27 protein-coding genes and 2 pseudogenes are annotated in these 44,546 nt (G+C 43.2%); 12 read left to right on the forward strand and 17 right to left on the reverse strand.

The window, feature by feature from the left end:
- The first annotated feature begins 220 nt into the window (after positions 1–220).
- From VE944_RS23910 to VE944_RS23920, 3 genes are all read left to right on the forward strand, one after another.
- Entirely contained in the window at positions 221–1,465 is a 1,245-nt protein-coding gene (locus tag VE944_RS23910) for a glycosyltransferase (protein WP_324982908.1), read from the forward strand.
- Between the two features lie 102 nt (positions 1,466–1,567).
- The gene (locus tag VE944_RS23915) at positions 1,568–3,406 is read left to right on the forward strand and encodes a glycosyltransferase family 39 protein (RefSeq protein ID WP_324982911.1); all 1,839 of its coding nucleotides are present in this window, start codon (positions 1,568–1,570) and stop codon (positions 3,404–3,406) included.
- 254 nt (positions 3,407–3,660) lie between these two features.
- Positions 3,661–6,189: a mannose-1-phosphate guanyltransferase gene (locus VE944_RS23920; protein WP_324982913.1), complete on the forward strand. Its 2,529-nt coding sequence runs from the start codon at positions 3,661–3,663 to the stop codon at positions 6,187–6,189.
- Positions 6,190–6,682: 493 nt separating this feature from the next.
- On the opposite strand, the gene VE944_RS23925 is transcribed toward VE944_RS23920, so the two are convergent.
- Positions 6,683–6,991, reverse strand: coding sequence for a hypothetical protein (locus VE944_RS23925; protein WP_324982916.1), 309 nt, complete (start codon positions 6,989–6,991; stop codon positions 6,683–6,685).
- Between the two features lie 460 nt (positions 6,992–7,451).
- On the opposite strand from VE944_RS23925, the gene VE944_RS23930 reads away from it, so the two are divergent.
- The 5 genes from VE944_RS23930 to VE944_RS23950 all read left to right on the forward strand — a co-directional run bounded on the left by VE944_RS23930 (position 7,452) and on the right by VE944_RS23950 (position 12,248).
- On the forward strand, positions 7,452–8,204 hold the full coding sequence (locus VE944_RS23930; protein WP_324982918.1) for an alpha/beta fold hydrolase: 753 nt from the start codon (positions 7,452–7,454) through the stop codon (positions 8,202–8,204).
- 579 nt (positions 8,205–8,783) lie between these two features.
- Positions 8,784–10,823 carry a GAF domain-containing sensor histidine kinase gene (locus VE944_RS23935; protein ID WP_324982921.1) on the forward strand — a complete coding sequence of 680 codons (2,040 nt, stop codon included), beginning with the start codon at positions 8,784–8,786 and terminating at the stop codon, positions 10,821–10,823.
- A gap of 97 nt (positions 10,824–10,920) precedes the next feature.
- A complete protein-coding gene (locus VE944_RS23940; protein WP_324982924.1) occupies positions 10,921–11,304 on the forward strand; it encodes a response regulator in 384 nt (127 codons plus the stop codon).
- A 149-nt stretch (positions 11,305–11,453) separates the two neighbouring features.
- The gene (locus VE944_RS23945) at positions 11,454–11,675 is read left to right on the forward strand and encodes a Uma2 family endonuclease (protein ID WP_324982927.1); all 222 of its coding nucleotides are present in this window, start codon (positions 11,454–11,456) and stop codon (positions 11,673–11,675) included.
- A gap of 180 nt (positions 11,676–11,855) precedes the next feature.
- Positions 11,856–12,248, forward strand: coding sequence for a Uma2 family endonuclease (locus tag VE944_RS23950; protein ID WP_324982928.1), 393 nt, complete (start codon positions 11,856–11,858; stop codon positions 12,246–12,248).
- 22 nt (positions 12,249–12,270) lie between these two features.
- Here VE944_RS23950 and cheB read toward each other — a convergent pair whose 3' ends face one another.
- The 9 genes from cheB to VE944_RS23995 form a co-directional block, all read right to left on the reverse strand.
- Positions 12,271–13,398, reverse strand: coding sequence for a chemotaxis-specific protein-glutamate methyltransferase CheB (gene cheB / locus VE944_RS23955; RefSeq protein ID WP_324982931.1), 1,128 nt, complete (start codon positions 13,396–13,398; stop codon positions 12,271–12,273).
- Between the two features lie 149 nt (positions 13,399–13,547).
- Positions 13,548–15,887, reverse strand: coding sequence for a hybrid sensor histidine kinase/response regulator (locus VE944_RS23960; RefSeq protein ID WP_324982935.1), 2,340 nt, complete (start codon positions 15,885–15,887; stop codon positions 13,548–13,550).
- A gap of 27 nt (positions 15,888–15,914) precedes the next feature.
- Positions 15,915–17,495 carry a methyl-accepting chemotaxis protein gene (locus VE944_RS23965; RefSeq protein ID WP_324982937.1) on the reverse strand — a complete coding sequence of 527 codons (1,581 nt, stop codon included), beginning with the start codon at positions 17,493–17,495 and terminating at the stop codon, positions 15,915–15,917.
- Positions 17,496–17,516: 21 nt separating this feature from the next.
- Positions 17,517–18,923 (reverse strand): methyl-accepting chemotaxis protein, encoded by a 1,407-nt coding sequence (locus VE944_RS23970; RefSeq protein ID WP_324982940.1) that lies wholly within the window; start codon positions 18,921–18,923, stop codon positions 17,517–17,519.
- A 339-nt stretch (positions 18,924–19,262) separates the two neighbouring features.
- A complete protein-coding gene (locus tag VE944_RS23975; RefSeq protein ID WP_324982943.1) occupies positions 19,263–20,717 on the reverse strand; it encodes a CHASE3 domain-containing protein in 1,455 nt (484 codons plus the stop codon).
- 1 nt (position 20,718) lies between these two features.
- Positions 20,719–21,792, reverse strand: coding sequence for a chemotaxis protein CheW (locus tag VE944_RS23980; RefSeq protein WP_324982946.1), 1,074 nt, complete (start codon positions 21,790–21,792; stop codon positions 20,719–20,721).
- Positions 21,782–23,338 (reverse strand): CheR family methyltransferase, encoded by a 1,557-nt coding sequence (locus VE944_RS23985; RefSeq protein ID WP_324982977.1) that lies wholly within the window; start codon positions 23,336–23,338, stop codon positions 21,782–21,784. The genes VE944_RS23980 and VE944_RS23985 overlap by 11 nt, the downstream gene beginning before the upstream one ends.
- 252 nt (positions 23,339–23,590) lie before the next feature.
- Positions 23,591–23,794 (reverse strand): hypothetical protein, encoded by a 204-nt coding sequence (locus VE944_RS23990; protein WP_324982949.1) that lies wholly within the window; start codon positions 23,792–23,794, stop codon positions 23,591–23,593.
- 167 nt (positions 23,795–23,961) lie between these two features.
- On the reverse strand, positions 23,962–24,903 hold the full coding sequence (locus VE944_RS23995) for an N-acetylmuramoyl-L-alanine amidase (RefSeq protein WP_324982952.1): 942 nt from the start codon (positions 24,901–24,903) through the stop codon (positions 23,962–23,964).
- Between the two features lie 652 nt (positions 24,904–25,555).
- Here VE944_RS23995 and bchH point away from each other — a divergent pair.
- Entirely contained in the window at positions 25,556–29,290 is a 3,735-nt protein-coding gene (gene bchH / locus VE944_RS24000; RefSeq protein WP_324982954.1) for a magnesium chelatase subunit H, read from the forward strand.
- A gap of 30 nt (positions 29,291–29,320) precedes the next feature.
- Here bchH and VE944_RS24005 read toward each other — a convergent pair whose 3' ends face one another.
- Together VE944_RS24005 and VE944_RS24010 are read right to left on the reverse strand one after the other, a co-directional pair.
- Positions 29,321–30,913 carry a hypothetical protein gene (locus VE944_RS24005; RefSeq protein WP_324982958.1) on the reverse strand — a complete coding sequence of 531 codons (1,593 nt, stop codon included), beginning with the start codon at positions 30,911–30,913 and terminating at the stop codon, positions 29,321–29,323.
- Between the two features lie 549 nt (positions 30,914–31,462).
- Positions 31,463–31,765 (reverse strand): annotated as a pseudogene (locus VE944_RS24010) (hypothetical protein); the annotation flags it as partial.
- A 425-nt stretch (positions 31,766–32,190) separates the two neighbouring features.
- On the opposite strand from VE944_RS24010, the gene VE944_RS24015 reads away from it, so the two are divergent.
- On the forward strand, positions 32,191–38,829 hold the full coding sequence (locus VE944_RS24015) for a HAMP domain-containing protein (RefSeq protein ID WP_324982961.1): 6,639 nt from the start codon (positions 32,191–32,193) through the stop codon (positions 38,827–38,829).
- Positions 38,830–39,149: 320 nt separating this feature from the next.
- Here the strand turns inward: VE944_RS24015 and VE944_RS24020 are convergent, their stop codons facing one another.
- Both VE944_RS24020 and VE944_RS34200 read right to left on the reverse strand, forming a co-directional pair.
- Positions 39,150–39,767: a hypothetical protein gene (locus VE944_RS24020; protein ID WP_324982964.1), complete on the reverse strand. Its 618-nt coding sequence runs from the start codon at positions 39,765–39,767 to the stop codon at positions 39,150–39,152.
- 387 nt (positions 39,768–40,154) lie between these two features.
- Positions 40,155–40,258, reverse strand: a pseudogene (locus tag VE944_RS34200) (IS5/IS1182 family transposase); the annotation flags it as partial.
- A gap of 332 nt (positions 40,259–40,590) precedes the next feature.
- Here VE944_RS34200 and VE944_RS24025 point away from each other — a divergent pair.
- Positions 40,591–41,127: a universal stress protein gene (locus tag VE944_RS24025; protein ID WP_324982979.1), complete on the forward strand. Its 537-nt coding sequence runs from the start codon at positions 40,591–40,593 to the stop codon at positions 41,125–41,127.
- Positions 41,128–41,321: 194 nt separating this feature from the next.
- Positions 41,322–41,687, forward strand: coding sequence for a DOPA 4,5-dioxygenase family protein (locus VE944_RS24030; protein ID WP_324982967.1), 366 nt, complete (start codon positions 41,322–41,324; stop codon positions 41,685–41,687).
- Between the two features lie 135 nt (positions 41,688–41,822).
- Here the strand turns inward: VE944_RS24030 and VE944_RS24035 are convergent, their stop codons facing one another.
- From VE944_RS24035 to VE944_RS24045, 3 genes are all read right to left on the reverse strand, one after another.
- A complete protein-coding gene (locus VE944_RS24035) occupies positions 41,823–42,128 on the reverse strand; it encodes a hypothetical protein (RefSeq protein WP_324982969.1) in 306 nt (101 codons plus the stop codon).
- A gap of 668 nt (positions 42,129–42,796) precedes the next feature.
- Positions 42,797–43,390, reverse strand: a complete 594-nt coding sequence (coaE, locus tag VE944_RS24040; RefSeq protein ID WP_324982972.1) for a dephospho-CoA kinase — start codon at positions 43,388–43,390, stop codon at positions 42,797–42,799.
- Positions 43,391–43,472: 82 nt separating this feature from the next.
- The coding region (locus tag VE944_RS24045) for a uroporphyrinogen-III synthase (RefSeq protein WP_324982974.1) at positions 43,473–44,546 on the reverse strand (1,074 nt) is incomplete at its 5' end.

Genomic DNA, 44,546 nt, shown 5'->3' on the forward strand with positions numbered 1-44,546 from the left:
TCATAAGCATACTATAAAACCGAGTGGTTAAATGTAAAGTTTAGATGAAGTTTAGGAAAATATTTTGAATTGAGGCGCGGAAATTACTAAACTTTTCAAAACAGCTAACTGCAATAAAAGTATTCATCAATTAACTAACCAAATTCAATCAATCAAGCCAGCAGATGTTCGGCTTTGTTTCTCTCGGTTTTTACACATCCTTCTTCTGTAAGGTGAAATTATGAAGGAAAACTCATCCAACTCGCTGTTAACAGTACCAACTGGGCCATTAAAGATTTCAGAGTTGCCCCCTAACGGTGTAGGTATAAATGGTGAATCTATCCATCTTTCCCTAGTAATTCCTACTTATAAAGAACGTGACAACATCAAGAATGTGGTCAATATATTGAGTCAGTTACTGGATGAATCTATTCCAAGACAGTATGAATTGATTGTGGTAGACGATGATAGCCCAGACCGAACTTGGGAAATAGCACAATCCTTGACGACAGAATACCCTCAGTTGCGCGTGATGCGACGCCAACAAGAACGGGGGCTATCTTCTGCGGTGATTCGTGGGTGGCAAGCAGCCACAGGGAATATTTTGGGGGTGATTGATGGAGATTTGCAGCATCCACCAGAGGTGCTGATGCAACTGTTGCGTAGTGTTGAGCAGGGAGCAGATTTGGCAGTAGCCAGCCGTCATGTGGACGGAGGCGGCGTCAGTAGCTGGAGTGTTGCTCGGCGTTTCTTGTCTCGTGGCGCTCAGTTGTTGGGCTTGGTGATCTTACCGGGGGTACTGGGAAGAGTTTCCGACCCCATGAGTGGTTATTTTATGGTGCGTCGGAGTGCGATCGCAAATGCAACACTCAATCCAGTTGGATACAAAATTCTCCTAGAAGTAATCGGACGGGGAAAGGTAGACCAAGTTGCCGAAGTTGGGTATGTGTTCTGTGAACGCAAAGAGGGTGAGAGTAAGGTGACATGGAAGCAATATATCGATTACATCCACCACTTGGTACGGTTGCGGCTTTCCACAGGACGGGTAGGACGATTGAATAGAAAAGTCAATTTCCCAATTGGTCGATTCGTCCGCTTTGGGTTGGTTGGCTTTAGTGGGGTATTTGTAGATATGGCAATTCTTTACTTGCTTAGTGATCCAACTACCTTGGCTTGGCCGCTGACGCGCAGCAAAATTCTTGCTGGTGAAATTGCAATTTTAAATAATTTCTTTTGGAATGACGCTTGGACATTTGCTGATGTCAGCGCCAGACAGCAAGAATGGCAGCAACGCCTGAAGCGATTTTTGAAATTTAACGCCATTTGCCTTGCTGGACTGGTATTAAATGTACTGATATTAAATTTGGTATTTAATTTTCTTATTCCTAACCGTTATATTGCGAACTTTATTGCGATCGCAGTTGCTACCATCTGGAATTTCTGGATTAATTTGAAACTTAGCTGGCGCGTCACTGATGTGAAATAATCACAACGAGGGATTTGAGATTTTGATTTTTGTTCTTAGACTTTAGAACGAACTAAAATCTAAAACGTCAAATCTACAAGTCCATTTGTGTGAGGCCCAGCAATGAGAGCTTTTTTCCAAGGTGCATTTGATTTTTACAGAAAAATTATCTCGTTGCTACCTGTCTATGCTGCCCGTTTTCTGCCCATAGTAGATGCAAATTCTACCTCACAACGCAAGCATTGGCATAATTGGCAGACTCGCCTCCCTGCTTCCTGGCTTCACCCGTTGTTGAACTTAGTGTGGTTGATCATCGGCATCAGTTTACGTCTAACCAACTTGACGGCAAAGCCTCCTTGGACTGATGAGTTTGCCACCTTGGTGTTTAGCTTGGGGAATACTTTTTTATCAGTACCCCTAGATCAAGCGATCGCGCCTGATATCTTATTGCAACCACTGCAACCAAACCCAGCAGCTAGCATTGGTGATGTGGTTCATAACTTAGCTACACAAGATAGTCATCCACCACTGTATTTTGTGCTGGCTTTCCTGTGGATGAAATTATTTTCCAGCGACGGAGGCTTAGTATCGTTGTTTGGGGCGCGATCGCTACCAGCTATACTCGGTGCTGCTTCTATACCGTGTTTTTATGTGTTAGGCAAAGTAGCATTTCGCTCGAAATTAGTGGGGCACTTGACTGCTGCCATGATCGCGGTATCACCTTATGGCGTATTTTTAGCACAAGAAGCGCGTCATTACACTTTAGCAATCTTATGGGTAATTGGTTCTCTCACCTGCTTAGTTATTGCTACACGTCATATTCAAAACCGTACACCTTTACCTATATGGGTAGCACTTTTATGGGTAGGAATTAATGCTTTAGGATTTGCTACTCATTATTTCTTCAGCCTTACCCTCTGCACAGAAGCCATAGTTTTGATTTTTCTTGCTTGGCTTCAATTGCAAACTAGCAGCAAATTTTCTCTTTTCTTTTCTTCTCCTTGGCGGCGCATCTATGCCGTTGTTGTAGGTACTTGTGTGGCGGGTTTAATTTGGATACCAATCTTATCAGAGAATAAAAATCGTGATAATTTGACCGAGTGGATTCGAGGTTCGCGTGTTGGACTAGAGTGGTTAAGCCCAATTTTTCAAGCTTTAGGAACATTGATTGCAATGATTTCCCTATTACCAGTTGAATCTTCTCAAGCTTTGGTTGTGATTCCTTCTGGAGTGGTGATGCTGACTTTTTTTATTTGGGCAGTACCAATTTTGCTGCGTGCAATCAAGATTCAACTACAGCCCTCAGAAAACCGGATTATGATTCAGGTGTTTGCTGGAGTAGTGAGCAGTGCGATCGCTTTATTCTTTATCTTTACGTACTTTTTGGGTATTGACCTGACTAGGGGTGCTAGATATAACTTTGTTTACTTTCCCGCGATCGTTGTTTTACTAGGGGCAAGTCTCGCAGTTTGTTGGCATCCCCCCAAGGAAATAAAAGGCATAGGTAAATGGGGAATAAACGGTAAAAAAGCCGTGATGTTAATTTGGCTAATGGGATTTTTCAGTGCAGTTACAGTAATCTGCAATCTTGGCTATCAAAAATATTATCGCCCTGATCTATTTGTGCAACTGATTCAACAGACATCTGCCACACCAGTACTAATTGCCGCCACCCACAGAACTTATGTACACACTGGAGAAATGATGGGAGTCGCTAGGGAGATTAAACTTGCTAACTCACTCCAAAAACCTTTGTTTCTCCTCGCTCATCAAGACAAAGACCCGAATACTTCCACTATTGCTTTGGAAAATACTTTAAATAAATTACCACGCCCTTTTGACTTGTGGCTGGTAAACTTTTACGCACCAGTAGCAGAAGCCGTCAAAACCTGCGTTATACCTGATACTCAATCAATGCCTAGCATAGATGGCTACGAGTATAAACTTTATCATTGCCAATAAGGTGGGGAGTGGAGAGTAAGGATCAGGGGAAGCAGGGGGAGATGAGGAAGACAAGAAGAATAACCAATGCCCAATTCCCTGCAAAAGCCTTGTACAAAACTTTTGACTTTTAACTTTTGACTTCCGCCTTGCGGTAATGCATCTTGTGGAAGTTCCTCAAATATCGATATCCATAGCAGACTAGATAAAGAAGAACAAAATATATCTGACACGTTTTCAAGCAGCGAAGGCTGTAACCAAGTTAAGGAGGATTTATGCGTGCAGTACTGATGGCGGGGGGTTCGGGAACGCGGCTTCGCCCGTTAACTTGCGATCTGCCTAAACCGATGGTGCCGATCCTTAATCGACCAATAGCCGAACATATTATCAATCTCCTCAAACGACATCAAATTACAGAAGTTATTGCGACGTTGCATTATTTACCTGATGTCTTGCGAGACTATTTTCAAGATGGCAGTGATTTTGGTGTCCAAATGACTTATGCCGTCGAAGAAGATCAACCTCTGGGTACAGCAGGCTGTGTGAAAAACATTGCTGAACTTCTTGATGAAACCTTTTTAGTCATTAGCGGCGATAGCATAACAGATTTTGACCTCACGGCTGCGATCGCATTTCACAAACAAAATAAGTCGAAAGCTACTTTGATTTTGACCAGGGTTCCCAACCCGATTGAATTTGGGGTGGTGATTACCGATGAGGAAAGGCGAATTAGCCGATTTTTAGAAAAACCCTCTAGTAGTGAAATTTTTTCTGATACCGTCAACACTGGCACTTACATTCTCGAACCAGAAGTTTTGGAATATCTGCCAGCAAACATTGAATGTGACTTTTCTAAAGACTTATTCCCCTTACTATTAGCAAAAGATGAGCCAATGTATGGCTACATTGCTCAAGGTTATTGGTGCGATGTTGGTCACTTAGATGCTTATCGGGAAGCTCAATATGACGCTTTAGAGGGGAAAGTGCAATTAGATTATGCCTACAAACAAGTTTCTCATGAGTTATGGGTGGGTCAAAATACTTACATCGACCAGACGGCTGTTATTGAAACCCCAGCAGTAATTGGTGACAACTGCCGCATCGGTGCAAGAGTCCAAATTGAGGCAGGAACTGTTATTGGCGATAATGTCACTGTTGGCGCTGATGCGAATCTCAAACGTCCCATAGTGTGGAATGGGGCATTTATTGGCGATGAAGCACATCTTTCTGCTTGTGTAATTTCCCGTGGTGCTCGTGTAGACCGCCGCGCCCATGTATTAGAAGCTGCTGTTGTTGGTTCGCTTTCCACGGTAGGAGAAGAAGCTCAAATTAGCCCTGGCGTGCGCGTTTGGCCTAGTAAAAAGATTGAGTCAGGGGCAGTTTTAAACATTAACTTAATTTGGGGGAACACCGCCCAACGGAATTTATTTGGACAGCGTGGTGTCCAAGGATTAGCTAATATTGACATCACCCCAGAATTTGCTGTGAAATTGGGATCTGCTTACGGTTCTACCTTAAAACCAGGTTCTAAAGTAACGGTTTCCCGTGACCAGCGTAATGTCTCTCGGATGGTGACGCGATCGCTTATTGCTGGTTTGATGTCAGTAGGTATTGATATTCAAAACCTCGATGCTACAGCTATCCCCATCGCCCGCACGGTTATACCCACAATGTCGGTAGTTGGTGGTATCCATGTGCGAGTCCACCCCGATCGCCCTGACTACATTTTGATTGAATTCATGGATGTAAAGGGCATTAATATCACCAAAGCCCTGGAAAAGAAAATTGAAGGGGCTTACTTTAAGGAAGATATGCGGCGGGCGCTAATTCATGAAATTGGCGATGTCTCTTATCCTAGCCAAGTCATGGATCGCTACTGCACTGCTTTTGAGAAACTATTGCATGTTCATACACTCCGCAATAGCCGCGCAAAAGTGGTTATTGACTATGTTTATGCAGTATCAGGGGCAGTTTTACCCCAAATGCTGGATAAATTTGGTGCTGATGCAGTAGTACTGAATGCCAGTGTCAATAAAAGTGCGATGTCAATCACCGATCGCGAAGGACTGCTGGCTCAGTTAGGTCATGTAGTGGAGGCGTTGAAAGCTAACTTTGGTGTGCAAGTCACGGCTAATGGAGAACAACTAATTTTAGTTGATGAATCAGGCTACCCAATTCGTGGCGAAACTCTAACTGCACTGATGGTAGACATGATTCTGACAGCTAACCCCAGAGGAACAGTAGTTGTACCAGTTCATGCTTCCAGTGCTATTGAACAAGTCGCCCGCCGCCATGATGGCAGAGTGATTCGCACTAAAGCCAACCCTACAGCTTTAATGGAAGCTTGTCAGAAAAACCCGAATGTGGTATTAGGAGGAAGTGGAGAGACTGGTTTTATTTTCCCGCAACTGCATCCGGGGTTTGATGCCATGTTCTGCATTGCAAAGATAATTGAGATGTTGACTATACAGGAGCGATCGCTTGCTGCTGCACGGTCAGAATTGCCGCGTGTAATTCACAAAAGTTATACAGTACGCTGCCCGTGGACTGCCAAAGGTGCTTTGATGCGTTACTTGGTGGAAACTCATCCAGCCCAAAACCTAGAACTCATCGATGGAGTGAAAATTTGTCAGCCCTACGATGATAGTTGGCTGTTAGTTTTACCTGATGCCAGCGAACCACTGGTGCATTTGTATGCAAATAGCAACGATCGCGAATGGGTAGATGAGACTGTGAGAAACTACCGCACTCGTGTACAGACTTTTGTAGAAAGACAAGAAGAATATCAACCAGCCGAAGCGTAATTCGTAATTCGTAATTCGTAATTCGTAATTTAATTTTTTAATTACGAACTACGAATTATCTTGACATCAGCCCAATTAGCGGAAAGAAAGTAGGTTTTCACTTTTGTCTCTGTAGTTTACTCAAAATATTAAAAATTAACCAAAAATATAGGTAATTTATATTTATAAATTATTCAATTTAAAATATTACCAAAGAAAAAATATAATAATCCTAAACTATATCATGTCCGCATAAATAGTTATGCTAACCACAGTCATTACACCCCACCCCCAACCTCTCCCCGCTTGCGGGGAGGGGAGACAAAGCGTAGCTTTGGCGGGGTGGGGTTCTTCGAGTTTAATAAGTAATTAAGCGGACATGATATTATTCGTGAAAAGTTAAATCCCCGACTTCTTAAAGAAGTCGGGGATCTCGACACCGCAAATTTTCACAAATTAAATATAATTCCTACGGCTAACCCTCCCAGGATTCTTTGAGAAGGGTTCAAAATTATTATTGAACATTCTGACATTCAGGTAAATTCTTACCAGCGTAGTTGCAATCAAAATAAATTAAAGCTTCCCCAGTAGAGGTGAATGCTCTACTTGTGTAGTATGGTTCACTGTTTGGACTTGCTTCAGACGACCAAATTTTCAAATAGTAACGGCTATTATCATCAGTAGACCATAATTCGTAACGGGAATTACCTCCTGAACCCTGACTAGTTAAATAGTCAGCTAGTACTTTATTTGATGCAGACAACAAGCTCAACACAGTCAAAACAGGAATTACAGCTACTTTTAGTGTTTGGATGAATTTCATAAATGCACAAAAAATTTACTTTCTCTAGCTTCTTCTGCACATGTATCTTTTGAAACCAGTAATGATTCTGAATATTGTGTGAGCATATCGTAAGCCACTTACAAGAAGTTGGGGTGCAATGAAGCGCCACCCGCCTTTTCGGTTTGTTTCCTGAAATACTTTACAAAATTTAACTTAAGCTAAATGATAAAAAGTTTTAATAACTCTGGTAGGATATCTTCAGACTTATTGAGATAGATATTCATTAAGCCAAAATATATTTCAACAAGGCAAATAGGTATTTTGGCGATACCTTCGGTGAGCTTCGCTAACGCAAAACTATATACAGGTGAAAGTATGTCGAAAAAAATCAGTTTATTTTACAGGGATCAGACTAGTAACACTGAATTTGATGCTGAAAAAATTCGGCATGAGTAAGGTAGCACATCTGAAATTGATAATTTAGAAGTTATAGGTATTTATGTCTGATTCATTTGATGTTCTGTGGTTAAATGCCAGTCCTATTTTGAAGCGTTTTGATAAACCATTACTTCAATACTTATCTGGGTATATGAGAATCGCCCAGTGGGAATACCAGCAAACCAAAGATGAAGCCAGTTCCATAGATCAAGCTGTGGAGTTGCTATATGAGTTTTTAGAATGGCGCGATCGCCCCGTGCATTTGGCAGGTCATGGTATGAGTGGTGCGATCGCCTTAAGCTTTGCGCGGCGATTTCCACAAAAAGTGCGATCGCTCACTTTGCTGGCTGTAGCTGCTCAACCTGCAAACAATTGGCAAGCTCATTATTACTTTCAAAGACAACTTTTTAGCATCAGCCGTGAACTAGTTTTAGCAAGCAGCGTTCGCAGTCTATTTGGAAGTCAACCGCCTCATACCGCTAAAAAGTTAGTAGCTGCCTTAGATAAAGATTTAGAACAATCTCCCTCGTCACACTCTTTATTTAAGTTGGTTTATTTACCCAAGGGTGGAGTTTCTATGCCAATGATGGTATGTGGTAGCAAGAGTGATCCGGTAGTCAACTCAACTGTATTGCATGACTGGTTGAATTGGTTGAAGCCAGAAGATAAACTCTGGGAATGCCCACAAGGATATCATTTCTTTCACTACTTCTATCCACAACAGGTTGGCGAACAGATTTTGAGTTTTTGGCAACGCTACCATCCGCATCTATTGAAAGCATCTGCACTATCTTTTAGCAGTTCTACAAATTAGTAATATCACGCGATGTGCAACTTAATTTTTGACCTCACTTCCATTCCTCTCTCCTGCTCTTGAGAGGCTTTGAATTCTCCCCCTTCCCTACCAGGCTATGCGTTACCCACATCTCTATTTACAATCTTGAAACCCATGTTCTATAACCGTCTTAGACACTGAGAAGTTAGGCATACTTGACAAAATCGCTTTTAATGTTCTCGCTAACTGCGTTTTTATTGAGAATGATCAACGAACGAATCAGGGTTATAAAAACCTGAGTCAACACTCTTGCAAATGTTAAGAAAGATCCGGGTAATGGAAGGATAAGCGATCGCAAGCGCCTCTCGTAGAGAAGGTGCTTGTTTTGCCGCGCCTGTAGCTCAAAATGAATTTTGTTTAAGTTCAGCGATCGCAGATTATTAACAGTATCGAAGTGAACAGCGTTATACTTAAAGTCGCATTCATAATTTGATTTAAAATATTGCTACTAAATAAGAACTTATGAAATCTAAAGCTTTAGAAAAACTTAGAGTAGTGATTGCAAATCTACCTGTTTGACTGTCAAATTAGCGATCGCACCTTAATTAAAATAAAACTATGAAAATCCCTGAATTATTACTTGATTCCATGCTCTCTTGTACAACCAGACCCTGCAACAACGAACTGACACGACTCAAAGCAGTGTATCAGTTTCAGGGTTTAGATACTGTACCTGATCAGGCATTAGATGACTTAACAGCACTGGCAGCTGATCTGTGCCAAACTCCAATGGCACTAGTGAGTTTTATCGGAGCCGATCGCCAGTTAGTTAAGTCTAACGTGGGAATCACATTAAGAGAAATTCGTCGAGATATCACGTTTTGTAACCACACCATTCGTCAGTCAGATGTATTTGTGATTCCAGATACCTTAGCTGACCCCCACTTTGCCACCAATCCCTTCGTTATAAATGCTCCTAATATCCGGTTTTATGCCGGAGTCCCCCTGGTAACAGCTGGCGGTTGCGTCCTAGGTACACTCTGCGTCATGGACTATGAACCGCGTGATCTGAGCCAGAAACAACAGAAGGGATTGCAGACACTCAGCCACCAAGTAGTAGCGCAATTGGAGCTAAAGCGCAACACCACAAAGTTGCGTCAAATGATCCCGGAAATCAAACAACTAAAACAGCAATTGATTACTCAGGAATTGGTTGGTCAACAAGATTCAATTCTGTTTAATCTGGCAAATCAAATCCGTAATTCTCTGGATCTGGACACGATTTTACAAACGGCAGTAAATGAGATTCATACTCTGTTGCGAGTTGATCGCTGTGACTTTGTGTGGTGTCTGCCCAACAAAGATCAGTTCAACTTTATGGTGACTCATGAAGCGACTAACCCAGAGATTCAAATGGCGCTAGGAGAACTTTCCCTAGGCTTAGGCTCCGTTCTGGCAGAAACTATCTTAAATCTAGATATGCTGCGGATTGAAGATGTTTCTACCACCTCAGAGGCACTCACCTCGGAAGATCGCGCCTTGCTGCATCAACTGGGAGTAACCTCGGTGCTGTTGCTGCCACTCAGAACGCATTCTGGTCAATTAGGTGCTATTATTTGCCATCACTGTCGCGGTTCGCGCCAATGGACTAATAGCGAAATCCGGTTACTCAAAGCTGTTACCGATCAAGTAGCGATCGCTCTTGATCAAGCAGAACTGCTTGCCCAAACACGAGCAACTGCCTTTGCCGCTCAAACTCAAGCTAACTATCTAGGGAACGCACTGAGCCAGTTACAGCAAACCCAAATGCAACTGATACAGCAAGAGAAGATGTCGAGCCTGGGACAATTGGTGGCCGGAGTTGCCCATGAAATCAACAACCCGATCAACTTTATTAACGGCAATATTGCTTATGCAACCGACTATGTTCGGGATTTACTAGAACTATTGCATCTTTATCAGGAAACCTATCCCAATGCGACTGCTGCTATTCAGGAAAAGATGGAGACCATAGACTTTGATTTCTTAACACAAGATTTGCCCAGTCTATTGTCCTCGATGCGAATGGGTGGAGAACGAATTCGACAAATTGTTTTGTCTTTGCGGAACTTCTCGCGCCTGGATGAAGCCGAGATGAAAGCTGTGGATATCCATGAAGGGATTGACAACACGTTGTTAATTTTGAAGAGTCGCTTGAAATTAACCAGCGCCAAGTTTGAGATTCAAGTGATTAAAGCATACGAAAATTTACCGCCTGTTGATTGTTATGCGGGGCAATTAAATCAAGTATTCATGAATCTTTTGGGTAACGCGATCGATGCCTTAGATGAAACGCCTAATCCGATCATTACCATTCAAACAGAACTCATTAGTAGAGAATCGGGTAGTTCCGATCTATCCCAAGTTTCCCACGCAGATAGTGTAGTGATTCGGATTCGAGATAACGGTTCTGGAATGACAGAAACAACTCAGCAAAAACTGTTCAATCCATTCTTCACCACCAAACCCATCGGCAAGGGAACCGGGCTGGGACTGTCCATCAGCTATCAAATTGTGGTTGAAAAACATGGCGGCATTTTAAAATGCTCCTCAGAACTTGGGAAAGGCAGCGAGTTTTTGATTCAAATTCCGGTTGAGCCTCTGGTTAAAAATACTTAAAGTGTGTATAAAATTATCAAAATATCAATTGTTCAAGTCTTCCTTTGGGAATGCTAGGGTAAACGCCTACGATGATTGACTCATCGACTTGTAAAGTATGTCAAATGGTACGACAAGCTCACCGATTGTTCTCGCGCTTGATGATAGCCTTGTAATTCATCAAATGATTAAACGAGCCTTAGAACCGGGCTATCAAGTAATAACAGCCGCTAACGCCCTTGATGCCCTGTCGATCATTTATCATCAACCGATTTCAGTCTTGCTATTAGATGTGCAGATGCCGGATGTAAACGGGTTGGAGTTTTGCCGCACGGTGCGGAGCCTGCCCCAGTTTCAGCATTTGCCTGTGATTATGGTGACTTCTCAAGATTCCCCCTTCGACCGGGTGAAGGGTCATCTCGCGGGTGCAACAGAATATCTGATCAAACCTTTTGATGCTGAACAATTGCGCGAAGCTGTACGAAAATTTATTGGCTCCTAATCTGCTTGTTCATCATCCAATTTGAGATATTAGATTGCGAATCTGTAGGATGGAGAAAACATCGGCGCAGAATGAGGATTTGCTAAGATTGGCACAGCCAGTTTTCTATCCTGACAACCTTGCGGCAGCGATCGCGGAGATTCATAACCATGACTCAAACTGCACTCAATTTCCCAAAGTTGATGACAATAGAGGAATACCTTGCCTATGACGACGGTACTGACACGCGCTATGAGCTTGTAGATGGAGAGTTAGTAGAAATACCGACTGAAAGCCAGGGCAATTTAGACATTGCTAAATATCTATTATTTGAGTTGGCAAAACATTTACAAAGAGAGGCAGAGGGCAGGAGGCAGGAGGCAGAAGGTTAAGAGTATCAATTAAAACTTTAGTTGTGGGTATAAAGCCCACTAGTATAGAAAGATTTGTGTCGAGATGCGTAGCACGAGACACAAGGCGTCATTGTTTCTTCAATCCCATGTTTTTAAACGTGGGTTCCTCCTGCCTCCTGCCTCCTAACTCCTGCCTCCTGAACAATTGCATTAATTGCTGTGGGAACAGAGGTTGAAGTAACTGGGCGACTGGCAAAGTGTCGGTTGCCAGATATGCTGGTTCATACAGAAGAATCACGAACTGCCTTGGCAGGAGCAAGGCGGGCAACCTTAACACGGGATATGCCGCCACCTGCGATCGTAATTGAGGTGGTGTCACCGGGACAGGAGAATCGCGACCGAAACTATCGTTACAAACGCACAGAATATGCGGCGCGAGGGATTGCAGAATACTGGATTATTGACCCGGAAATGCAGCAAGTGACGCTGTGCTTATGGGTGAACGGGCAATATGAAGACACGATTTATACGGATGACACTCCCCTGGTATCGACGGTCATTCCTGATTTTAAGCTAAGTGCTGCTCAGATTTTGGCATTTGGACATGTATAGCATTGATGGGTTATGGCTACACCTAACTCAGCCGATAACTGGAAATGCGATTTAATAGCATGGGGGCAATTTCGCCGATCGCCAAAATATGTTGGGCGGCTCCCAGAGCGATCGCTTCTTTGGGCATCCCGAAGACAACGCAGGTTTGTTCATCCTGGGCAATGGTAGTGCCTCCGGCTTGGGCGATCGCTTGTAATCCATCTGCACCATCCCGTCCCATGCCAGTCAGTAAAATACCAACCGCCGATCGTGGGTAGCAGGTGGCAACGCCTTGAAACAAAACTGTAACGGAGGGACGATGACCGGAAACTGGAGGGGTGCTGATGGTGGTTAATCGCCCTTGAGTGTCGAGTTGCAGGTGTTGTCGTTCGGGAGCGAAGTAGACAGTACCCGGTTTGGGAAATTCTCCCGGTTGGGCGATCGTCACGCGCAGGAAACATTCTGCTGCCAGCCAATCTACCAGTCCTTGCAGAAATCCTTCGCTGATATGTTGGACACACAGAATAGGTACGGGAAAGTTTGCAGGCAGTTGTTTTAGGATCGTGTATAGTGCCTGGGGGCCGCCTGTGGAGGCTCCGATCGCCACGACTTTGGGCAGGGACAGGGAATTACGAATGGGGAATTGCGAGTTATTGATCGGTTTTGGGCTGAATGGTTCTGGCTTACTTTCGGGGCTAGCAGGATGCGTTCTCGGCTCTATCGTCGCAGTTCGGGAAGTGTGGCGAGTAAAGACTGTAACCCCTGCCAGAACTTTGATCCGGTTGATTAATTCGTGCTTGACTTGTTCATAGTCTGAAATTAAGTCAATGCTGGGTTTAGGAAAAACATCCAAAGCACCCGCTTGCAGCAGTTTAAAAACATTGCGCGAATCTTCTTGGGTGTTGACGGAGGCGCTGATTACTAGAATGGGACGGGGATAGTCTGCCATAATCCGGCGGGTTAGTTTCAGTCCATCCATTTTGGGCATGTGTAAATCGGTGCAGATTACCTGGGGCTGTGCGGCTGGAATTCGCTCCAATGCTTCCACACCATTGGGAGCAGTTCCCACCACATCCACCTCCGGGGAACTTGCCAGAATCCGCTTGAGGATGGTTAAGGCGACGAGCGAATCCTCCACCAGAAAGACGCGAATCGGGGCAGAGTTTTTCATTAATTGACAGTAAGTTGAGATTTTATAGCAGAAGGCAGGAGGAAGGAGGGAAAACTATTGCTATTGCTAGCATTCACGCTTTTAAAATGTCCTAATTTATGTGGACTACGGCTATACGAAAAAATTATTCTTCATCCATCCGAAAACCTCTACACTAACCGTTTGAGGGCTGACAGCAAGGCTTCTTGATTAAAGCTGCCTTTGATAATGTAGGCATTGGCTCCGGCTTCTGCACCCCGACGTTTATCTTCATCGCTGGCAAGGGAAGTAACCAGGATAATTGGAAGTTCGCTATATTCTTGATATTGGCGGATTTTGGCAGTTAACCCCAAGCCATCAAGGTTTGGCATTTGCACATCACTAACAACGGCATCAACGGTGTGCGATCGCAGCTTGTTCAATCCATCCAAACCATCTACAGCAGTAATTACTTGATAACCTGCGGTTTCTAAAATTCGCTTTTCTTGCGTGCGTGTGGCAATAGAATCTTCGACTAATAGGACGGTTTGTTTTGTAGGCGCAAGTTGACGAGTTTGAGTGGAGGAGATAGACTGCGATCGCGATCGGGCTGACTTCACCAAATCCTGGGGATTCAGCACCATACACACATCTCCAGTGCCTAAAATTGTTGCTCCAGAAACATTGCGGACTCGTTTAAGTAACTGACTTTGGGGTTTAATCACTACATCTTGCTCATCCACTAAGGCATCTACCACTACACCCAGTTGTGCTTGCCCAACCTGGAGAATAATACAGGAAAGGGCTGTTTCTTGAGTTAATCCAGATGGCATTGGGGGCAGTTCTAATAGATCGGCCAACTGCACAATCGAAATGGGTTGGCTATCCCGAATTATTGTGTCCCGTCCCTCCAAGGGAAAAATCTCTTCTGACTTGATTAAGCAAGCGGTTTGCACAAACTCTACTGGGATGGCATAGGGCATTTGGTTCACTTGCACAATCAAGACATGGGCGGTTGCCAAGGTGATACCAAGATTGACGCGCAGTGTGCATCCCAGCCCGGGAAACGATTCTACCTGAATCGTACCTTTCAATTTCTCCACATTGGTTTGCACCACATCCAACCCCACACCCCGTCCTGATACTTCTGTCACCAGGGGGGCTGTTGAAAACCCCGGTGCGAAGATCAACGCCTGGATCTGGCTGGGAGCCATTGCTGCCAATTCTTCCTCCCCGCAAATGCCCCGCTTCACCGCTATTTGTTTAATTTTATCCAGGTCAAGCCCCCGGCCATCATCACTGATTTCCAGCACAATGTTAGTGGGAGTTTGGTAAGCTTTGAGCCGAATCGTTGCTGTTGTTGGTTTTCCTAGCCGTTCCCGTTCTTGTGGTGGCTCAATCCCGTGATCGATCGCATTCCGCAGGATGTGCATTAGCGGATCTTTCATTTCTTCCAACAGACGTTTGTCGGCAAGGGTGTCTTTGCCTTCTGTGATCAACTCCACCGATTTTCCCTGCTGCTGCGCCAGATCGCGCACCATCCGGGGAAAAAGGTTGAAAATCGTTGCAAAGGGTAGCAATCGAAGGGTACGAATGCCCTCTTCTAGATCGCTACTTAGGTGTTCTAGTCGAGTTGTATCTTCTGAAAGGGAACTCCGCAACGTGTTTACCAAATGACCCAATTGTTCCAATCGTTCTTCAGAGTGATGATGAAAAGTTTCCAAACGTTGGAGGGCGACATCACCTTGCTGCTCTCGGCTGAATGCAAACCGATTAGTGAATAAATCTCGATTCCATTCTTCCCACAGATTAGCGATCGCCTCAATTTCTCCCAGCCGATGAGCAATCCGAATTTTGGTTACAGTTAACTCCCCTGCTTGCGTCATCAACGTATCCAGGTAACGAGTGCCAACGCGGATGGTTTCGATGCGGTAGCTATTGGTGGGGGTGTGGGGATTTTGGACTTCGGCTTCGCTCAGTCGAACGATTTTGGATTTTGGATTTTGGATTGATCCGTTTTCCTTTGGCTCTTGACTTATATTTAAAGTATTGGTTTTTACTATATTTATAACTTTAATACTGTTGACTTCTAGCTCCTGGTTTGGGCTATCTCCCGTACCCCCTTTTCCTGGCTGCGCTCCCATCAATTCGGCCAGAGCATAAAAGGTATCAACCCTGGCAGGTTCTCCGGTGACGGCTTCATGAACGAGTTTGCGGATAGCGGCGATCGCATGAGCAAGGCGTTCATAGGGTGTGTCTGTTGTGCCATTGCCCACCGAAGATGTAGGGTTTTCTTGTTGCTTGAGTTGAGTCAAAATATGCTCAATCTGATGTGCCAGAGTACCTACATCTTTGACTCCCAGCATATTGGCATCGCCTTTAAGGGAATGCGCCTCTCGCATCAAGGCTTCCAGGACAGCCAGATCGTCGGGATGGTTTTCCAGATGCAGTAATCCATCATCCAGATTTTGCAGGTGTTCTTCGCTGGCTACTTTGAAAACGTCTCTCAGTTCTTCATCATCGATCATCATAGTTTTAAGTAGTTAGAGGTTGAACGACTAAATGGTTGCCTTGAGCGCTTGCGCTGACTCGTTTAGTTGTTGAGTACCAGAGCGGATCTGGCTAATACCACTGGCAGTGTCACGCGCAGCAATATTTAGGTCATTCATAGCAGAGACAATTTGCTGAATGGCGATCGCTTGCTGGTTGATATTGAGTGAAATCTGTTGACTGTTGATGACAATGTTATTCACTGCACCTTCTACACCAGCAAAGGATTCTGACGTTTCCTGGGCAATTCGCGTCCCTTCTTCCACAGTTTTAGTGCCTTCATGGGTGACAACGACAGTGATGCTGATGGCAGATTGAATGTCGCGTACCAAGGTGCTGATCTTTTCGGTTGATTTTTTGCTCTGGTCTGCTAGTTTGCGAATTTCAGCAGCGACAACAGCAAAGCCTTTACCATGCTCCCCTGCCCGAACTGCTTCTACAGCCGCATTTAACGCCAGCATATTAGTCTGGCTTGCCAACTCGCCTACCAGACCAGAGATACTGTCAATCTGCTTAGTTTGTTCATTTAAGCGTGTGATATGCTCCGCAATGGCTGCGACTTTCTGCTGTAGGGTTTCCATGCCCTTGAGGGTGCGTTTTACAGCATCAGCACCATTACCTGCAAGAGTTAACGCCTGCCGTGCCCCTGCTACCGCCGATTCTGCCTGTTCGGCTGACTGGTGCGATGAGGCTCCCAATTCATCGATGGTGATAGTGGTTTGATTGACAGAACTTGCCTGCCGAGTCGCAGTCCGTTCTTGCTGCTCAACCGTAGCGGCGATTTCATTGGTGGAGGCAGCCATTGTTTGAACAATTTGAGCAATTTTGCCTGTCAACGGTTTAGCAATTTTGTTGCTCAGAAAAAATCCTAGTAAGATTGCCCCCAGAGGCCCAGCAATAATACCAGTAATCACCCAAGCTACTGTAATTCTGGCATCGTTACTGGCTGCTTGAATGGCATCATCAGCAACCGTCTGATTGATTTTGATCAGTTGCAGTAATGATTCAGTTGTAACCGCAAATGAATCATCATTTTCTACAACAGCGTTTTGGCTGATTTTTGTGAGTTGAGCGGCAGCAGCGATCGCTTCCTTCATTTCTGGAGAATTCTCTCGTCCCTGACTTAAAAGTTCCAACCGTCTGGCATTGGGGTTAATAATACCTAAGCGGGCAAAGTCTTGGTAAGCCCGAAGATATGTAGAATGATCCTGCTTCCACTCCTGCCACTGTTGCTTAAACGTCTGGTAGAGCTTGTCTTCTTCGGGAGTGCGGGGCGCGGGTTCATATTGCTCAAAGCCCGCGTCGATTTGCTTCCAGGCTACCTGTATCCGATTTAACTCAGACTGTCTGCCTGAGGGGGGTAGCTCAGGATTGACAAGCGCCCGCTCTGCCGCCTGGATCTGGGTTTGTCCTTCATTAATTCTCCACAACCCGTTAATACTGGGTAGGCTGGTATGGCTGAGGGTGTCGATATGTCTGGTTAATTGATGGGTACCCCACCAGCCGACAGACCCTACAGCCAAAACGACACCGCCCATCAGCAAAAATGAACCCATCAATCGTCCATGCAAAGACATATTTTTCAACATACCCGTAACTCCAATACATTTTTAAACAACAGTTTTTAGCTCCTGGGCGGCATCATTCAGCCGTTGCGTACCGACTTTGATCTGACTGATGCCAGAAGCGGTTTCTCTGGCGGCAATGTTGAGCGAGTTCATTGCTTCTACCACTTGTTGCACTGCGATCGCTTGTTGATTGGAAGTAAGGGAAATTTGCTGACCATTCACCGCGATCGTTCTAATGGCATCCACAATCTTTTCTACGGTTTTCGTGCCTTCACCTGTCACCATAACGGTGGAATTGGTCGATTTTTGAATGTCTACGACCAGTACATTAATTTTTTCAGCCGATCGCTTACTCTGGTCTGCCAGTTTGCGAATTTCGGCAGCAACAACGGCAAAGCCTTTGCCATTTTCCCCGGCTCGCACCGCTTCAACTGCCGCGTTGAGCGCCAGCATATTAGTTTGACTTGCTAAATCACTAACCAGGGTGGAGATCATGCCGATTTGATTGGTTTGTTCGCTTAGATGGAGAATTTGGGCGGCAATGTCGCCTACTTTCTCGCGTAGACTCGATTGGCTGAACTGACCCTCTTGAGTGCGACCGTCTACCAGTAACAACACCTGCCGCGCTCCTGCGGCTGAGGCTTCTGCTTGTTCGGCAGACTGGCGCGACGAAGCCGCCAATTCATCCATTGTGGTGGTGGTTTGGTTGACAGAACTGGCTTGTTGCATGGTAGTGCGTTCTTGCTGCTCAATTGTTGTGGTAATTTCGATTGTAGAAGCCGCGATCGCACTGGCAGAGGCATTCATCTGTTGGGCAGCGCGGCTAATGACCCAAATGCCAATCAAAACAGATAGTACTAGGGAGAGTCCACTTGCTAGCATCATCGTGAGCTTGAGGGCATTGAGCGCCTCTTGCTCCTGTTTCACGGCATTTGCAACAATCTCGTCTTCTCGAAGCTGTATTTCTTCGATCAGGTCTACAACATCCTCAACCAGAGAGTGGGCATTTCCCTTGATCCAGGTTTCAACGGCTTCTCTAACTTTGCCCTCATCTACCTTTGCAATCAGGTCATACTGCAAAGTAGTCAGGTTATTCAGCAGTCCCTCCAGTTTGGTTAAAGACTGTCGTTCCTTTTCTGATCGGGCAAGTGTCATCATTTTTGCAAGAAATTCCTTGGAGTCCTTCTCAGACTTGCGGTAGTCCTCAAGCGACCGTTGATTTTTTACCAACAAATAGCCTCGGATTGACTTAGCAGCACTTTGCACATTAACATTAAGGTCACTAATGACTGAATTGACCTCATAAGAAGCAACTAAGTCTTCCGATCGTTGGTTCACAGTGTTGATATTAATAATCATCGCACCGGCAGAAACTAACAATGCCAGCACGGGAACGGCATACCCGCCAATAATCCAGTATCTCAGTTTCCAATTTCGCTTACTTTCCATCTTGCTATCTTCTGTGAGTGAATGAATTCAAAGATTTCGAGATATTGCTCTCACACAATTTTGGATTTTAGATTTTAGATTGACCCCATGCCTCAATACGCTTGGGTTAAGCAAATTTATCTGTTAAGGCAGGCAGGGGGAGCAGGGGAGGCAGAGGAAGCAGGGGGAGAAAAAAAGCTTAACTGAACTGTATTGCCCCATGCCTAAAGCTAGGGTATACACACAAGTCTCTTGCTCTGCACCTTTGTTGCATCGTTACGCAGTAACTCTAAAAAACTAGTAGGCTTCAGAGCAGGAGGAAGAGGCCATTTCCTCCTACCCCCTACTCCCTGCCTCTGATTACACAACACTCTGTAGCTTATAAGCTGCGTCATTGAGTTGGTGAGTGCTAACGCGAGTCTGACTGATGCCGGTGGCTGTATCTCTAGCAGAGCTATTGAGTGCATTCATTACCTGTAAAATTTGCTGAACCGCCGTAGCTTGCTGATTGGCGTTGAGCGAGATTTGCTGAATATTCAACACCATCTGGTTGACGGCATCGGTGACATTGGTAAAGACTTGCACCGTCTGCTCAGTCATTACCGCCCCCTGTTCAGCAGTTTTCGTGCTTTCATCCGTCATCACAACGGTTGAGTTGATGGCGGATTGAATGTCATTGACCAGCCCATTAATTTTTTCAGCCGATTTCTTGCTTTGGTCTGCCAGTTTGCGAATTTCGGCGGCGACGACTGCAAATCCCTTGCCCTGTTCTCTCGCTCGGACTGCTTCTACTGCTGCATTTAGCGCCAACATATTAGTCTGATTTGCTAGGTCACTCACCAACCCGGAAATACTACCAATTTGCTTGGTTTGTTCGTTCAGGCGCAGCATCTGGTCTGCTACTGTACTAACTTTGTGGCTCAAGGCTGTCATTCCTTCCAGGGTGCGGGTCAGTGATTGATTGCCATGATCTGCCAAATTTAAGACCTGTTGAGCGCTGGTGGAGGCAGTTGCTGCTTGCTTGGCAGACTGTTGGGCAGAGGCGCTAAGTTCGTCCATTGTGGTGGTGGTTTCGCTAACCGAGGTTGCCTGTTGGGTGGCAGTGCGCTCTTGTTGCTCGACCGTAGCTGCAATTTCATTGGATGAGGAGGCGATCGCATTAGCGACCTGAGTAATCGGTCGCACAATTTCCCGGCCAATGAAAAACAACACGAATGAGCCGAATAAGATCGCGATTGTGGTTCCTCCTAAGGAAACCAAGTCTGCCATAAATGCTGTCTGCTTCGCTATCTGTTGCCTGTCTGCCAGCAAGCGATCCTCAATCTGCGTCATTTCTGCCAATTTGGCCCGAACCTCATCCATGATTTGCTTGCCTTTATTAGAAAGGATGAGATTCAGGGCTTCCTGGCGTTTTCCCTGCTGCGTCAACTCAATGGTTTCAGCAAGTTCTGCCATTTTGTCTTTTGCCAGTTGCTTGACCTGATTCAGCCGTGTCAGTTGTTCCGGGTTGTCCTGAATCAGCTTGTTGACCTCATCAAAGGTTTTCTCAAAATTGGCAACGGATGTGTTGTAAGGCTCCAAATAGTTCGCCTTTTGGGTCAGGATAAAGCCACGCTGTCCGGTTTCGGCATCGACTAGCAGCTTGCTAATATTTTCTAGATGTCCCTCAACCTGGTAAGTGTGGCTGACCCAGCCATTGGACTCCACTAACTTGTTGGTCGTGAGCTTGGAGACAATGCCAATCACAACCATGACTACAAATACCGAACCAAATCCAAAGGTAACAACCCGACCGAGCTTGAAATTGTATTGCATATTAGACCTCTTCATTGACAACCAACGCTTCTGAAGTGAGTAGTTTAGACAAATTGATGATGCTCATCATCCGATCGCGATAAGGTGCGACACCCTGGAGATATTCGTCTTTGGCAGAATGCAGGGCAATTGGAGCCGTGGTCATTTGGGAAGGATGGATATACGTCACATCAAAAATGTCATCTACGGCAATGCCCGCCACTCGTTGATCCAGACGCACGACAACGGCTTGCTGATGCGATGGGCTACGCCCCGCCGTAGGCGATCGCACCCCATTCATGGGCAATTCAACTACACCATTGATGTTAATTAAGGTGACAATTTCGCCTCGCAAGTTGATGTTGCCAACAATGTGCGGCGGACAGCAGGGAATCGGGGTAATCTTGTGAATCTCGGTAAACTCATGCACCGTTTCCAAGGCAAACCCGAAGTACTCACCCCCCAACCCCACAACCGCTAGAGGCAAGAGCCACGCCGAATCCTCGTTATCAATAGAACATCGGAGAGTTTCAGTTCGCTCTTGCAAAATCTGTCGTTCCTGCGAATCGAAATGATCGTATAAGCCCGAATCAGAGGGGTGTTTTAGTACGTCATTGACTGAGCCGTTGTTAAAATCAGAATTTGGATTGAAAGCAGTCTCTATCAGGGCGTATTCCACCAACACTTCAGGATTAAGCAATGTAACGATGCCCTCCTCAACGTTGGCAATGCCAGTCACCAATCCATCCGGCAAACTCTCTTTTGATTGACCACAAACATTGGCAGCGATCTGATCGGGTGCGATCGCTTGCACGCTATCCACTTGATTGACGATGATTCCGATTCGATGAGTTTGCCACTCTAGGACAATCATGCTGTCAGTCAATTGAAAAGGCGGACGTGTTTGTTCTAAACGGTGATATAAATCCATCACGGGGAGAAACTTCCCTCGCAGGTTAATCACGCCTAAAATTGTCCTGGGAGTTTCCGCGATCGCAGTCACTTCTGGCAGAAAGAAGAGTTCTTGCACGGCTATAGCCGGAATGCCATAGCGTGAATGATTGAGTTTAAACATTAAATAAGATTCATAGCTCATAGCTAGTTGAATTTAAGTGCTTAAGAACGTGTGCTTTTAGTTCAGCAGTGGTTTGCTGGTTATGGAAATCGATCGCTTGTTGGGGTAGATTTTGCAAAATTTCTAGAAGCGATCGCCAGATTTTTTGAGCCTGTTTTACATTTCCTTCCCGTTCATAAATAGAACCCAATTCCATGTGAGCATTAACAGAATTAGGAGCGAGATAAATAATACGTTTTAAGAATAATTTTGCACTGTTGTGATCTCCTTGCTCTTCGGCAATTTGAGCCAACAAATGATAGGGTTCGATCGCCAACGGGCTGATCTGGAGTGCCTGCTGACACGCCTGATTCGCCTGGGAGTAATTGCCATAATTTGCGTAAGCTTCTGCCATCAAACAATATGCCTGAAAGTGTTGGGGGACAAGAGCAATCACTTGTTCAGCTATTTGAATGACATCGGCATAAGCTTTTTGAATTAGTAATTCCTTGGCCGCATCTAAAAGAGTTTGAGTGTTTGCACTCACGTCAAAGCCCGTCCCCAAGCTTGGGAGAGAGAGGGAAGAAATTTTGGTTTCCCTGCTCTCAATGGCATCAGGTATTATGGTATTCAAGACTTTGTGCTTGTTGAGCGAGGTATGCCTTTGATAAACCGCAGATTGTGGAAAATTTCTGACTTGAAACGGTTCAGTTTTTTGTCCGTGTAATTCCGTGTGCCCTGTGAGCAGAAAACCTCCCGGTGTCAGAGAGGAGTAAAACTTGCCTATAATTTGTGCGATCGCATTGAAGTCAAAATAAATAAACACATTGCGGCAAATAATCAAATCGAAATCGTGAATGCTGGACGCGTAAGCGGGAAAGTTATCCTGCATCAGGTTTCCAGGTTGAAATTTGACCATTGCTCGAATAGCAGGATCGATTTTCCAACCTTGTTTGTGGGATCGAAAGTAGTGATTTTTGATCTCTGGAGTGGTTGTCCGAAAAGACCAATCGCTGTAAATTCCTTGTTGAGCCAGGGCGATCGCGGGTTGATTAATATCTGTGCCTAAAATCAGAATGTCCCATGCCTGATTGTCAGGGATTAGTTCCTTCACCAGAATGGCAAGTGAGTAAGCTTCTTCACCAGTCGAACACCCGGCACTCCAAAGCCGTAATGTCGGCCGATGAAATTTTCCATTAGCAGCGTTGCACTGAGTTAAACTAAGTACAGTTTTGCGCTCGATTAACTCTGGGAGCAGCTGATTTTTGAGCAGCGACATCTGCCCCTGATCCCGAAAAAAATAAGTTTCAGTGACAGTGAGTAAAGAAATTAGTTCTCGCCACTCTGTCGCACTGGGAATTAATTGATTTGTTGCCACCAAGAACTGATAGTAATCATTGAGTGAGCATAATCCCAGCGCCCGGATGCGAGTTAAAAGATTTTTCTTTAATGTATCTTGATACTGTGGTTTGATGTGAATGCCGAATGTATCAGCAATCAGATCAACCATCTGTGACAAACTAAAGTCATCACTGTTTTGAGAATTGGATTCAAATAAAATGGGGCGATCGCCGATCATCTGATTCATCACTACATGATTTTCGAGCCGATACCCTTAGGTTTCCCATTTCAACCTCTTAATTCGGATTTGTGTGATTTGCCGTATTGAACTGAGATACAAGTAAAAACCTGCGAGATAGTCTCAAAAGCCCTGCTATATATAAGTTTTATCGAGTAAAGTTTTTAAGATTAACCCGGTTTTATGTTCTATTCATGATACTGTTGGTGAAATATTTATTAACATTTCAATTGAAGATTGGACTACTAGCAGAAGCAGGGGCTATCGAAGCTTGGGTTGTAGCAAGATTCCCGTAGGGGTACGAAGTGAAACCCAACAAAGCTTTGATAATGTTGGGTTTCGTTCCTCAACCCAACCCAATACGGTTCGGTTAAGGCAAGAAATGCAATAAATCGCCGTCTCTACAAGAATCAGTCCTTTGTAGAGACGGCGATTTATCGCGTCTTTGGAGCTAGGGCGTGTCATCAAAAAACCTTATCCAAATGTCACGCCACTACACCAGTTTTATTTTTTAGCCTTAACTCAAGCGTATTGAGCTATAGACTGATTTTTTGGTAATAACCAATTGGATAAATTCGTAGTTGGTGCTTTAGCGCTAAAGCCCCAACTACGAACAACACCTACCCCTCAATCTAACCAATTAATTTCTGCCAGCTAGCAGGGCCGAAAATCCCATCGGCATCTAAACTATTTTGCTTTTGAAAGTTCTTAATAGCAACCTCTGTTTGCGGCCCGTAGACACCATCATTCTCAACACCTAAACGGTATTGTAAGTATCTGACAACTGAACCACCGGCATGGTTTGCTCTGATAATTCGTTTTGCCAAAATTAGATTTATGGCATTCCATGTAGTTGAGTCAGCAATTCCAGTCGGTTGAACTCCAACAATAGTCTGAAATTTTTCTACGGCAGATTTTGTATTAGCCCCGGTGAAGCCATCTTGTATTAACGCCTTACCATTTCTATCAGTTATTTTGAGTCGATTTAAGGATTTTTGCAGTCTGAGAATAGTGGCATCTGCATTATCTTCTTCATCTTGTACAGGGTTAACAGGAACACTTGGCAACTTACCAGTTAAGCCTTTAACGATCGCATTAGCCATTGCTTCAGGATTATAAAGATTCATATCTTTTTGCGAATCGATGAAGCAACATTCTATCAAGATAGCAGGCATATCTGTATTTTTCAGAACAAACAAGTGCGAACCACTTTTAACGCCACGACTAAAAAATCCTAACTTAACGATTTCATCTAATACAGGTTTAGCGATTTTTCTCCCATTTTCGCTAGTTGCAAATACTTCTGTGCCATTAGCTTGTCTGTTAAAAGCATTAAAATGAATTGAAACAAAAATATCTACTCTACTCGCATTAGCTATAGAACATCTTTTTGAGAGTGAGTCACGGACTGTATTAGCACTACTTGGTTTACATACTACGACTTCATTTCCTAAAGCTCTTAATTTACCTATAACTCTATTACCTATATCGAGAGTTAAATTATCCTCAACTTTGATGCCTCTAGCTCCTGTGTCTGGTGGACAATTGTGGCCACTATCAATTCCAAATTTCATGATTTAATCCTTAACTTACTTATTTTGATACTGCTTCAAAACTCTTCAAGTTTGAGAGGAAAAGTTTTGTTCCTAAATTTCTTTAGCTACTTGGTGGCAACGTCCGTATGATTTTAATCATTAACATACTGATAAATAAAATAAGTTTTTTGCAACCTTTTTCAGCAGATTTTATGTATCAAAGCCCGCTTTTTGCAAGATTTATTGGAAGAAAAAACACAACTCTCATAATTTATCAAAATCAGGAACAATCTAGTGATTGTTGCAATAAACTGAAATGCAGCAATTAGCCCCATCCTTAAAATAATAACGCTTCGTAAAAGTAGAAAGCTATGACAAATGTACCTAGTACCGCAAAGCGGAAGTTAAAAGTCACGCCTGCTTTAATTTTAGGCTTTCTGCCTGTAATGAAATGGTAGGTTTATTTGTGCCAACCTGTATTACTGCAAGAAGGCAGAGGCGTAAAAGCAAGAAAACCAATAATACCAACTTTTGACTTCCCGATTCGCGCAGCGTCTCCAAGAGTTGGGGCTAACTTTTGCCTTACGGTACTAGTACGGCTAAATGACCAAAATCTGCTGGTAGATATTTAACAATCAGCCTGAAAGCAGGTTTAAGATCAAAGTAAAGAAATATTTCGTAGCTTACAGGCATGAAACGCATCGTCTTGGTTGCTGGGTTTGAATCGTTCAACGCTGATTTGTATAGAAAAGCAGCCTTTTTGGCTAACTCTCGCTGTCCTGAGTTGGATATTCGGGTATTTAGCGATCGCGATCTTACCAACAAACGCACTGAGGTAGAAACAGCACTCGATGGCGCTGATGTGTTTTTCGGTAGCCTCCTATTTGATTATGACCAGGTTGTGTGGTTGCGCGATCGCATTGCCCAAATTCCCATCCGCCTAGTTTTCGAGTCAGCCTTGGAATTGATGAGTTTAACCAAGCTGGGTATTTTTGCCATTGGCGACAAACCCAAAGGAATGCCCAAACCAGTTAAATTCATCCTTGACAAATTTAGCAACGGACGAGAAGAAGACAAACTTGCTGGTTACATCAGCTTCTTAAAGATTGGCCCCAAACTACTGAAATATGTCCCAGTGCAAAAAGTCCAAGACTTACGCAACTGGTTAATCATCTATGGTTACTGGAATGCTGGCGGCCCAGAAAACGTAGCCTCATTATTCTGGACACTAGCAGAAAAATATTTAAATTTAAAAGTCGGCGACATTCCCCCGCTAATTGAAACCCCCAACATCGGATTACTCCACCCCGACTATCAAGGGTTTTTTGAATCGCCAAAAGCATATTTGGAATGGTATCAGAAGAAGGGAGTAGGGAATAGGGAATGGGGAATAGGGAACATGACTAATTCCCCCTCCCCACTCCCCACTCCCCACTCCCCAGTTGTCGGAATTCTCCTCTACCGTAAACACGTCATCACCAAACAACCCTATATTCCCCAACTGATTCGGAGTTTTGAAAAAGCTGGGTTAACTCCTTTGCCTATTTTCATTAATGGGGTGGAAGGACATGTGGCGGTACGAGATTTGATGACAACCGACTATGAAATTCAGCAACGACAACTAGGCAATACAGAAACTCCCTCACTATCTAGTGAAGCAGTTAAAGTAGATGCGATCGTTTCGACAATTGGCTTTCCTCTGGTGGGTGGCCCAGCTGGTTCAATGGAAGCAGGCCGTCAAATAGAAGTAGCAAAGCGCATCCTCACTGCCAAAAATGTACCTTATATTGTTGCTGCACCACTATTAATTCAAGATATTTCCTCGTGGACGCGCCAAGGTGTTGGCGGATTGCAAAGTGTAGTGTTGTATGCGTTACCAGAATTGGATGGGGCTATTGATACCGTTCCCCTCGGCGGTTTGGTGGGCGAAAATATTTATCTAGTTCCCGAACGGGTGCAGCGATTAATTGGTAGGGTAAAAACTTGGGTGTCTTTGCGGCAAAAACCTGCATCGGAACGTAAGATTGCCATCATTTTATATGGCTTCCCGCCGGGTTATGGTGCTGTGGGTACAGCTGCATTATTAAATGTGCCACGTAGTTTGCTGAAGTTTCTCCATGCACTTAAACAACAAGGCTATATCGTTGGAGATTTACCAGAAGATGGAGAAGAATTGATTCGCTGGGTGAAAGAAGCGGATGAAGCTAATTCTCTTGTGGGGCAGTCGTCTCGCCTGCCCCTAGATAATGGCGGGCAAGATGCCCACCCCACAAATAGTGTCAATGCTCGCACTTTAGAAAAATGGTTGGGATATCTGCAAACCTCCCGCATCGAAAAACAATGGAAATCTCTGACGGGAACTGGTATTAAAACTTATGGCGATGAGTTTCAGATTGGCGGTGTGCAATTAGGAAATGTGTGGATAGGTGTACAACCACCTTTGGGGATACAAGGCGACCCGATGCGCTTAATGTTTGAACGAGATTTAACGCCACATCCCCAATATGCCGCTTATTATAAATGGTTGCAAAATGAGTTTGAAGCTGATGCTATAGTTCACTTTGGGATGCATGGAACGGTGGAATGGTTGCCTGGTTCTCCGTTGGGTAATACGGGTTATTCTTGGTCGGATATTCTGTTAGGAAATTTGCCTAATCTATATATATATGCGGCGAATAATCCCTCTGAATCGATGTTGGCGAAACGTCGCGGTTATGGTGTATTGATTTCTCATAATGTACCGCCTTATGGTCGTGCAGGTTTGTATAAGGAATTGGTGGCGTTGCGCGATTTGATTGCAGAGTATCGGGAAGATCCGCAAAAGAATTATGTTTTGAAAGAAGGCATTTGTAAGAAAATTGTAGATTCTGGGTTGGATGCAGATTGTCCCTTTGAGGATGCGAAGAAGTTGGGGATTGCGTTTACTCCAGAGAATGTTCGGATGTTTAGCGGTCATGCTTTTGATGATTATTTGGTGGAGTTGTATGAATATTTGCAGGTTTTAGAAAATCGGTTGTTTTCTTCGGGGTTGCATACGTTGGGGGAAGCACCGAATGAGGAGGAGTTGAGGTCGTATTTGGAAGCTTATTTTGGCGAGAAGCAAGGAGAAATAGAAGAAGAAAAACTAATCAAAGATTTGTTGATGCAATCTACGGATGAGTTAACGAATTTGTTAAGGGGGTTGAATGGGGAGTATATTCCGCCTGCGCCTGGGGGGGATTTGTTAAGGGATGGGGCTGGGGTTTTACCTACGGGGAGAAATATTCATGCTTTAGATCCTTATCGGATGCCTTCGCCTGCGGCGTATGAACGAGGGCGAGAAATTGCTCAAAAAATTATCGCCCAGCATTTGGATGAATATGGGAAATATCCTGAAACAGTGGCGGTGATGTTATGGGGATTAGATGCGATTAAAACTAAGGGTGAATCTTTGGGGATTCTTTTGGAATTGGTGGGGGCTGAACCTGTTAAGGAAGGAACTGGTAGAATTGTTCGTTATGAATTAAAGCCGTTGGCGCAGGTTGGACATCCCCGCATTGATGTGTTGGGTAATTTGTCTGGAATTTTCCGGGATAGTTTTGTAAATATCATCGAATTATTAGATGATTTATTTCAACGGGCGGCTGATGCTAATGAACCGGATGATCAAAATTTTATTAGAAGACATGCTTTAGCTTTAAAAGCCCAAGGAGTGGAAAATGCATCAGCGAGATTGTTTTCTAATCCGGCGGGTGATTTTGGTTCTTTGGTGAATGATAGAGTGGTTGATGGTAACTGGGAATCTGGTGAGGAGTTAGGCAATACTTGGCAAAGTCGCAATGTATTCAGCTACGGGAGAGAAGATAAAGGTCAAGCTAGACCGGAAGTGTTGAATACTTTGTTAAAAACTAGCGATCGCATTGTCCAAGAAATCGATTCGGTAGAATATGGTTTAACTGATATTCAAGAATATTACGCTAATACTGGCGGTTTGAAAAGGGCAGCAGAAAAACAAGGCGGTAAGAAGGTTACAACCAGCTTTGTGGAAAGTTTCTCGAAGGATACTACACCGCGCAATTTAGATGATTTGCTGCGAATGGAGTACCGCACTAAGTTGGTAAATCCCAAATGGGCGCAAGCGATGGCGAATCAAGGTTCTGGTGGTACATTTGAAATTTCCCAACGAATGACGGCGTTGATTGGCTGGGGTGGTACTGCCGATTTTACCGATGATTGGGTTTATGACCAAGCGGCTGATACTTATGCCTTAGATGCAGAGATGGCGGATAAATTACGCAAGGCAAATCCTGAAGCTTTCCGCAATATTTTAGGAAGAATGTTGGAGGCGCATGGGCGGGGTTTCTGGGAAGCTGATGCTGATAAGTTAGATAAGTTGCGGCAATTATATGAGTTGACAGATGAGGAGTTGGAGGGTGTGACGGTTTAGAAAGTAGATGCGTTAAAGTTTATTAACGTATCATAGCAATCCTAAATAAGTTGTGAGAATCGAGAAACTCAGATCCCCGACTTCTTTGAGAAGTCGGGGATCTGAGTTTCTCGAATGATTTAGATACCAAGTACCATAACTAGTTTTAGATAAAATATGATATCTTTTTTCAACAAATTCTAGAATTTTTGGAAACTCTTCTTTAATCAGAGCCTGATATTTATTAGTAATGAATATATAAGGAGGCTTGGATGAATCTAACTCTCCTAGAAGTTGTGGCCATTGCTCAGGTAGAAATAATTCAAGTGACCATGCATTTAGTGATGTTGCTTGAGTACGACCAGAGAAATAATAAATAGACGGGTCGCCAGCAACAAGAATTTCACCAGGTAAACTTCCTGGTTGCGAGAGAAAGGCAATCTCTGAACGAAGTGATGCATAATCACCTCTAAATACACTCTGATATTTAAATCGGGTATCTTCAGTTAAAGCAAAATTATTCTTAACTAAAGCGATACTCTTAATTTGTAAATTCCATAATAAAGGCGATAAAAACAACAAGGATAGCAAAATTTTAATTATTGGTGAACTTAATTCCTTGAAACGCTCCCATAATATATCTAAACCTTTAGTTGCTAAAATACCTGTAGGTACAAATAAGAGTAAATAATGATATATCCAAAGTGACCTAATTTGGATAAAAATAATACCCAACCCCAAAACAAACCAAACAACCAATAGCAAGGTCAATAAGTCTTTATTCTTACGCAATGATACATTTACTGCAACAAGAGCCATTACAACTAAAGTTATAAAATTCTTTAAAAACCATCGGTTTCCAGAAAGTAACTTAGATTTATCAAGTCTGCCATTAGCAACCACCTGACTTGGATATACAAAGAATGTCTTATATACAATTGATAAACTATCGACCGAGGCAAAATAGCTGACAGTAAGTAAAATGGGAAAGAGAATTCCTATAAAAATTGGTAGGCAAATTTCAAGAATAATTATTTTAGCTTTTTGATGTTTGACCAATATAGAATGGAGAAAAATAGTTAGCCAGAAACAAAGTAGTATAGGCAAAAATATTAATTTAAATATTAGGACAATTCCACCCATGAAGCCTGAGAGTAAAAGTTGAATAAATCTCTGCTTTCCTTCATGGTTAAAAGATTGATGAGTTAGCCAAAGACATAAAAATAAAGGAAAACCAACTAGTCCCTCTACTTGAGTAAATTGCTTATGATATGAAACAATATAGTAAACACCAACTGTTAATAAAGGTACTAAACTTGCTACTATCTGATGCCGAAAATAACTTTTTAGAGTTAGCTGCAATATTATAGAGAAAAGCATCATGTAAATAAGTTCAAAGATATGGATGCCAATATCATTAAAACCAAATAAAGTTCCTGCTAAGAAATAAAAGTAATAAATTCCAGGTTGCTTTAGATCCCAAAAATCCCGATAGAGTACCTTTCCTTGTTGCATCTCTAAAGCACCTGTTGTAAATAGTGCTTGATCTCCTGCAAATGGGAAAGGCAAATTTATCAAACCAATTATGAGAACACAAATCAAAACCAAAAAGTCAATTTTATTTAATTTAGGAAGATTAATCATGAAAATTTACTCCTGTTGAATAAATATAGTATTGTCAAGCCAAATGTATAAGTCGTTGCTGCAAACGCTTAATACTTTGCAACAAATGTTCTTCCATGTATAAGAAAGGCTTAAGTCATTGCAGCAATTGTTGTAGTGAACTTATAAACTTATTTAGTACCTGGAATAAAATATAGTCTAAGTGAAATTAACTAAACTTTTAAAAATGTAATTGCAACTGATTTGCTATATTTTCCCATGACAATCAAAAATATTTTGGTATGAAACAGTACTAACACTTAGTAGCAGAGATGCATTATGGCACGTCGTAAGGGACTTCCAAATAAAAAAATATACAACTATTTATTGTGGGGTGGGCGCCCGCCCATAGTCAAAGGCGGGCAAGATGCCCACCCCACAAGATTGGATAATTCATTTCTTGGAAGTCCCTAAAAGAAATTCCACCATTTTAGAACGAGCCGATCGCCGGATTGAAAGTTTGCAATCTATCAGTGTAGAACTTGACTTTGGCCAAGGATTGACTATACAAGCTTACACCATGACAATTAACTGGGGTTCATTGTCTAAATCTAGCCTGACGGTTGGGGCATCACTCAAATCAACTCCAGGAGTCAGTGATTGGTAGACTCCTAACCAAGTTATGACCCGACTGTGGGGTTTGCCATGTTGCTCATGTCTTAACGGAGATGCGACGTAAACGATTCCTTCTATCAGTTCTACTTTCTTGATATGGGGTGCAGCCGCATAACGCCGTTCAAATTCAGGGCGAGTTAGCCGATGTCTACGACGGGCTACGCCTACGCCACTTTCAAGCGGAGGCAGATGTCTCTGGGGTGAGTACTCTCTAACCATTTGCTAATCCTTGGAGTTGCCTGATATTTCTGACTTTAGCAAACCTCAGTTATCAAGTTAGAATTTCTTGATTTGCTGCTTTCCTCAAATTCCAAAAATCATAAAACGTGATGTTAATAATCATCGTGTGTTCTACTGTGCGATCGCTTACTCGCCTAAGTTAAACATCGCCGACAATTAATGCTGCATAACAGAGTCTAACTAGCTATCATTAGCTAAGTGGTATGCCAGATACATCGACGGCAATACCATTTAGTTAGCAGTCTTTATCAACTGCTTACACTCACACCCCTATAAAATTAGTTTGATCCACTTTCTATTCCCCACTCTCTATTTTGATCCGCATTGACTAAAAGTACTTTAAATAAGTACGGGGTAGAAAAAATACAAAAAATTCTTTAAGGATTAAGATTAAGGATACGGCTATGGCAACCGAACAGTTAACTAGAGACAGTGATAATCTAGATTTAAATCAGCTACTAAAAACGCTGAATGCTGTTAAACAGGGTGACTTCTCGGCTCGGATGCCTATAGACCATACTGGTGTGGCAGGGAAAATAGCTGATACGCTCAATGATATTATTTACCAGAATGAGCGGATGGCGGCCGAACTACAACGCATTGGTAACGTTGTCGGCAAAGAAGGCAAAATTGCCGATCGCGCCTCTCTCGGAGATGTTCAAGGTTCTTGGTCAGATTGTGTTACTTCTGTCAATACTCTAATTACAGATTTAGTTCAACCAACAGCTGAAACTACTCGGGTAATTCGGTCAGTCGCCAATGGTGACTTATCGCAAACGATCGCTACAGAAATTGAAGGCCGACCTCTCCAAGGTGAGTTTCTCCAAACTGCTAATATTGTCAATACGATGGTAGATCGGCTGGGTTCCTTTGCATCGGAAGTAACGCGGGTGGCGCGTGAGGTGGGAACCGAAGGGAAGTTGGGCGTTCAAGCCGAAGTGCAAGGTGTAGCTGGCACTTGGAAAGATTTGACTGATAACGTTAACTTGATGGCAGGTAATCTCACCGGACAGGTGCGAAATATTGCCGAAGTTGCCACTGCGATCGCAAATGGTGACTTATCTAAAAAAATCACTGTCAATGTCAAAGGCGAAATTCTAGAACTAAAAAACACCGTCAACACGATGGTGGATCAGCTTAATTCTTTTGCTAGTGAAGTAACGCGAGTTGCGCGTGAGGTGGGAACTGAAGGGAAGTTGGGCGTACAAGCAGAAGTTAAAGGAGTAGCAGGTACTTGGAAGGATCTGACAGACAACGTTAACTTGATGGCAGGTAATTTAACAGCCCAAGTCCGTAACATTGCGGAAGTGACAACGGCGGTAGCGAATGGCGATTTATCCAAGAAAATTACTGTTGATGTCAAAGGCGAAATTTTAGAGTTGAAAAACACCGTCAACATCATGGTGGATCAACTTAATTCTTTTGCATCAGAAGTAACAAGAGTTGCGCGTGAGGTGGGTGCAGAAGGAAAATTAGGTGGTCAAGCAGAAGTTCGCGGGGTAGCGGGTACGTGGAAAGACCTTACCGATAGTGTGAATTTCATGGCGGGAAGCTTGACGGCACAAGTGCGGAATATTGCCGAAGTGACAACGGCGGTGGCGAATGGCGACTTATCTAAGAAAATCACTGTCGATGTGAAAGGCGAAATTCTGGAGTTGAAAAATACCATCAATACAATGGTGGATCAACTTAATTCTTTTGCATCGGAAGTGACAAGAGTTGCCCGTGAGGTGGGAACTGAAGGGAAGTTAGGCGTACAAGCAGAAGTCCGGGGAGTTGCGGGGACTTGGAAAGATTTAACTGACAACGTTAACTTAATGGCGGGTAATCTCACCGGACAGGTGCGAAATATTGCCGAAGTTGCTACTGCGATCGCAAATGGCGATCTATCTAAAAAAATCACCGTCGATGTTAGAGGTGAAATTTTTGAACTGAAAAATACCATCAATATAATGGTAGATCAACTCAGTTCCTTTGCAAGTGAAGTAACGCGGGTGGCGCGTGAAGTGGGAAGTGAAGGTAAACTGGGAGTGCAAGCCGATGTGCGCGGTGTAGCTGGTACATGGAAAGATTTAACTGACAGCGTAAACTTCATGGCGGGAAGTTTAACGGCACAGGTGCGGAATATTGCGGAAGTAACTACCGCCGTTGCAACAGGTGACTTATCCAAGAAAATCACTGTTGATGTGAAAGGCGAAATTCTAGAGTTGAAAAATACCATTAATACAATGGTGGATCAACTCAATTCCTTTGCAAGTGAAGTAACAAGGGTTGCCCGTGAGGTGGGAAGTGAGGGTAAACTCGGCGTACAAGCAGAAGTGCGCGGCGTGGCTGGTACGTGGAAAGATTTAACCGACAGCGTGAATTTCATGGCGGGAAGCTTAACGGCGCAGGTGCGAAACATTGCCGAAGTAACTACGGCGGTTGCAACAGGCGACTTATCTAAAAAAATTACTGTTGATGTCAAAGGTGAAATTCTGGAGTTGAAAAATACCATTAATACAATGGTGGATCAACTCAGTTCCTTTGCTAGTGAAGTGACGCGAGTTGCGCGTGAGGTGGGAACTGAGGGTAAATTGGGTGTACAAGCGGAAGTGAAAGACGTAGCTGGTACTTGGAAAGATTTAACCGACAGCGTGAACTTCATGGCGGGAAGCTTGACGGCACAGGTGCGGAACATTGCCGAAGTGACAACTGCGATCGCAAATGGTGACTTATCCAAGAAAATTACTGTTGCCGTCAAAGGCGAAATTCTCGAACTCAAGAATACCATCAATATAATGGTGGATCAACTCAACTCCTTTGCAAGTGAAGTGACGCGGGTGGCGCGGGAAGTGGGAAGCGAAGGTAAATTAGGTGTACAAGCAGATGTGCGCGGCGTAGCTGGAACTTGGAAGGATCTCACCGACAGCGTGAACTTCATGGCGGGAAGCTTAACGGCACAGGTGCGAAACATTGCTACAGTCACTACGGCGGTGGCAAATGGCGACCTCTCGAAGAAAATTTCCGTTGATGTCAAAGGTGAAATATTGGAACTCAAGAACACCATCAATACGATGGTGGATCAACTCAACTCCTTTGCAAGTGAAGTGACACGCGTGGCGCGGGAGGTGGGAACTGAAGGTAAATTGGGCGTACAAGCAGAAGTTAAGGGAGTCGCCGGTACTTGGAAGGATCTCACAGAAAGTGTGAACTTTATGGCGGGAAGCTTGACGGCACAGGTGCGGAACATTGCCGAAGTTACCACGGCGGTAGCTAATGGCGACTTATCCAAGAAAATCACTGTCGATGTGAAAGGTGAAATTCAAGAGCTTAAAAACACCATTAATACAATGGTGGATCAACTAAATTCTTTTGCATCAGAAGTTACCAGGGTTGCCCGTGAGGTGGGAACGGAAGGTAAATTAGGCGTGCAAGCTTACGTCAGAGGAGTTGCAGGGACTTGGAAAGATTTAACAGACAACGTTAACTCGATGGCGGGGAACCTCACCGGACAAGTTCGCAACATCGCGGAAGTTACTAAGGCGGTAGCTAATGGCGACTTGTCTAAGAAAATTACCGTCGATGCCAAAGGCGAAATTTTAGACTTGAAGAACACTACCAATACAATGGTGGATCAACTCAGTTCCTTTGCCAGTGAAGTGACGCGGGTGGCGCGGGAAGTGGGAACTGAAGGGAAGTTGGGCGGACAAGCGCAAGTCCAAGGTGTTGCAGGGACTTGGAAGGATTTAACAGATAACGTTAACTCGATGGCGGGGAACTTAACGGCACAAGTGCGCGGTATTGCCAGAGTTGTAACGGCAGTTGCTAACGGTGACTTGAAACGGAAACTGATGTTAGATGCTAAGGGAGAAATTGAAACCTTGGCAGAGACAATCAACGAGATGATTGATACTCTAGCAACATTTGCTAATCAAGTAACCACAGTAGCGCGGGAAGTGGGAATTGAAGGGAAGTTAGGCGGACAAGCTAGAGTACCTGGGGCGGCTGGAACTTGGAAAGATTTGACGGATAATGTGAATGAACTGGCTGCTACACTGACAACTCAGTTGCGAGCGATCGCAGAAGTTGCTACAGCTGTAACTAAAGGTGATTTAACTCGTTCAATTGCCGTCGAAGCACTAGGAGAAGTAGCGATACTCAAAGACAACATCAACCAAATGATTGCTAATCTGCGCGAGACAACGCAGAAAAACACCGAGCAAGACTGGTTGAAAACTAACCTAGCTAAGTTTACCCGAATGCTGCAAGGTCAGCGAGACTTAGAAACCGTATCTAAACTAATTCTCTCAGAACTAGCACCCTTAGTAGGAGCGCAACACGGCGTATTCTTCCTGATGGAGTCTGGGGAAAATACACCGTATTTGAAATTAATTAGTAGCTACGCTTACCGCGAACGCAGACATTTGGCTAACCGCTTCCACTTAGGTGAAGGTTTGGTAGGACAATGCGCTTTAGAAAAAGAGCGAATTCTGCTAACGGATGTACCAAGTGATTATGTCAGAATTGCCTCTGGTTTAGGAGAATCGTCTCCACTTAATGCCGTGGTGTTACCTGTGCTTTTTGAAGGACAGGTGACAGCAGTCATAGAATTAGCATCCTTCCGGCGCTTTAGCGAAATTCATCTGACATTCTTCGACCAACTTACCGAAAGTATAGCGATCGTCCTCAACACGATCGCAGCATCCATGCGAACTGAAGAATTACTCAAGCAGTCGCAATCTTTGGCTGAAGAACTCCAAACCCAGCAAAATGAACTCCGAGAAACCAACAAGCGCCTAGAACAACAAGCCCAATCACTCAAAACCTCAGAAGATTTACTCAAAGGACAGCAAGAGGAACTGCAACAAACTAACGCTGAGTTAGAAGAAAAGGCAGAGTTGTTGGCTATACAAAAGCAAGAAGTCGAGCGCAAAAATCGGGAAATTGAACAAGCAAGACTCTCTTTAGAAGACAAGGCTGAACAACTCGCCCTTTCTTCAAAATACAAGTCTGAGTTTCTCGCCAACATGTCCCATGAACTGCGGACACCTCTAAACAGCTTGTTGATTTTGGCGAAGTTGTTGGCAGATAACATTGATCACAACCTCAGCGCCAAGCAAGTCGAATACAGCCAAACAATTTACTCAGCAGGTAATGATTTGTTGGCGTTAATCAATGACATTCTGGATCTCGCCAAAATTGAATCTGGAACTATGTCCATTGACATGACCCAAATGCCATTAACAGAATTGGGCGATCAAATTGAGCGCACCTTCCGACAAATCGCTCAGAGCAAAGGACTTGCTTTCACAATTGAATTGGCTCCCGAATTGCCCACAACCATCTATACAGATGTCAAACGCTTACAACAGGTGTTGAAAAATCTCCTTTCCAACGCTTTTAAATTTACAGAAAAAGGAGAGGTACGCTTACAGATTGCGGTGGCGAAGCAAGGATGGAGCAAAGACCAAGTAACTTTAAATCGCGCCCAGATTGTCATCGCCTTCTCAGTTAGCGATACAGGCATTGGCATTGCCCCTGATAAGCAGAAAGTGATTTTCGAGGCATTTCAGCAAGCCGATGGCTCTACCAGTCGGAGATACGGCGGTACCGGATTGGGCTTATCAATTAGCCGTGAAATTGCCCGTCTCTTTGGCGGCGAAATTAAACTAATTAGTCAACCCGGTCAAGGCAGCACCTTTACCTTCTACTTCCCCCAATTGAGTCCTGAGTTCCGAGTGCTGAGTGCTGAGTCAACATCAACACAATCTGGTAGAGACGCGATTAATCGCGTCTCTACCTACTCCCCACTCCCCACTCCCTATTCCCCACTCCCCACTCCTCACTCCCCGCTCCTAAATGACGATCGCGCTGTTATTGAAAGAGGCGATCGCGTGTTACTAATTGTTGAGGATGACGTTAATTTTGCGCGTATCCTGCTAGAGATGTCACAACAGCAGGGATTCAAGGTGATCACTGCCCAAACAGGCAGTACAGGTTTGATGTTAGCGCAGCAATTCCAGCCTTCAGCCATTTTGCTAGATATCAGGTTACCAGAAATGGATGGTTGGACTGTATTAGATCGTCTAAAGCATGACCCGAATACCCGCCACATTCCTGTACATATTATGACCGTTGAGGAAGGAAGACAACGCGGTTTGCAACTAGGAGCGATCGCATATCTGCAAAAGCCCTTAACCAGCGAGACAATATCCGAAGCGTTGGCCAAAATTAAAGGTTTTGTTGAGCGTCAGGTGAAAAATTTGTTAGTAGTCGAAGACGACGACACTCAACGGCTTAGTATTGTTGAGTTAATTGGTAACAGCGATGTTGCTACCACTGCTGTGGGCACCGGTGCAGCAGCTTTAGAAGCTATTGGCTCACAGCATTTTGATTGCCTCGTTCTCGATTTAGGGCTACCCGACATGACCGGGTTTGAACTGATTGAGCAGATAAAGCTTTTACCTCACGGCAGAAATTTACCAATTATTGTCTACACAGGTAGAGAAATTAGCAAAGCTCAAGAAACGGAACTCAGACGAATTGCCGAAACAATCATCATTAAAGATGTGCGATCGCCCGAACGTCTCCTTGATGAAACAGCATTATTTTTACACCGAGTCCAAGCAAATTTACCTGCACCCAAACGACAAATACTTGAACAACTGCATTCTGTAGACTACTTACTGTCTGGCAAAAAAGCGCTAATTGTCGATGACGATGTGCGTAATATCTTTGCCCTGACAAGTATGCTAGAGCGTTATCAGATACAGGTTTTATATGCTGAAAACGGCAGGGAAGGGATTACCCTATTGGAAACTACACCAGATATTGATGTCGTTTTGATGGATGTCATGATGCCAGAAATGGATGGTTACGAAACAACACGGTTAATCCGCGAAAACGAGCAATTTAAATCTTTGCCGATTATTGCACTGACCGCTAAAGCCATGCAAGGCGATCGCGAAAAGTGTATTGAAGCCGGCGCATCAGACTACATCACAAAACCCGTAGATACTGAACAACTGCTTTCACTATTGCGTGTTTGGCTATACCGTTGATCATAAGCTGTTATGTATACAACTTGCACAATCAGGGCGGGCAAGATGCCCACCCCACAAGCATTTTGAAAAAATATTAGTGCAAATTAAAGGCGCAACAGCTTAGCAGGGGGCAGGGGGAGAGGAAAAAGCTTATCTCCACCGCACCCAATACGGTTCGGATAAGCAGGGGAGGCAGGGGAGGAAAGAGAGTAGCAATTTCTCTTCCCTTGCTTCTCTTCTCCCCCTGTCCCCTGCCCCCTGCCTCCTGCCTTATCCCAACAATAATTATTTACATCGCCCTACTTATACCGGGTGGCAATATTGGGCGAAATAAGCTACTAGCTACAATAAGCTAGATTGCTTAATCCGGGAGTATTTACTAAGTCAGTATTGGCTATCCAACCATTACCGGATAACTCTCCAGGGAAACTTCTGGCAAGGTCGATTTCTACCCAAATATAATTTTCAGATTTGTATGACTTAACTATATTACCTGTAACCAAGTTCACAAACACGGTTGTATTGAAATCAAGTGTTGCAATAAAAGCTCCTTTTGTACTTGGTTGACCACGTAGAGTTACAGGTTGTACAATTCGCCGACATGTACTGCCAATAATAGGTTTAGTCAACACGTTTTGAGCCTTGTCATTCGCCTGACAAAATCTCAGCACAGCAGTTTGAATAAACCCTGAAGTCGGAGATTTAATTCTGACAAATCTATCTCCACTAGCTGGTATATATGCTAAAGCAATGTTCGTTTTTGCCGGCAATATTCTGATAGCGTTGGATGATGTTGAAGGTTCTTTGAAAATTGCAGTATCTACTTTAGTTGCACGACAACTCGACTGTGAAGAATTGGGGGGAGTCTGCGCGATTTGAGCAAATACAGGTAAACCCAGAGCAAACGTAGCAATCTTTACTAGAGTAAAAATATACAATAACTTCTGAAATTCCACGTTTTTTCCTCAATACCACTTACGAAAAACTGTACATTAGATTCGGAACTTATAAACTCTGAGGTTACAAGAGCCTACAAAAATTATTTTAACCATTAGACTATCATATAATGGCTTATTAATACTAATTAGAAACTAAGCGCAATCTATTAATTATGAATTAATCCATTAATACTAAAATACTTGAATAGTTTGTCGATACAGTTGCGAGGCTAAAAACTCTTAATCAAAAACATTATCAAAATACATCAATTAGTAATAAAAATCTTGGAAGAGTAGGTAACTTTTATAAATGCTAATGCAGAATGGAGAACAAGTCTTAGCCAGCCGTTTTCGGTCTAGTAATTAAACTATTAAAGCAAGTAGAACAGAATTTTTCCATTTCGATCGATTATCTTTACCTGTTACTCCTACGGTTTTTTTTGCCCTGGTAGTAAGTCTTTGATGCGTTCCCAATGATTATCTCGCAATGCATAGCGGCGTGTCGAGATTGATACCTATTTGATGACACGCCCTAGTAAAGCGGCAAATGCCGTGTGATATTTGTGAAAGCGAAGGTACGAAAATCTGCCCAAACTCAATACTGAATTAGCAATGTATTTTATAAAACATTATTTTTCTTAGTAATTAAAGATAAATGTCTTCTTCACAAGTTCCTCAAATTATTTTGCTATAAACATAAATATAGGGCGAAAACCTTTAAGAAATTTAAAATTCACAAGTCACTAAACATAGTCGAGAGATTAGTCATTTTTGACAATCCAGCATTTGGAAACCAGAAACCGTAAAGACCATTTACCAATGAAATCGGAGGTCTATTATGATGTTTAAAAAGATTTTAGTTGCATTAGATCGTTCGGAAATAGGGCAACAGGTTTTTGAGGAAGCCTTAAGTTTAGCAAAGTTAACACAAGCTAGTTTAATGCTAGTGCATGTCCTATCTCCCGAAGAAGAGGGTAGTCCTTACGTACCTATGGTGTCTAATTTTGACTACTATCCAGGATTGAGCAGTCAAAGCTTCGAGTTATATCAAAAGCAGTGGGATACCTTTAAAGACTTAGGAATCCAGATGTTACAATCTTTCTGTGCCCAAGCTAATGTAGCAGGTATAACTACAGAATTTACACAAAATATTGGTAATCCTGGTCGCATCATTTGTGATTTTGCTCATAGTTATGATGCTGACCTAATTGTGATGGGGCGTCGGGGTCGTTCTGGGCTGATGGAACTATTTCTCGGTAGTGTGAGTAACTATGTTCTTCACCATGCTCCTTGTACGGTACATGTTGTACATCTTTCAGTTGCTCCTAAAACACATGAAGTCGTCAAAGAAACTACAAGCAGTTTAAGCGTTAACTAATTAGTAACATTGCATAAATTTGAGCGAGCCAAACTCTGAATTGCGTTTATTTTCAGCTACCTACTTTTTTCAATCTCCACAACCGATCCTTAACGGCACGGTATTGGGCTAAAATTAAGCGTAGACATCGCTTTTTCAGTGAAAAAGAAAAAGTCTGCTACCCAAAATTAGAGTTGAGAACGAAAAGTGGATCTATGGAAGAAGATACTATCAAGATCACTGGTTTTCATGCTCATGTTTACTTCGATCCCGCCAGTCGGGATGTAGCTGCGCGTGTACGTGAAGGATTGGGTGCTAAGTTTGACGTGCAACTCGGACGCTGGTTTGACAAGCCCATCGGGCCCCACCCAAAAGGAATGTATCAAGTTGCTTTCTTACCGAATCAGTTTGATAAAGTTGTTCCCTGGTTAATGCTTAATCGTGAGGGATTGGATGTTCTCGTCCACCCTGAGACGGGCGATGCTGTAGCTAATCACGCAGTTCATTCTTTATGGTTAGGAGAAAAGCTAGATTTGAATATTGAGTTTCTCCGACAGCTTAATTCGACTTTATCTAATTAAAATAAGTAACTTAACTTTATTGGGTAAAAGTTCTGGAATGCGGCGTAGAACTTTTTCTGTTGAACTATGTTAAGGAATATTAAACCGATTAGCGTTGAACAAAATTTAAATTATAAATTATCTTGACTTTAATATTTAGTCAATCGGCACTTGCTTGAGTAAAGCTATCCACATATCGGACGGATCTGAGTAATAATCAACTTCCTCAACTTGATATTGATAAGAGTCACAACCTTCTTGTAAAATAATGCGATCGGAGGGTTTAATGCCTGTCCCGCTTCCAGTCATATATCCGATTGTTCCTTCATTGAGGCGCTCAAATACGTAGTCGCTTCCAGAAACTAGTTGGCTATAATCGTGTACTTTATGCTTCTGTTTTAATTGGTTTGTTGGAAAGTTAACTAGGACTAACTTACTTAAAAAACTAAAACTTAAGTTCATACTTGTCCTGATCAAAGACATAAGTGAGTTTTCCCCAAAAAGAAATCTATAACGAAGAGTTCTGGACTCTAGGTGAATCTCAATTTCTTTCAATTACCAATCCAGAATGAACAGGTGAAAAATCTAGTTAGAAATCAACCGCATTGACAGCTAGTAAAGCCAATACATCACCCAATGTCTAATTAAGTGCCTGCACTCACAAGTAGCAAAAAATAAATTACAAACAGATGGTTGACAAGGTACTTAGAAAAATAATTGTAAATTAGAAGGGATAACCAAGTAATTAAGTTTTCTTAAATCTTAATTATTAGTTATTAATATTTAATTTTTACACAATGATATTTTTTGCTCAATAACCCTTGCAAATCGTTCCTGATTTTCCATATATCAGGTAAAAATCAACCGTTGATTACTTTATATCTTGAACTTTGAGCATCATTACAATCATATTATCCAGTATAATATCAGAGATATATAGCAGTTATTTACTAATTAACCATTTAAATTTACATTACTATAAACCACACCTTCAACTGTAAAACCACCGAATTATTTTACAAATTTGGGTTAGATAGGAGGATTTTTTACTTAAATAAATAACATTTATTTTGTAAATCTTTTATATTTTGAGAATGTATTCTAAGTATATTTTTTAATATAAATAGTATTTAGTCCCTAGTTGTGGTTAGAGCTACATCTACTTGCTTCAGTAGTACTTCTAAGGTGGAAGAGTTATCTAAAACTACATCTGCATGAACCACTTTTTCTTCGATAGATAATTGGCTATTGATCCTGGCTTGTGCCTGTTCTCTATTTAAATGGTTTCGTTGTATCAATCTTTGTTGCTGTTGCTCTTGTGAACAACGCACTACCCAAATTTCTGTAACTAAATCAGTCATGCCAGCTTCAAATAATAGAGGCACTACTAACACCAGTGTTTGTGAGGAAGATAGGGCGATCGCTTCCTCAAACCGATCGCGCACATCTGGATGAATCAAATTGTCTATCCAGTTGCGTTCATTTTGACGATTAAAGATAATTTCGCCTAGCTTTTGGCGGTTGAGGCTGCCATCTGCTAATAAAATTTGTTCGCCGTAACGTTGAGCGATCGCACCAAGAATAGGCGAACCTAAAGATACTGCCTCTCTAGCATAAATATCTGCATCCAGAATCGGCAGGTTATAAGCGCTAGCTAAATAATTGGTGACAGTAGTTTTGCCTGTGGCAATACCGCCGGTTAAGCCGATTATACGTTTAGTCATTAGTCATTAGTCATTAGTTATTCTCCCCCTACTTCCTCTGCTCCCCCTGCCTCCCCTGCTTCCTCTGCCCCCTGCTCCTCATCTAATAATTTGTCGCCCATGTTATCAATGCTTGGGTTAAACCATCTAAAGTATATTCTTGGGCTTCTATATCCACACGCCTGAATAAAAAATCACAGGTTTTGGAGGTTTGAGGCCCGATAGAGGCAATACAAACGCCCTCTAACAATTGACTAGGATCAGAGTTGTTGGAAAATATCTTGTTAGTAAGTTGACAGAAAAATTGCACAGTTTTAGAACTGGCAAAAGTAATCACATCTATCTTGCGGTTTTGGAGAGCTAGCTGTGCCTCTGGTGGAATACCACTCGGACAACAAGATTGATATGCGGCAACTTCTATCACCTTTGCTCCCTTGAGAGTTAATTCCTTAACTAAAATTTCTCTGCCGCCGCTTTCAACTCTGGGAAATAAAATCTTTTTACCATGCAGATCCTCTGGGAAATTTTCGACTAAAGAATCGGCAATAAAATTGGGGGGAATAAAATCTGCTTGGAGAGAGTGTTGTTTTAGACAATGGGCTGTTTTCTCGCCAACGACGGCAATTTTAACGCCTGCTAAGGCACGGCTATCTTTACCTTGGGCGTTTAGCCTTTCAAAAAAGTAGTCTATGGCATTGGTAGAAGTGAGAATTAACCAGTCGAAGTCAGATAAATGAGCGATCGCATTATCCAAAGCTTCCCAACAGGAGGGCGGGCCGATTTCTAAGGTAGGCATTTCGATGACTGTTGCACCTAATGCGATGAGGCGATCGCTAAATTGGCTCGACTGTCCAACTGAACGTGTCACTAAGATTGTTTTGCCACTGAGAGGAAGAGGAGATGATGGGAAGTTATTTAACATAGGTTGGGGTATAAAAATACTCTCGGTCACAGGCGGAACCTGGGAATGCTTTTCTCCAGACTCTTGCCTGATAATTTCGTCTAAATATATATTCTCAGGTTGTAAGTACTTCCGTAGCCCAACAACTTCGCCAATAACAATTACTGCTGGAGAAAGGGATAATTCGGTGGTTTGTTCGACAATATTGCCCAGTTGCGCTGTCCAAATTTGTTGACGAGGAGTTCCTGCCCAACGAATGATGGCAATGGGTGTTAA

Origin of the sequence: Nostoc sp., from assembly GCF_035638895.1 — a bacterium.
GTDB lineage: Bacteria > Cyanobacteriota > Cyanobacteriia > Cyanobacteriales > Nostocaceae > Nostoc.

Coding starts and splice junctions, on each gene's coding strand:
- VE944_RS23910 (WP_324982908.1), top strand. CDS start 221: ATGAAGGAAAACTCATCCAACTCGCTGTTAACAGTACCAACTGGGCCA.
- VE944_RS23915 (WP_324982911.1), top strand. CDS start 1,568: ATGAGAGCTTTTTTCCAAGGTGCATTTGATTTTTACAGAAAAATTATC.
- VE944_RS23920 (WP_324982913.1), top strand. CDS start 3,661: ATGCGTGCAGTACTGATGGCGGGGGGTTCGGGAACGCGGCTTCGCCCG.
- VE944_RS23925 (WP_324982916.1), bottom strand. CDS start 6,991: ATGAAATTCATCCAAACACTAAAAGTAGCTGTAATTCCTGTTTTGACT.
- VE944_RS23930 (WP_324982918.1), top strand. CDS start 7,452: ATGTCTGATTCATTTGATGTTCTGTGGTTAAATGCCAGTCCTATTTTG.
- VE944_RS23935 (WP_324982921.1), top strand. CDS start 8,784: ATGAAAATCCCTGAATTATTACTTGATTCCATGCTCTCTTGTACAACC.
- VE944_RS23940 (WP_324982924.1), top strand. CDS start 10,921: ATGTCAAATGGTACGACAAGCTCACCGATTGTTCTCGCGCTTGATGAT.
- VE944_RS23945 (WP_324982927.1), top strand. CDS start 11,454: ATGACTCAAACTGCACTCAATTTCCCAAAGTTGATGACAATAGAGGAA.
- cheB (WP_324982931.1), bottom strand. CDS start 13,398: ATGAAAAACTCTGCCCCGATTCGCGTCTTTCTGGTGGAGGATTCGCTC.
- VE944_RS23960 (WP_324982935.1), bottom strand. CDS start 15,887: ATGATGATCGATGATGAAGAACTGAGAGACGTTTTCAAAGTAGCCAGC.
- VE944_RS23965 (WP_324982937.1), bottom strand. CDS start 17,495: ATGTTGAAAAATATGTCTTTGCATGGACGATTGATGGGTTCATTTTTG.
- VE944_RS23970 (WP_324982940.1), bottom strand. CDS start 18,923: ATGGAAAGTAAGCGAAATTGGAAACTGAGATACTGGATTATTGGCGGG.
- VE944_RS23975 (WP_324982943.1), bottom strand. CDS start 20,717: ATGCAATACAATTTCAAGCTCGGTCGGGTTGTTACCTTTGGATTTGGT.
- VE944_RS23980 (WP_324982946.1), bottom strand. CDS start 21,792: ATGAGCTATGAATCTTATTTAATGTTTAAACTCAATCATTCACGCTAT.
- VE944_RS23985 (WP_324982977.1), bottom strand. CDS start 23,338: ATGAATCAGATGATCGGCGATCGCCCCATTTTATTTGAATCCAATTCT.
- VE944_RS23990 (WP_324982949.1), bottom strand. CDS start 23,794: ATGACACGCCCTAGCTCCAAAGACGCGATAAATCGCCGTCTCTACAAA.
- VE944_RS23995 (WP_324982952.1), bottom strand. CDS start 24,903: ATGAAATTTGGAATTGATAGTGGCCACAATTGTCCACCAGACACAGGA.
- bchH (WP_324982954.1), top strand. CDS start 25,556: ATGAAACGCATCGTCTTGGTTGCTGGGTTTGAATCGTTCAACGCTGAT.
- VE944_RS24005 (WP_324982958.1), bottom strand. CDS start 30,913: ATGATTAATCTTCCTAAATTAAATAAAATTGACTTTTTGGTTTTGATT.
- VE944_RS24015 (WP_324982961.1), top strand. CDS start 32,191: ATGGCAACCGAACAGTTAACTAGAGACAGTGATAATCTAGATTTAAAT.
- VE944_RS24025 (WP_324982979.1), top strand. CDS start 40,591: ATGTTTAAAAAGATTTTAGTTGCATTAGATCGTTCGGAAATAGGGCAA.
- VE944_RS24030 (WP_324982967.1), top strand. CDS start 41,322: ATGGAAGAAGATACTATCAAGATCACTGGTTTTCATGCTCATGTTTAC.
- VE944_RS24035 (WP_324982969.1), bottom strand. CDS start 42,128: ATGAACTTAAGTTTTAGTTTTTTAAGTAAGTTAGTCCTAGTTAACTTT.
- coaE (WP_324982972.1), bottom strand. CDS start 43,390: ATGACTAAACGTATAATCGGCTTAACCGGCGGTATTGCCACAGGCAAA.